This window comes from Embleya sp. NPDC001921 (assembly GCF_053594475.1).
This window is the reverse complement of record NZ_JBSFEO010000044.1, coordinates 57280-103091: the sequence shown is the minus strand read 5'-3', so window position 1 is coordinate 103091 and position 45812 is coordinate 57280. Positions and strand designations below refer to the sequence as shown.

The window sequence follows — 45812 nt, the reverse complement described above, 5'->3', positions numbered from 1 at the left end:
GGTGGGGTTTGGATTACCCCCGGGGGGGCGCGCGGGGGCCCCCCCCCCGCCACCACACGTGGTGCGACAGCGGGCCGGTGCGGCAGCCGGTGCGGGCGGTGCCGTCGCGGGTCGGGCCCAGGGAGCGACCCGAAACGGGCGGGGTCACCGTCACCCGGCCGTCGGCGTAGGCGTCCAGGAGGGCCTCGAGCACCGGCGTGAGGTCCAAGGCGTCGTCGGCCGCGCGTGCACGGGCCCGGCGCCACACGGCGACGTCCATCCACACCAGACGCTCACGCGCACCGTCCTGTCGGGCGTCGACGGTTTCGCTGGGCGGATGGGTGTGAGTATCAGTGTCGGCGGCGTCCGGCATGGCGTCGTATCCCGTCTCCTGGCAGGCTCCCTCTCGACCGACCACAATCCTAGATGTGCCGCATCGAGTCCCGCAAACGCTGGTCCCGGGCCACACCGGGGAATCCTCGCGTCGGGCCACGGGATCGGCCCACCGTCCGGGTCCACCACACTGCCGGCCGGGCCCGGACGTCGATCCCACGAACGATGCCGCCGATGGGCCGGGCTCGCCGAACGGGCCTGCCTCGTCCAGTGCGGGGCGTTCCCCGCGCAGCTCGGCACACGCCAACCGTTCACGGAGTCGACCGCCGGAGTGGAAGCGGCATCCGCTCCGAACACGGCGCAGCGGCGGACAGCGGCGGCGCGGCACGGGGCGGGGCGGGGCGGTAGCGGCGCAGCACGAGGCGGTAGCGGCGCAGCAGAGGAGATCGCTGGTGCCGGGAAGTCGACGGACGGCCCGGCGGGCGACGGTGACGGCGCGGAGCGGGCGGCGCGGGGCGGGGCGGGCTGGGCGGGCGTGAGCGCGACGCGGTAAAGGCACAAGGCACCCGGACGTGCCCCACTGGCACGTCTCCCGGCAACGATGGATCGCCCGGCAACGCGCCGACTGGAACACCCTCGGCGAGGAGCAGCGCACGGCACTCGTCGAGTTGGGCCCCACCCCACCCCGGGCCGCGGTCTCCGCCGGCACCGGAGCGCAGCGGTCGGACACGGTGGGGCGGGTCGACGCGGCGCAGCAGGCGGGTGCGGACGGGGGCGGCGGGCGAACCGGCGAACGCGTAGGCGCAACACCAACCGCCGCCCTCCGCACGGCACATCGGCGGGAAACCGCAGGTAGGAACCGTGCACACGGTCCGACCAGGTTCCGCATGCCGGACAGGAGGCACCGGCCGTCGTGCACCGGGCCTCGACGCGCACGGCGTCGCTGTCCGCGTCGATCGACAACACCGCGACGTTCGCGATTGACGGAAACAGCAGTTCCACCGGTCGAAGCAAGATCTCATCCACGACACCGAACTGTCGGCCATACCAACCCGACCACAGGCCAATTCCGGGCAACTTCCCCACGGCCCAGACGACCCCGGTCGTGACTCAGCGTGCGCAGTCCACAGAACCTGAGGCAGAACCCGACTTCCGACAGCGATTGTTCGGCTCGTCGGGAGGCGGTCTTTCGTGAGCGGAGTCGTTGTTCACGAGAACGAGCAGCACCCTGTGAAGGTGGCCGTGGTCGGCCCTCGGGATCGAACATCGCCGGTCACCGTGGCACGGTGCAACCGCCATCGCGGACCCGTCCCGAGATGGCGGTTGCACTGTGCCTAGTTCAGCCGGGTGGTGGCGTAGGCCTCGATGGCGTCGCGCTGGTACGCAGCCAGACCCGGGGCGATCGCTTCGTACGCGGCGCGCCAGGCGTCGTTGTCCAGGCAGGAGCGGCCCATGGCCAGGTACTCGTCGGCGGTCACGGTGCGCAGCGCGGTCAGGGTTCGGTACTGGGCGTCGATCTCGGACTGCACAGGCTCGGCGTCGACGCGGTGCCCGGCGGTCATGAGCTCGGCCAGCCGGACCATCTGTGCCGTGCGCTCGCGCTGCCCGGCATCGACGTCGTGCGGGCTCATCTCGGCGACCCGGCGGGCTACCGCTTGCGTGTGCTCGGGGAAGTCGCGCAGGGCCTCCTGGTACTGGGCGGGCGTCACGCCCTCGAACAGGTTCTCCGGGCGGTTGATGGTCATCGGTCTGCCGTCCTTCCTGGATTGTTCCAGTTCGGCGATCGTGCGTGAGACGGTGCCGGCCAGGGCGTCGAGGCGGTCGCGTTCGGCGAGCAGCCGCCCGTGGTGGCCGCGCAGGGCTTCCACCTCGTCGACCTGCTCGGCCAGGACCCGGCCGATCTCGGGCAGCCCCAGGCCCAGGGCTCGAAGGACGAGGATCTGCTGCAGCCGCAACAGCTGGATCTCCTCGTAGTGGCGGTGGCCGTTGGCCCCGACTCGGGCCGGCGGGAGCAGGCCGATCTCGTCGTAGTGCCGCAGGGTTCGGGCAGTCACGCCGGACATCCGTGCGACCTCCGCGATCGGCCAGTCCATCACCGTCTCCCTCGCACATGTGTCGCCGGGCCGGTCTCTCCGGCCCTGTCCAGGACGATAGAAGCTGCCGCAACGGCAACTTCAACCCCGAGACCCATGCTCCTCGCAGTCGAACAGGCGCGGTCCACACGCCAAGCGGAACGGACTCCCCGCTGCCGAAACCCATGAACACTCGGACCCTGGCCAGAACCCCGGTGTCTCCCCAACCCCCCTGGAAACGCTGTCGTCTCTCGTGAACAGAGCCGGGTGGGCAACACGTGTTACCCGGGGTAACGCTTCCCGTCATCCTCGCAGGTCACGGGGGAGCATTCTTTTCGAGGCACCTGAGCTTCCTGGAGTGAAGGGTCTCGACACCCATGGCACAGACAGGAGTTCCGACCAGCGGCTTCTTCGCCGTCTCACAGCGATGGCACACCGCTTCGGTGTCGGATTCGTGGCACATCCTCAGCCGTTCCGTACGTCCGGCGAGCGCCGCGGCTCTCTAGCCCGCCCTCGGTTCGATGCCGTGTTCGATGCCACGACCGTGAGACTTGTGCCGAGGCGCCGTAGTTGTCACTGGGGCACTCGGCGGGCTGGACGACTCTGCTCGGTGAGGCACGGTGGTCGCGGTGCGGTGGTTGTCACCCGAGGGCGATGCCCGGCCTTTCCGTCACCGATTGGTGCTCGCCGGTCGGCGGTCCCGGACCGGGCCTGCGTGACATCCGGCGCCGGCGACTCGTCGGCCCGTTGGGCGCCCGACCCCAGCGAAGGAGCACCGACGTGCATTCCGACCCGTGTACCGGTGGCCGCACGGCCGAGAAGGAGCACCGACGTGCATTCCGACCCGTGTACCGGTGGCCGCACGGCCGAGGAGATCTTCGACGCAGGGGGGAAGATCATCGATCCGGCTGTCAGGGGCGTGGTGGAAAGCCTGCCCCGACCGCCGCTCGACGCCGTCCGCCACCACTACGGCTGGGCCGGCAAGGACGGCGGGCCGGTCACCGGCCGGCCCGGCGGCGTCGGACGCAGGGGTCCGGTGCTCCCGCTGCTGTGCGCGGGTGTCGACGGCGGGCCCGTCGAACGGGGCCTTGCCGCCACCGTCGTCGGCGATCTCCCGGTGAACACCTCGATCATCCACGACGACGTCCTCGATCGGGACCCGGTGCGCCGCAGGAGGCCGGCCCTGTGGGCGGCCCACGGCACCGAGTGCGCCCTCATGGTCGGCGACGCCCTGCTGGGGCCGGCCTTCACCCTCCTGGGCGAGCAGAGCCACCCCCGCACCCGCCAGGCGCCGCGGATGATGAGCGACGGCTGGAGCCGGCCGCACGCGGGCCGGGTACGGGACACCGGCCAGGAGGGGCGGACCACAACATCCGTGAAACAGGCCGTCGCGGTGAACCAGGCCAAGACCGCCGAGAGTCCGCGTCGACCGAACCCGGTGGTTGCGTCAGGGGTCACCCGCCGTTCTTCTCGCCTTGCCGGTGCGGCGCCGGGCGGAAGAGCGCGTAGACGAACGACGCGTCCGGCAGTGACGGGTCGGACAGCTCCCGGTACTCGTCCGCGAGGGCCTGCAGCCGCGCCCCGAGCTCGGCGAACTGCTCGTCCGTGAGCCGAAGATGCGCCATCCGGACCTGCCGCTCGGGGTCGGTCGGCGCCGCCTCCAGATCGGCCACCGCGTGCCGCATCAGCACGTTCGGGCCGCCCTCGCCCGGTTCCGGGAGCACGATCGAGCGGGCGGCCATCGCGTAGTACCGCTCGGTGACCCCCCGGACCTTGCGTGTCCGCACGACCTTCACCAGGCCGGCCCGTTCGAGCAGCCGTACGTGGTAGCTGGAACTGCCCTTCGCGAGGCCGACTCGCTCGGCGATCTGCGTGATTGTGGCGGGCTCGAAGCGGAGCACGGCCATGATCCGGTGGCGCGTGAGGTTGGAGACCGCGCGTAGCTGTTCCTCAGTGGTGACCCGGAGTGTCTCGGGGAGGTCTTGTGCCGGCATGGCCCAATGGTCAATGATCCTTGACTGTTGAGCAAGAGGGGCGTCGCGACGCCCGACCGCGGGGCTGCACGCATCGCGGCGATCAGGGCCCCTCCGGCACGAACCTCGCGGCGACAGCGGTCGACCACGAGGCGGTATCCGATCGACGCGAGACGTCGGCTGTCCCGTCGAGAGCAGCCCTTGGCGCGTCGCGACTACGACAAGGAGGTCGTCATGTGGAGTGACAGCCCGTTGCCGCGCCGTGTGGCGCTGACAGGCGCCGCGTTGCTGTGTGCGGTCACCGGACTCGGCCGGGCCGCCGGGCCGGCGGTCGCGGCCGAAGGCGAGATCTGCGGGCAGGACACGGTCACTGCGGTGTCCTCGGGCGCGTCCTACGAGCTCGGGCCCGGCGAGTGGAATGCCGACCACGCCCAAGTGATGCAGTGCGTCACCACCAGCGGCGGCACGGACTTCGTACTCTCCACCAGCGAGCTGACTCCCGACACCATCAGGAACCCCGCCCTGGGCCCGGGCGCGTACGCGTACATCAAGTACACCGAGCCGCCCGCCGAACACCTGAGGATCCCGATCGCCGAGCTCGGCGACACGACGAGCACCTGGCACACGCGCCAGGGCGTCGACGGCACCTACAACGCCACCTACGACCTGTGGTTCACCGACGTCGAGAACCGCAGCGACGAGAAGTACTGCCACCCCGACACCAGCGACGAGCTGATGATCTGGCTCAACGCCCAAGGCACCGAACCCTACTTCAAGGACGAACTCGGGACGGCCGACATCGCCGGCACCGGCTATCGGGTGACCAAGGCGGACATCTCGAACACCCACCAGCTGGTCAACTACCAGCTGCCGACCGGCACCGACTCCGTCGACCGCCTCGACCTGCGGCTCTTCGCCATCGACGCGATCAGCCGCGGCCTCCTGCCCCAGGCCAAATACCTGTGCGGGATCTCCGCCGGCTTCGAGATCTGGAGGAACGGCACCGGCCTGGCCACCACCTCCTTCTCCGTCGAGAAGGTCACCGGAGCGCCCGTCGGCACGATCTCCTCCGGCATCCCCGACCGCTGCATGGACGACCTGCACTCGGCGACGAACCACGGCAACCCGATCGTCCTGTGGCCCTGCAACGGCACCGACGCACAGAAGTGGACCTTCGCCAACGACGGAACCCTGCGCGTGCTCGGCATGTGTCTGAAGGCGACCGGCACGGAACCCGGGAGCCCGGTCGCGACCGGCACCTGCACCGACGCCGCCGCGAAATGGCGCCCCGGGCCCTCGCACGCGCTGGTCGACACCGGGACCGGCCTGTGCCTGGACGACCCCGGCTCGTCCACGGCCTGGGGCGTGCAGTTGCAGCTGTACGCCTGCAACGGCACCACCGCCCAGCAGTGGCGGCTGCCGTACAACGGCGTGCCGGTCTCCGGCGGCCTGACCAACGCGACCGCCGGGAAGTGCCTCACCGGCCGTACCACCGGCGCACCCGCGGTGCTGTCGGGTTGCACCTACAACGACCCGCAGATCTGGACGCTCGCCAACGACAACACCCTCCGCGCCCTCGGCCTCTGCCTGCAACCCGCCGCCGACCGGACCGTCACCCTGGTCACCTGCAACGGCAGCACGGAACAGAAGTGGGTCGTCCACCCCAGCGGATACCTCGGCCACCCGGCCGACAACCTCTGCCTCGACAACCCCCAGGGATCCACGGCCGACAACGCACCACTCCGGCTCGCAGACTGCCGAGCCACCCCCAACCAGAACTGGTACCTGCCGACCTGACCCACCGTCGAGCATCATCGCGGCGACCAACCCAGGCCTGGTCGCCGCGCTCCACGTCACGCACTGCGCGAAGTACGGCGCCCGACATCCGCACCCGTGGCGACCCGCCCACCGACCCGACCCGACCGCCGACCCGACCCGTCGTCATGACCCACCGGTCTCCGACGGCGACCGGTGGACCCACGATCCCGACAACGTCGACCCCACGTCGTGGCATCGGGGCAATCGAGACTTAGAACCTCTAACGTAATGACTTCAGGCGTCGCCGGCACATGATTGAGCAGGCGAGGTTGAGGAAGGCTTCGTGGATGTCGTCGCGGATCTCCCAGCGTATCCGTAGGCGGCGGAACCAATGCAGATGCGCGAAGGCGCGTTCCAGGACCCAGCGTTGGGTGCCCAGGCCTGATCCGTGTTCGACACCGCGCCGTGCGATGAGCGGCTTGACGCCGAGGGCGCGCACCAGACGGCGGTATTCGTCGTGGGATCCGAAGTCGTAGGAGGTCGAAGTTGGCCCGCCCGAACATTTGCCTCTTGAGGTATTTGACGCGTGTCACGGCGCCTTCGACCGGACCGCTGTTCCAGGGCAGCGACAGGCCGGCGGTGAGAGCGTCGAGGTCGCGACGGAGGTTCACGGCGAATGCGCGTAGTGGCGGACAGCCCTCGGGCCGCGACGCGGTCGATCCAGTCAGGGAGTTCGCATCCGCGGCGGTCGCGCATCATCTCGGCGAACCCCCACACCGCATTGGGACACGTATTGGAGCTCGGGGCTGCGCGCCAGGATGCGCTTGAGCTGCAGCGTTTCCTCTGCGGCGAAAGAGTCGGGGTGGCGGGTGAGCCACTGGGTGACCAAACGGACAGGGGGTGTGTCGGACACCTTCGGCGCCGGCCGTCCGGAAGCCCGCAAGGGTTGCAGCCAGCGCCGCACCGTCCGCTTGGCGCCGCGACCTGGCCCGCGCCACCCACCTCCTCGCCCCCACCGGTCGAGGAGCCGTCCCAGATGCGCGCCCGCCAACTGTGGGTCGTCGAACGGGGTGAGGTCCCCGGTGATCAACCGCGTTGCCTCGGCGATCTTCGCCGCGATCGCGGCCCGTCCGCGTACGTCCCGCCCGATCGTCACGGTGTAGACGCGACCGCGGAACCTGCGCCCCACCCTGTGATCCGCGCACACCACCCGCGCCGGCGTCGTCTTCCCGAAACCGCCCGCCCCGTGCAGGCCCGTGGTGATCCCCACCGTGCCGCACCCACCGGCCCGCACGGCGGCTATCACCACGGAGGCTTGTTCGCGGTCCACCCACCAGTCCTCCACCGGCAACGGCGATGGCGACGGAGGATCCCCGGCGTCGGCGCCCGGGCGCTGCACCAGCATGGCGGCCACCGCCAACACGACACCGAGCAGCATCGACGCGGCCGGCACCCACCACGCGTGCACCCGCACCCAGTCCACCGGCCACGGCCACCGCGCATCCCCTGCCGCCGCCTCGCCCGCCAGACCCGCCACCGCCGCAGTCAACCCCGCGACGACCACCAGGACCCCGGCCACCACCACCCGCGTCTGCGCCACGAGCCACCCCCGCCCGCGAGGCAACCCACGCACCACCGCGACCGCCCTGACTTCCGAATGTCCGGTCGGCGGACGCGCACGCCACCTCGGTGCGCGGCTTCGACGCCGACGAAGAAGAGCTGCTCGGCCACGTTTCCGAGCTGGACCCGACTCCGCCTTCGACCACGCTATCCGGGTGATCGCCTCGACCGGCGACCGCGGCCCCCGCAGGCCGCCGCGCCGGGCGCAGGGACGTCCAGTGCGGTTCTGGAGGCCGCTAGGCGACGCCGGTGCCGGGGAAGAGGGTTCGGCAATAGGCGAGTTCGTCCGCGCTCATCCGGGTGTTGCCCTCGGTGCGGAACATGGAGGTGTCCCACAGGCGCGAACCGTCGTGCCGGGGAGTGAGCAGGACCAGGAGGGTGACTCGGTCTTCGGATTCTCTCTCGGCGAGCTGGAATTCGTGGTGACGCGGTCGGACCCAGCGGCGTGCCGCCTCGGCTATGTCTTCCCCGTAGCGGGTCGCCGTTCCGAAGGCGAGTTGCCGGGCTTCCGGGCTGAGGTAGCGGCGGAACCGCCATTTGACGTCGCCGTCGGGGACGTGCGCGACGTCGAGAAGCATCTCCACGAGGAGTTCCCCCACTCGCTGCGAAGTGCCACCGGCAGGGCGTCGATGTCCGCGAGGGCTTGCAGGCGTTCGTGTTCGCCGGCGTCGGTCAGCGGACTTGCGGCGATGTCCTCGCATATCACGCGGATCACGACGTGCGCGCGATGTTGGGCGATACCCAGGGGCTCGAGCGGCAGGGTGGGGCAACTGCGGGTGACGGCTGCGGATCCCAGCCATGTGGTGTCGTAGAGGTCGGCTGGTGCGGCCAGGTCGGCGGCCGCGAGTTCGTAGTAGCGCACCGGTTCGTCGCCCAGCGCGCGAGCGGGCATGGCAGCGACACGGAAGAGATAGTTCAGCACCGCGCGGGTGGAGCGGAGCTGGTCGAAGAGGAAGTCCCAGTCTCGTCGGAGGAGACAGACGGCGGGCAGGTCACCCGCGTCCGCGGTGACAGTGGTGTGGTCCGGTGGGTCGGGGTGGTCGACCACGACCACCGCGATCCACCGGAAGGCGTTGCCGTCGACGGCAAGTTGGCGGCCTCGGCCGTTGACGAAGTCGGCGGGCGCGGCCTTGAGGTTGCGTACGGTTCCCTTGGCTTGCCGCGTTGCCTTGTCGGTGTTCTTGCAAATCCACGACCGTTCGCCGTCCGCGTCACGCAGGGCGCCCTGGCGGCTCTTGATCTGCACCACGGCCGCTTGGCGGCCGACGATGAGCAGGCGATCCCCGAGTTCTCGTCGACCGGAGCCGAGTTCAAGCATGATCGAGCCGTACACGAAGTCGGGGAGCCCCCACGTTGCCGCGGCCCGTTGCGCGGCTTCCTCGATGCCGATCCCGTCGTCCTTGCCGGGCGGCAGCGGCAGCGCGTGTTCCACGCGCCGCGCGAACGGTCCTTGTGGTGTGTCGATGATCAACGTCAGCGGTGCGTCGACGTCGGTGCCGAAACTGGCTCGGACACGGGCACGCAGGATGTCCGCCTCGCGTTCGGCCCTTTGCTGCCGCCGAGTCGCCGGCCCACGCGTTGCCCGATTCTCGGCTCGCCGCCGCGATGCACGTCCGATGACCGTCGATAGTGCACCGATCCAACGCCTCATGCAGCGCGTTTTCGGGCAGTGACTTTCATGCTGACCCGAACTCGTGCGAGCCGGCAACGCGACGATGCCGGGGATGGTCGGGTGTCCGATTCGTGAGGTAGCCCAGGCCGCACAGCAGCAGCTCTCTCGACCGGACGTGCAGAACCCACCCGGCGGACGTCACCTTGGGGTCCTGCCACGGTGAAGGGCTCCGGACGTGGCGTACGAGCACGGTGTAGAAGCCGGGATCGATGTTCTGCGCGGGAATCGCGATGCCGTCACGTACGACCCGATCGCCCTGCTCACTCGTGCTGAACAACTGCAGCGGATTCCTGCCGACAGGGCTGCCGACACCGAGATCGTCGAGCCCTGTGGCATCGAGCAGCACGAAGCCGAAGAGCTCGGGAAAGCATCCTTCGAACCGCGCGCTGGGAAAGGTCATGGCCGCACAGTAACGAGTTGCACCTGCACGCAGCCTCCGCGGAGCGGGGTACGGGCCAGGCCCTGCTCGGCTTCCACTCCGAGGCACGTCGGCTGCGTTCGCCCGCAGGCGCCTGGCCGTCCTGTTCCCGTACCTTCCACACGAGTCTGGGTACGACAAGCGCCTACGCGTGGCGTTGCCGCTGGTCAAGCAAACGTGTATCGAACGCCCGGCCGCAGGCCGGCATCGGGAGTTGCCACTCTCGTCCGGGAACCTCTGAGGTTCGTTGTGCCGTTGGTCGCGTTTCGCGTCCCGAACGCGCCCCGGCGGTTCTGTGGAATGTTCTCAAGTACCCACACAACGGGAAGAGAGTCCCTAATCTTGCCGTGTCAGGGCGAGCGGCAGGGGGTGCCTCGTGGCTGTCGAAAATCGCCGATCCGGGTGTTCTTGGGTCGGATACGTTGCGGATACGCGGGCCAAACCATGACGGCCCGACGACCATTGGCCCGGGTCTACGTCCGGCGCCGATGGGGCGCAGTGATCACGTTCGTCGTCGTCGGAACGGTCGTTGCCACCTTGTTGGTTGCGTCGAACCGCGGGAACGACGCGAAAGACGAGCGGAAGACCGTCTCCGTCGATGCGCTGGTACGGCTCGGTCCTTCGACGAGCCGGGTGTCCGTCGTGGTGATTGGTGGGCGTCGGTATCCACTCGAGCGCGCCGGCGACGAACGGCACGCCGCCCGCGTGGCGTTGTTGTCCGGCACCGCAACCGCCGATACCTCCCAGGAGCGTCGGGCCCGCATCGACGTAACGCCGAACGCAGCCGGACTGGTCACCGCCGAGGATGCCACCGGCCGCGTGGTGGGGACGTCCCTGGTGTGGAAACTCCCCGGGGTATCCGTCCTACCCGTCGAAGTGACATGCCTCAGCACCGCGGTGGCGCAGACCCTGATCCGACCGGGCCTGGTGACGGCCGATCCCGTCGAGGCGGACATATTGATGACTGTGGCCCGCGAGGGCCCGCGCGCACGCCCCGTCGCCGAGCGCCTGTCCATGCTGCTGTGTGCGCACGCGCCGACCGATCCGGACTACCTCCAACACCCGACCGCTCAGGAGACCGCCGCGTTCGACGATCTGGCGGCCGCCGTGCGCGACGATCTCGCGACCCTGGCGGAGGGTCTGCCCGACGCCCGCACCGCGTACCCGCAGGCCCGCGACGCGGCGGCGCTCCTACCGCGATCCGGGCGGCTTCACCAGAGCGGGCAGCCGGCGGCTACGCCCCCGAAACGGGGGGCCGAATCCGAGACGGTGTCCGTGCTCGACCGGCAAGCGGACCCGACCCCGAGCTGCGTACCGGTACCCCGGGTCGAACCGAGAGCCAGTTTGCCCGTCGATCTGTGCGTCACCACGCGCACCGACGGAAACGGCGAAGTACGAGCCGAAAACCACGGCGGTGCCTGGACATTCGTCTTCCGGGGCACCGACATGCCTTCACAACCACCCGCGTTGTTGGTCCCACCGGAGACCGCGAAGATCCCCAAGGTGTCCGAACTCGCCGTGTCCTTGGTGGTGGACCTCGCCAAACTCGCCGGCTGCCGGGTGCCGTTCCTGAAAAGACACATCGATGCCTGCCAGAAGTCGTTCTGGGAACGGAGCGAACTGGTCGATCTTGTCGACATTGTCGAGACCGGCGAGCAGACCGTGACACTTGCCCACGCGTCTCCCGCCACGTCCTGGTACGGGATCTCGGCAGGCACCGAGCAGGGAACCACCATCGCCTTCCCGCTGCCACCGGGCGACGTCACGGTACGCGTGGTGCGGGCGGCCGCCGGCGTCTTCACGCTGTTCACCCAGGTGATCAAGCCCTCGGTGAGCCTACTGCTGGACGTGCAACCGGCGCACGTCGGGCTGAAGGCATTCCAGAACGACCGATTGCTGGTGACCATCGGCACCAACCTCCTGGACGAAGTCTTCGCGCTTCAGAACGCCCAAGGCCCCCGCGCACAGGTCGCTGCGCTTGGGGAAGTTTTCACCGGCCTGCTGTCCGACCCGGAAAACCTCATCGCGCTGCTGCTCCGATCCGGTTTCGACGCCGGGTCGATCGACCGGAAGGTACTGACAGCGCTGGCCAAGAAAATGCCCTGGAACATGCCGGTCGAGATCCTGGATGCCGGGTCCGCCGCGCTGTCCCTCCTCTTGTCGCTCCAGCGGTACCTACAGGCGGGCGGACAGCCCTCCTTCGCCTCCTGGCAAAACCCCACACCGACCGAGACGCCGAAGCCGTCCGTGCCGGGTCCCGCCACGGTGCCACGGTCCGGTGGTCTGTTCGACCTGCCCGTGACGGACCTGTCCACTGCCTCCGGGGCGGAACCCTGCCGACCCGCACCGAAGCCGGTGCCATCCCCGATCCCGCAGGACGCGCAGTGCCTGTGGATCATCGCCGCGGACCTCGACGGCAACCGCCTCCCGGACCGACTCGCCCTGTGGTCCAAGGGCGAAAGCCAAAGCGCCGTAGCCCAGTTGGACAGCGGGCGGATCCCCGCCGCCGAACCACCCCGGCGCCCTGCGGTCTTCCTGTGGCGTCCGGGTGGCAGTCCGCGAATCTACGCCATCGGCGACGTCGTAGGCGACACCGGCGAAGAGGTGCAACTCGACTCCTACTCGGGCGCCAACGCAATCAGTGTCACCATCGTGTCGCTCACCCAGCGCGGAACCCTGGCCCTCACCCAATCCGACGACGGCGAGCGCACGGACCTGACTGTCGGCGGGAGCGCCAACCGACAGTCCGCGATGGAGTGCGCGACCCCCGCCGACGGGGGCCGGGAACGCCTCCTCGTGCTGTACACCGACACCACGGGCCCCGCCGACATCGTCAAGTGGAGTCGCACAGCCTACGCGTGGCGCAACGGCCGACTCGTTCCCGTCGCCGAATGGGGCGGTGTCAATCGGAGCGAAAGCCGCTCCCCCATCCAATCCTGCAGAGCCGGGCCGTACCGGGTTCCCGCCCGCGTACGCCAGGCCGAGTCTGCTCAGGAAGCGGCCGCCCTCCTGCTCGAGGCCGCCAACCGAGGTGACCGGGAAGCTGCCCGCTTCTACACCGGCGGTTGGCTCGGCGACACCTACGACAACACACCCGTCACCACCAGCGGACTCCTGGATCCCTATCCCACGCTCATCGAGCGTCATCCCCCAAACCTCGGCATCAGACTGTCCGCCTACGCGAGGACCCCGCCCGTCTGCACGGCACCCACAGCCCCCGGCAATCGGGCCCTGTCCACTCGCTCCACCTGCACCGTCACTCCGTCCGGTGGCTCGATCCCCGCGATCAAGCTCGTGGTCTGGCGCGACGACCGCACGGACTGGTGGTTCGTCGAATATCTCCCCACCTGAAGCTTGGGGCGGGGCCCACCCGTTCACCCGAAATCATCGGATGGCAGGGCGAGACCGGAGGTGACATCCCCTCAGCCGTCGGAGAACCCAGTCGACGCGATCCCTCGGACGAGGACAATAGAAATGCTGGTCAGGCGCCCGGAGCTTGACGGTGGCCTCGATCGCGGACCGTACGATCGCCTCGGCCGCTTCGATCTGCTTGTGGACAGCGGGTCCATTACGCGTGGTGCCCGGGCCAGTTGATGGGCCTGGTCGAGTCGGAAGCGGGCTGTGCCCTCGCGCCGGCCTCCCCGGCCGAGCACGTGGGGTCCAACTCCTGCCTCGGGGCACGATCCCACATGCTGCGAATGGCGGCCGGGAGCGAGCTTCTCAGCCTCGGGATCCTGATTTGCCAGCCATAGGGAGTCGCGATGGGGACACCTCACGGTGGCGGTGAACGGGCGCCGCTCCCCGGCGCGAAAGTCGATCCGACAGCAGGCGCCCGAAACAGTCGGGGCGCGCGGGGTGGTGAAGGGGCGCACCGACATGACGGTGTGCTCCTACTTGTCGCGGCGCGCCGGAACGGCGAGCTTGTCCGTTTCGTCTCTGTAGGGGGGGTGGATTGCGTGGACGGAAGCCTGATTCCAGGGATCGGTTCGGGCAGCGCGAACGACGACGTGGAGCGTGAACATGAGGCGGCCGTCGACCGCCGCCGCAGGGCACGGACCGGTGTCGCCGCCATGGCCGTCGGGTTGGCCTTGGCCTTTTTCGGAGTTCTGTTCGTGAACGGCGCGAGCGTGACCGTGTCCGTGTCGGCCTCTGCGGCGCTCTCGACCCTGTGGGGGGTCGGTCTTCTGGCGGTGATGCGGGTCCGGGCGCAGCGCTGGTTCGAGGGGCCCGACCCTGCCAGGTTGGCGGCCATGGTGTGGGCTCCGGCCCCCGGAGCGACGGCTTGGGTGCTGTGTCTGCAGGTCCTGCATCTGGCGAAGGGTCCGTCGATCCTGCTCGGTTCCGCGGCCACTCTGGGATGTGCGTCGGCCTACCTGTGCACCGTCGCGCCGGCCGTCCAGCAGGTCCAGATGCGGCACGGGCTTGTGCAACCCGCTGGGACGCGACACGCCATGGCGATGGCAAAGGCCTGCGCGGCGGCGATTCGAGATCCCCGGACCCCTCGTCTGGAAGGACACTTCGCGCGTTTGAACCATGTTCACGCCCAACTGGCGCTGTCCTTTCGCGCGGGTGACCGGCACCAGCAGGAAGCCGACCGTATGGTGCGCGCGGAGATCGTGGCGCTCCGGAACGACAGGGACTTCTGGCCGTTGCTCGCGTTCGAACTCTTCGAGGTTTTCGAGGCGTATGCGATGCTTCACGCGGATCGGGGCGGCTTCGAACCGGCACTCGCCTTTCTCGAGCATCGCGGGAGCGGTCTTCCCCCGGTGCGTGCCACCGCGGCGGAGTTGCGTGGCGATCACGCGATGGACTGTGCCGCCGACGAGCGTGAACGGGCTGTTCGGCCCGATGTTCCCCTGCCCGGCACACCTACGGCCCCTGACACCCGCCGGTCGCAGGTTCAGCATCTGGACAGCGCGGTGCGCTTCTACCGGGTGGCGTTGGACTTGACCGATGACCTGGCGGACATGCGCGTCATCCGCCATGTCAAGCATTCCTTCGCGAATTGCCTATCCGCCGTGATGCACTTCGAACTCGGCGACAGTGGCCCGGCGCCCACCCGAGCTGCCCTGGACGCGGCCGTCGCCCGTCTCGCCGGCCTGCTTCCGGACCGCCGCCACCGGTGGGGCCCCCGCCCACGCGACCTGCCCGTCCACCGACTGGGGCTGGGGAACGTCCTGTTGCTGCGGGCGACCTGGGGCGTGGCCAGTCAGCAGATCACGAACGGTGAGGCGATCGGTGACCTGCTGGCGGCCCAAGACCAGATGAACCGGGTCATCGCGGACCGGGATGCCGAGGATCATCACCACGCCGCTCTTGCTTTCCTGGCGGAAGTGCTGGAGGCGCTGGAGCGGCTCGGTCACCGGGAGGTGTCATGAGGTTCCGATGGCGACGACGTCCGCCGGCCACTGCGGAAGAGGCCCGCCGTGGCGCCGCCGCTGAGAGGGGTCGCTGGGCGGTCGCCGCGCCCTGGCCCGGACCCGCGTATACGCCACGCGCACTCACGGCCATGGACGTGGATACTGCGGCCGAAGCCTCTTGGGACGAGTTGATCAGCCTGACAAGGGCCTTCGACGCCCGAGTCCGCTGGGACTCCCGCGAGACCGCCCTGATCGCGGCCGAGGGCCTCGCCGCCGAGACGGCGTGGTACCAGTACCGCGCCAACCTCCCATGGAAGGCGGCGCAGGCGCTGGAAGGAGGCCGAGCCATGCTTCTGGGACGCCTCATCGGCGTGAATGGGCCGGCGGAGCTTGGGCGACTGCGCGACGTCCGCCAGGACGTCCTGCTCCTCGAGTACCTGGCGGCCCAGCGGACGCTGGCCTCCCTCCTGCGGAGCCAAGCCCACGGAGACATCCCGCCTGCCCCGCCGACGGTCACCTTGGGCGGTGTCTCCTTCGGGATTCGAACGGGCGACCCGCTCGCCGACGCTCACGCGCGTCTCCGCGAACTCGAAGTACGCATCGCCCACATTCTGGGCACCGGCGTCGATGCGGCCGGACCGGGCATGATCCCGCGACCCGAATTGCTGCAGACCGCCGCCGGCCGGCATGGACCTCTGGTCTACCTGGCCGCAGCGCAGGCGGGCGGTCTTGCCGTGACGATCACTCCGGATAGGCCGCCCGCCGCCGTGCGACTGCCGGCACTCACACGTGAGGAAACCGGCCGTCTCACCGCTGCGGTTCGCCAGACCGCGTCCAGCCGACTCCTCCCGGGCATTCTGGGTGACGCCCTCGAGCTGCTCACCAAGGCCCTGCGCCCGGTCTACCACCCCCCGGGCACCGACACGATCACCGTGATCGGAGCCGGCCCGATGGCCTTACTGCCTCTTGGCGCGGCCCTGAGACAAGCCATTGGGGCAGGCCTTCCGACCGAGCGCGGGCCTGCGGTCCGGCACGCACCGAGCGCGCGTCTCCTCCTTCACGCCGGACGGACAACCGCAGCGCCCGAGACTGTACTGATCACCGCCGTCCGCGTCGCAGCGCGCTTCCGCGGGACACTCCCGCGAGAGCTGAAGCGCGCAGACATCCAGGCCACAGCACTCACCCGCCTCTATTCAGGGCGGAGAGTAGTGCGAGCGGCCACGACAGCGGAGGTACGGCGCGGCGCGCGTCTCGCTGGGACACTCCACTTCCACTGCCACGGACACGCCGACGACGTCGACCCATTGGACAGCGCACTTCTCCTTGCCGACGGTGCTCTGAGCGTGCGTGACCTCATCGCGGCCGACGCATTGGCAGGACGACTGGTGGTCCTGTGCGCCTGCGAAGGCGCAGCCGTTTCCGCGCAACTGCCGGACGAAGCTCTCGGATTCCCCGGTGTGCTGCTCCAGGCGGGGGCCCGCTGCGTCGTTGCGTCGCTGTGGAAGACCGGCGAGCGCGCAGCAACTCTGCTCTTGCACCGCTTCCACCTCGAACTTCATCACAACCACCGAACGCCTCCGCACGCGCTCGCCGTCGCCCAGGACTGGCTGCGCACTGCCACCCCCGAGGAACTCGCGACGGCAGGTCGCGATATCGGCAACCCCCGGGACGCACTCATGCCGGCCCGGTTCGCCTCGCCGGAACATTGGGCCGGCTGGACCTGCACAGCCGGGTGATGTCCGAGAGACGACCTCGGGCAGCCGTTGCACCGAAAAGGAACCAGACCTCCAGAAAGGCAACGCTGATGAATGGCAAGCCCGTTGTTGAAATCGACATCGACGGCCTGGACGACACGGTGGTCAGGGAGGCCCAAGAGCTGATCGCCCAGCTCGGAGGCGAACCACGCGCCTACTGCGACGACGATATGGCGCTGGTCGAGGTACTCGCCTTCGTCGTCGTCGTGGTCACGCCTCTGAAACCGTTCCTCGAGGGCATGATGCAACGCGCCGGCGAAGGTTTGGGAGAACGCTTGCTGACTCTCCTGGGCTTCGGGGTGGCCCCGGAACCGCCACATCCCGCCCCCGTGCCACCGACGCACCAAGACTCCGCGAAGGCTGTTCTGGACGGCGAACGCGGGCACCTCTTCATCTTCCGTAACGACGCCCCGGCGCAGACGGTGCTGAACGAGGCCCTCCGTGCCCTGGCCTCGCTGGACACCACACCCTTCCCGAACCACACCCAATGGATCTGGGACAACTCTCTCGCCCGGTGGGCGGCGCTGCCGTCCGCACACATCTGAGAATCCCTGCCCTGCTGCCCGCGGCCACGATCGACGCCCCCTTCTCACTTCCCATGGAGAGCCCCTGTTGCCGCATTCCTGTGAACCGCAGGTGGCGAGACCCGAGCCGGGACGAGGCCTTTCATGTCGGGTGGGCAGAAGGAGGGGGCTGGGGACGGTTTCCCCGCTCCCGAAGGATGACGCACCCCCCACGTGCCAGTCAGTCATCGTGCGTACGGGAGGCGGCAGCCAGTCCTCAGACGACTCGTTGTGATCGAGCTGTTCGAGTATTTCGGTGGGCGTCGCACGGCCGTTCGGATCATGATCGAGGCACCGGGTGATGATGCCGGCCAGGCGAGCCGGAGCCGGCAACAGTCCGAGGTGCGACTCGATGTGCGTCGGGGCCACGTTCGAGGAGCGCCGTCCCCGTCGTGCCGAAGCCGTCCGCGGTGTGGCCGGGGCTTCGCGCCGCCCAGGACGGGACAGACTTTCGGGGACGGCGGCGCGAGGGGCGCCCCGGGCGGGGGGCCGCAAATGGGGCAGGAGCCACTGGGCCGATCGGCGGGCCGACAGGAGCGCGCGACCGGATCCGGGGGTCCGTCGGCGTGTACCCGGGTGGACCGATGCGCCTGCGCGCACACCGTCGCCGGCGGCTCGCGCATTCGTTCCCGGTGGGGGCGTCCGGTTCGTCGGCGGCATGGTCGACGCCTGCGGGTCCCGATCGCAACCGGCCTTCCGCGTCTCCACGATGCCCGCGATCGCCCGGGGCGTCACGGCCTCGGGCGAGGCCCTGGCGTTCCGTGTCCACGGTCTCGGCCGGTCGTCGACCGCTTCGACAGCGGCGACGATCGCGCACGTCCGGTGCCGCCAGTCGTCCTGTCCGACCACCACGAGATCGGGAGTTCGGTTGTCCAGTCAGTCACCGGCGCGGCGGCGTCGAGACACCGCGATACTCGCCTCGGGTCCCGTGTTGGGGGCGGGTGCCGGCGCGATCACCAACATCATCACGTCCGAGTGGAACTGGTGGTTGTTCGTCTCGTTGCTCGTGCTGGTCTCGTTGTGCGCGGCCGGGGCCACGTATCTGCCGGCGCCGACGAACGCGCCGGAACGACCCGCCGAGCATGGGGTCTCCACGCTCCCGCCGGCGAGTGCGGTCTTCGCCGGTCGTCGGACCGAGTTGGCGAGCCTGGCCTCCCATCCGAGCCGCACGAATCATCGGGCGGCGGTCCTCCTCATCACCGGCGAGGCCGGTGTCGGCAAGACCGAACTCGCGACCCAGGCCGCGCATCGATCGGCCGACCGGTTCCCCGACGCCCGACTCTTCCTGGCCTTTCGCAGCCATGGCGGCCCGTCGAGTCGCGTCGACGTCCGGGACGTCCTGCTCGACGCACTCGCCACGTTCGCCCCGCGGATGTCCCGCACCGTGCTCGACATCGACCGGTTGGCCGCGGGGTGGCGTGCCGCCACGGCGAGCCGTCGCGTCCTGCTGGTTCTCGACGACGTCGTCACGACCGACCAGGTGCTGCGCCTGTTGCCCGGCTCCGGACAGTGCCTGGTCGTCGTGACGGCCCGACGGTTGATCGCCGGTCTGGATCCGGACCTCCACGTGAGGCTCGAGGGGCTGTCGGCCGAGGATGCCGAGCACATGATCGGTGAGATCGTCCGGCGGGCCTCCTACCCGTTGCCGAACGACGACATCCGGGACCTCGCCGCCGTCCACCGACTGCCGTTGACGATCCGGCACGCCGTCGACCAACTCGTCGGCGGAAGCGGACCACCGGCCGCACGAACGACGGGTCCCGTACCCGAGATCGGCGTCTTCACCACCTCGTTCGGCCGGCTGGGTCCCCGGGAGCGTCTGGTCCTGCGTCGCGCCGCCCTCCACCCCGGACCGCACGTGACCGCCATGTTCGTGGCGGCCCTGGCGGGCTTGCCCGCAACGGACACCGAAAATTCGCTGGCCGAGTTGCACCGGTTGGGCCTGCTCAACCGACCGGACCCGCACGGATACGGATTCCACGACCTGGTCCGCACCCTCGCACTCGCCGACGCCCGGGACCACGACGACGCCGGCGAGGACGAGCGAGCCCTGACACGGCTCTTCGACAGGACGTTGGACGTGATCGACGAACTCGGAGTCCACACCAGGGCTCCGGTGACCACGAGCGCGACCCGGGACCGCCACGGCGCGGTCCTGCCACCGATGAGCGAGACCGAGGCGCTGAGTTGGATGTCTGTGTACTTCGACGATCTGCGCGCCGTGATCCGCCTCGCGATCGACCGGCGCTGGGACGGCACGTGGCGGCTCGTCGGCGGCGTCTCCTCCTACATGCGTTTCCACCGCAACATCCCCCAGGCCGAGGAACTGAACCGTTCCGCAATGCAGTTGGCGGTCGTCGCGAACGACCGGCGGGGGCAGGCAGTGTGTCACCTGTGGCTCGACCGCATGGCACGAACCCTGTCCGAGTACCCCCGCGCGGACGCGCACGCCCGCCGGGCGCTGTCCATGTTCGTCGACCTCGACGACGTCCTCGGCCAGGCGAACGCACACGCGGACCTGGCCAACATCGAACATCACCGCGGCCGGTACCAGGAGGCGGCCATCCGCGCGGAACGGGCCCGCGCCCTGTTCCTCCAGACAGGCGATACCCGGGGCCACGCCGACAGCGAGGGCGTTCTCGGCATGCTGAGCCGTCTGACCGGCGACTACCACGGCGCGGTCCAGCATCTGGATGCGGCCCTCGCCCTGTTCGCCCTCGTCGGGAACGAACGCAACCAGGCCTGGATCCACATCGAACTGGGAACCGTGTGCCGCCAGACCGGGGCCCACACGCAGGCCCGCCATCACTTTCTCCGCGCCCGCGACATCTGCAACCGCACCGACGACGCGATCCAACAAGCTTGGACCGACCGCGAACTCGGCATCCTCGCCCGGATCACCGGGGACCGTGACGAGGCACTGACCCTCCTGTCCGCCGCCCTGCGCGTGTTCACCGACCTCGGCGACCGGAGGAACACCGGCGACGCACTCGTCGAACTGGGCACCCTGCATCGGGTGAACGGTGACACCACCGCCGCGCGAACAGCCCTGGAGCGAGCGTGGACCATCTACCTCGACATCGGGAACCGGCGCGGACTCGCCTGGACGGAACTGGAACTGGGCACCCTGGACCGACTCACCGGGTCCGAGGCGTCCGCCCGGGAGCACATCGACCGGGCCGCTGCCGCCTACGCGGTCGTGGGCGACCGGTCGGGAATCGCCAGAACCCACTACGAACTGGGCTGCCTCGCGCACCTACGCGGTGAGGATGCCGTCGCGCGGACACAATGGGAGACGGCACTCGCGCTGTACACGGCCATGGGGTCCCCCGAAGCGGACGAGACACGCACCCGACTGAACACCCTCTGAGCTTGACTCTGTCGGGGATCTTGGAGTTTTCCCGCGCGCTGGCTTGATCAGCCGCGCCGGCTTGATCAGCAGGCATGCTCGGGGCTGTTTCGAAGCCGCTGCAGTTGTGAGAGTGCGATATATGGGCTGATGTCCATTTCGGGGCTGGGTCTGGGTGAGGACCCCTGGTCGGCGGGGCGAGTGGACGGTCAGGGGCCGGGCCGAGCGAACAGGCCGGCTCGGGTTCGGTGAGGATGCCCCGTGTGACCAGGCGTTTCAGCTTGGACCGGGTCCCTTCGGTGTTCTTCGGGACGATGGCCGGGTCGAGGGCTTGGCAGAGGTCGCGGGCGCGCAGCGGCTTTGCGGTGTCGGCGAAGGCGGTGAGGATCTGCTGGTAGGCCGGGTGGTCCGGGACGTCGGGTCGGGCCGGTTCGTCGGCGGGGGCCGGTGCGGGGATGTCGAGGCGCGTCTTGCGGGTGATGCGCAAGTTCTCGCCTTCCGCGTCGAGTTCCCCCAGCCGGGCGGTGAGGTCCTCAATGCGGGAGCGGATCTCTCAAGCCTGCTCCCCGAGTTCGGCCTCACGGGCCTCGACGTACTCCAGGACGGCCCTGATCTGCGGGTTGTCGCTCACGCCGTCCTCCAGGAGGCGATGGTGGATCCGGTGAGGCGGCGGGCCATGACGGAGGTCATCGCCCAGAACACCCGGGAGCGGGAGCCGGCGGGCCGGTGCTCGTAGTCGCGCACGAGACGCCGGTAGAACATCAGGATCCCGTTGGTCTGCTCGATGATCCACCGCTTGGCCTGCGGGACGAAGCCGCTGTCGGCCGGGTTGCGCTCGACGATCTCCACGTCGATGCCGTACTGCTTGCCGTGATCGACCACGGTCTTCTTGAACCCTTGGTCGGCGAGGGCTTTTTCGACCCTGTCCGTCTGTGCGGCCACGCCGTCCAGCAGGGCGGTGCCCGCGGCGTTGTCGTGCGCGGACGCCGGCAGCACGACGGCCTCGACGACCAGGCCCAAAGTGTCCACCGCCAGGCATCTCTTCCTGCCCGGCACCCGTTTCGAGGCGTCCTTGCCGGTCGTGGTGGCCGGCACCCCGACGGAGACGTGGATGCTCTGGGTGTCCATGACGATCAGGCTCGGGTCGGCTGATCGCTTCTTGTTCTCCCGCAGATGCCACCGCAGCAGGTCGTGCACGGTCTGGTCGGTGCCGTCGTCGCGCCAGAGGTAGGAGCAGTACTTCACCGCACCGGGCGGAGGCATGTCGTGGGGCAGGAACTCCCGCTGGCAGCCGGTGCGGTTCTGGTACAGGATCGCGTTCACGATCTCCCGCATCGCGTACTTTCCCTGATGCCCGCTGACCGACGGATGCCGGGCCTTCCGTGCGGTGATCACGGGTTCGACGAGCTCCCACTGCTCATCGGTGAGATCGCTCGGGTACGGATTGCGCATGTTCATGCCACAACCCGAGCGAAGCTCGAACGTCCGACTGGCAGCGACGCCCCAACGTCGCACCATCGAGCGATGACGAGAGCGACGGAACGCCACATCCCGCACTCTGAGGCCCCGCCGGCCACTGCTGACGCGGGTTCGACGGACCATAAAGGCGGGTAGAACCACCCATACTTGATGGAGCGTCATCCGGGGGCCGCGTTTGTCAACACAGGATCCGCAGGCTGCGGCTTTAGGTCCCGGTGGGCCGAAGAGGGTCTTCCTCAGCCATACGCGTGACATCGCGCGGCATCCATCCGATCGGTCCTTCCTGGACGCGGCGGTCGGCGCGGTCAACAGGGTGGCGTGGGCTCCGGTCGACATGCAATGGTGGACCGCTGAATTCGGGACAGCGGCCGAGGTCTGCCGGGCCAAGGTACGGTCCTGCGACATCTACGTGGGCATCATCGGGTTCCGCTACGGCTCTCCGGTGCGGGACGAGCCGCATCACTCTTATGTGGAGCTCGAATTGGAGACGGCCACCGCCATGGCCATTCCCCGGCTCCTCTTCCTCGTCGACGAACAGCCCACGGTCGACCTGCCCGCGGAGTTCTTCGGGACCACAGACCCTGACATCCGGCAGAGGGAGTTCCGCGGACACGTCCGGGACGCGGATCTCGTCAGCGCGAAGGTACGCAGCCCGGCCGAACTCGAAACCCTCCTGTACCAGGCACTGGTGCAAGCGCAGTGGCAGGAACGGATGACCGACTCGACCCGGCCCCGCGGCGGGCCAGGCGGCTGGCTGGGCAAGGCGACGGCCTTCGCGCTGGGAGTCGTGATCGCTGACGAACTGCCCGACGACTCTCCCGAGGGAACCGCGTAGTGGACCCCTCGATCAATCCTCTGACCTCCGTGATGGCGCTGAACACTTTCTTCCGCGGCAGCGCGTTCACGCAGGCGCTGAGCGCCATCGGCGACGTGCACTTCGCCGCGGCGCTCAGCGCCATGAAGTCACGGCCCGACAGTCCCGAACGGGAGGCCAATGTCCGGGAGGCCCGGACCCATCTCCGGGCCGCCCACGTCGCGTATCGACAGTATTGGGCGTCGGAGCGCAGGCAGGCCTTACTTCGGGGCAGCAAGGGCATCCTGTCGTTGCCGTTCACCTTGGCCCAGGAGAAGGACGCGAACGCCTGTCGACTGCTCTGCTACACGTACGCGTACTTCGCGGACTGGGAGTCGGCCCTGGAATGGCTGGACAAGGAGGAGAAAGCCCGTGCCACACCCCAGCCGGTCGGGCTGCTGACCGTCCTGAGAGCCGACGCGTTCGCCCGACTGGTGAGGCTTAAGAACCGCATCCATCTCCCGCCACTTGCGGACGACCGACAGAACCTGCTGGCTCTACGCGCCGCTGGGTGAAGGGCCAGACGCGGTATGACATGGACTGGCGGACAACACGACGGTCAGTGAGGTCTGGGCCGAGCAGAGCGCGTGGTCGCAGGCGGCCATCCGGCTCAAGTCCGCCGTTGAGCGGGCGCGTGCGGCGGTGCTGGCGCTACCTGCGGGATGCGCACCCACCAGGCGTAGTACGGGACTCCGTCCTCGGACGAGTCGTAGTCCACGCAGTTCTCGTACACGCAGCCCACCGTGGCGGCGCGCTCGGTCATCGCCTGCTCGGTACGCTCGGCCAGGTCCGGCTCCTCACCGGCCGATCGGTCCGGGTCGTCGACGTTGATCCGCCACACCACCCACGCCATGTTCTGCCAGCCGATCATCGTTTCCGCGCCCGCACTCCGCGTCGTTACCCGGCGTCCAGTACAGCAGCGGGCACACCGGTGACGTGCCGGTTCACCGATTTCGAGTTCGTCGACGAGCCGACGCGAACCCACCCTGTGCGGCGATCGCGCTCGTTCGGCGACGTGGAGATCGTCGCCCAGGGCCGTGCGCCGTCAGTGGCGGAGCCTCCCTCCTTGGCGGTGGCGAGGGCAAGGTGGCCCAGGCGGGTCCGGCGGCAGACGATCTCGCGGAAGGACCGGCGCAGCCGGGCGGAGCCCCCGGGTCAGGAGCGGCCTCGGATGCGGTCCAGGTCCGCGTCGAGGACGGCGAGAATCCGGATGATCCCGCAGCTCCGGTTCCCGCGCCCAGTCCTCGAGGTCGGCCTTGTGCGCGGTGCGCACCTCTTCGACGCTGGTGTCGGTGAGGATCGCGATCAGTTCCGCGCGCGTGTCGCTCAGGCCGCGGTAGCGGTTCGCGGGGGCGAAGGAGGAGGCGGCCTCGGCGGGGAGAGTGGAGCCGGCTGCGGCGAGCCCGTCGACCACCCACCGCCGGAACGGCGTGTCCTGGGTCCTCCAGGCTGGTGAATCGCAGCCCGAGAGCCGGCAAACTTGCAGATCAGGCCGCGAATCCCACGCCTGAGGAAAACTCGTAGCCGCCCCAGTCCGAACCGAGATCGGCCAGGACCTCGTCGGTCCACAACTCGTCCGGTCCGTGTTCGTCGCCGGTCGCCCAGGCGCGCGGACGATGGCGTCCCAGCGGCGGACGTTGACGCTGCGATGGCCGGCCACGCCCGATCGGCGGTGCGGCTCGCGCACCCCGGACTGGTCGTGCGGGTGCAACTCCACACGGGTGCCGCGGCCGTCGTTGTTCAGCCGCCGGGTCAGAGAGCGGGCCACATCGCGCCTGCGCAGAACGCGGTACGCGGTATCGATCCGGCGCAGGTTCGCCCGATTGGGGATTCGGTCCTCGGCGAGCCACGCGGCCAGGGTGCGCGGTTTGACGGCGATGCCGGCGGTGTCCATCGCCTCGTAGCCTGCGCCGGAGGCGGTGAGGTAGCGCAGGCGTGCGGCGAGCCCGCGTTCGGTGTCGACGGGCGAGGTGACGCCGTCGGCGAGTTCGTCCAGGCGCTCGGCGGCCAGGGCGGAGGCGCGCATGCCGCGCATCCCGTACTTGCCGGGCTCCAGGGAGCGGTACGGCATGTGGGGTCAGGTCCTCTCGGGCGAGGAGGTGGTGGGAGCGGCGGGATCGGTGGTGTGGGGCATCAGCTCTTGTCCTTGGCCTGGAGGGTGTAGGTCTCCTTGATCTTCACGTCCCCCACGCCGCGGCCCTCGGTAAAGGCGGTGCGCCAGTCGCCGCCGGTGAGGTGGAGTTCGTCGGTGCCCATCACCCGCACCACCGTGAGGCCGCCCTGGTGGGCCTTGAAGGCCTTGACCCACAGGTTGGAGAACGCCTGGGAGCGGATGATGTGCATCCAGTCGGGACGGTTGATCTCCCGGTTGTAGTTCGAACCACCCATCGTGGACACGAGTTTGGCGTACATCTGCTTCACATAGTCCAGGGTGACGTCGTCTCCGTCCGCGATCGCGGCGTCGCGGGCGTCGCGCCGCGCGGTCCGCAACCGCTCCAGAAGGTTCTCCGTCGCCACCGCCGTCCAAGACTCCAAGATCTGCGGTTCCTCGCACATGTGCCCGTAGGCGGGCGACGCGCACCGCAGGAGCAGGCGCAGGGTGGGGTCGGTGATCCACAGCGGGCCGGGCTCGTCCCGGTCGCCGAGCGGGTTCGGGAGATCGTCGTGCTCCCAGGCCGGGGGGTCGACGAGGTAGATCCCGGCGCGGCGGCGTTTGCGCCCGCGCGGTCCGTCGAAGTCGTCCAACTCCGGGCCGGCGCGGCGTTCGAGCGGGCCGATCGGCAGGTGGGCCTTGAGCGCGGACAGGTCCGCGGCGTTCATGTCCAGCGCGACGACCTCGTGATCGCCCGGGGGCAGGTGCCTGTTGCGCCACTTGGGGCGGGCCTCCCAGACCGCGTCCGACTACTCCTTGCTGCGCTTGCGCAGCAGGTCGGGCAGGGGCGGGTACCAGGTGCTCGTAGCGGGACCCGGCCCGGGACAGGCCCAGGAGCTCCATCACGTCCGGGATCGCCCGGCGGGCCAAGGCCTCGCTCGCGGCGGTGATGTCGCCCTCGGCGGCGGCGAGTTCCTCGGCGACCGCGCCGGCGATCGCACCGGGCAGCGGGTCCTCGTCGGTGTCCACCACAACCCTGCGCGCCGGCTTCGACGCGGTGGACGCGGTGTGGGTGGTCCCGCGGACGGGCGTGGTCGTTGTGCGGGGTGAGGTCGCCGGTGGGCCGGCTGCGGGTCGGTCCTGTCGGCCCTCGGCTCGTTCGCGAGGAGCGGGGACGGGGGGCTCGGCGGTGTCGGGCGGCGCCGCGTCGTCCGGCCCGGCCGAGCCGGTCCCGTTCGAGGCGGTCGAGGCCGGTGGGGGGTCGGTGAAGCGGACGTGGGCGAGGTCGGCGTGCAGGGCCGCCTGGGCGATGGTTGCCCAGGTCGCGTTCGGCGACGATCGCAAACGCCTGCTCACCCTCACGCGTCAGATGCACCACGGTGTCCGCCTCGGCCAACGCCGCGCCGACCTCGTGAGGTTCACCCGCACTCGTCTCCCACACGGCGACCACCGGCACGTCCAGATCCGCAGCCAGACGCCGCAACGCGGCCACACCATGGCGGACATCGCGGCCCGCGAGGCCGGCCGCGCCGGGCAGGAGGTCGTTGAGCGGGTCCACCGCGACCAGGCGCAGGCCCGCGATGTCGGCGGCGGTCTCGCGGAGCAGGTCCAGGGTGAGGTCGGCGCCGTCGTCCAGGAGCAGTCCCCCGGCGGCCAGGCGCGCCGATGCCGCGTCGGCGGCGTGGCGTTCGAGGTCGGTGAGGGTGCCCGCGCGCAGCCTGCGGTGGTCCACCCCGGCGGCGGCCGCGGTCAGGCGGGTGGCGATGTCGGCGCGGGGGCGGCCGGGCGTACACGAGAGCACCGCATTCGGCTTGTCGGGGTATCTCGCGCCGGGGGCGCTTGAGCGGTCGACCTCCCGGCCTCGGCGGCGGGACGAGAGGCGCGAGAACCTCCCATTCCACATCGGACAGATCCGTCCCGTACACAGCGCGTGGCCCGACCATGACCCGCATCCCTTGAGAGAACCGACTACCAAGCCGGCTTCCCTGAACACCCCTTCTCAGACACCCTCTGGTCGGCGCGCAGGACCAGGCGGTGCGCACCGGCGAACCGGGCCGGCCCGGTATTGACCCCAACTCCAAATAGTGCTGATAATACTAGCACTATGAGATGGGTAATCGATCACACGTCGCGAGAGCTGCTCCCGCACCAGGTCGCCCGCTGCGTCCGCCAGGGCGTGGCCGCGGGCGATCTGGCCGTCGGCGAGCAGCTGCCCCCGGCTGCCGAGCTGGCCGAAGCGCTGGCAGTCGACCGCAATACCGTGCTGGCCGCCTACCGGCAGCTCCGCGACGAGGGGCTGCTCGAATTCCGCCGGGGCCGCGGCGCGCGGGTGGCGTCCGCGGTGCCCGAGCCGTCGCCTGTGCTCGACGCCGCCCAGGCCCTGGTGGCCGAGGCACGCCGGTACGGCCTCGGCCAGAGCGACCTGATCCGTCTCATCGAGCGACTGATGTAACCCACAGGACGCTCGCCGAGCGTCTTGGCGTGACTGAGAAGATCTGGGGAGAGGACAAGACCCGATGACGACCTCCGCATTCGCCGGCCCCGGCCGGCACTCGGTCTACACCGGACGGGCCACGAACTGGCCCATGGTGGTGCTGAGCGTCGCCTTGGTCGTGCCGCTGGTGGCCCTGAGCAACATGGCGGCGGGCGACCACGGCGAACTGGTGATCCTGCTGCTGGCCATCAGCACCGGCGTGCTGCTCGAGGTGCTGACCTCCGCCAGCGTCCGTACCGCTGCGGGCCCCCACGGTGTGACGGTCCGGTTCGGTGTGCTCGGCCTGCCGCGCTGCAGGTACCGGTTCGCGCAGATCGCCCACGCCGAGGTCATCGACCTGTCTGTGTGGTCCGTCGTGTACGGCTTCTGGTGGACCCCGCGCCGGACGTGCTGCACGCTCCGCTCCGGGCCGGCCCTGCGCCTGACGCTGCACTCCGGCCGTACGGTGACCATCACGGTGCCGGACGCCCCTGCGGCCGTCGCCGTCATCCGCGAGGCCGCCTCACACTGAAGTGTCCCGGCGAAGAAGGCGTCGACCAGGCTGTCCGGCACGTCGGCGAGCGCCGCCGGTTGTGCACACCGGCCCTGGCAGCCATTGCCGCCTGCTGCACCCTCGCCGCCGGCTCGCGCCATGCCTCACGGTCATGAGCACACAAGATCATCTCTACCGCTGACCGCTGTGCCGATCTTCCTCAACACCGGAGAATCGATCCTTGAAGACACTCGTCGCAGTTCTCGCCTCCGCCGCCATGCTGCTGGCCGGCTCGCCCGCCGCGGCTGAGCCGCCGCCTGTCCTGCCGTCCCGGACGGCCGCCGGGGCCGACATCCGGCTGACGTTGCCGCAGCCGACCGGACCGGAGCGGATCGGAACCGTCTCGCTGCATCTGGTCGACCGGTCCCGGCCCGATCCGTGGGTGCCGGCCGAGAAGGTTCGCGAGCTGATGGTGCAGATCTGGTATCCGGCGCGCGACGTCCGCGGCCATCCGCGGGCGGGTTGGGTGTCGCCGGGCGTGGCGGCCCGCATCAACCCGCCGGGGAGCGGCTTCGTGCTGCCGGTCACGCACGGACACACTGGCGCGCCGGCCGCCTTGGGCCGCCGGCCGGTCGTGATGTACTCACCCGGCTTCGGCGGGGAGCGCACCGAGAGCACGGCGCTCGTCGAGGACCTGGCCAGCCACGGCTTCGTCGTCGTGACGATCGACCACACGCACGACGCGCAGTTCGTCGAGTTCCCGGACGGGCGGATCGCGACCCACGCGATCCCGCCCCCGGTCGGCCCCGACGATGAGGAGGCGTCGCTGGGCAAGGTGCTCGACGTCCGGGTAGCCGACACCCGCTTCGTCCTCGACGAGCTGACCGCGATCAGCCGCGGGCGCACCCCCGACGCATCGGGCCGGGCGCTGCCACGGGGACTCGCGAAGGCCCTCGACCTGTCCCGGGTCGGGATGTTCGGCGCGTCGCTCGGCGGTGCCGGCTCGGCCGAGACGATGCTGGTGGACCGCCGGGTGCAGGCCGGGCTCAACCTGGACGGCACCTTCTTCGGCCGGGTGCTCACCGCCGGCCTGGACCGGCCGTTCCTGATGATGGGCGCCGACTACCAGAGCCCCGACGACGCCGACCAGACCTGGGATCGGATGTGGGCCCGGCTGCGCGGCCCGCGGTACTGGATCCAGCTGAAGAACGCCGGGCATCTGTCCTTCACCGACTTCCAGATCCTGCTGCCTCAGAGCGGAACTCCAGCGGAGGACAGCGAGCCGCTGATCGGTGGCATCGACGGCGAACGGTCCATCGCCGTCCAGCGGCCGTACGTGCGGGCGTTCTTCGACAAACACCTGGGCCACCGCGGCGGCCGCCTGCTGACCGGTCCATCGGCGCGCTTTCCGGAGATGCGTTTCCTACCGTGAGCCGGCCCTTGAAACCGATTGGCAGCGGGCCCTCATAGGCGTACGCGGGTGTACAGAGAGTCACCGAAGGCCCAGGTCAAGCATCGGTTTCAAGGGCTGCCTCCGAGCGCATTCCGAGCGCGGATCCCCACGGACGAGGTGCCCTCATGGCGGATTTTGCGGGCGCACGCGGATTCGGACGACTCGGCGGCGAGTGCACGGAGCACACTCAAGGTTGGCCCGGATGCCGGATTCGCGCACAGGTCGGGGTCGTAGTGGTGGTTCGGCAGCGGGCGCGGACCGTCGGCGGGGGCCGCGAGGCGGCGGGTCAGGAGCAGCGGCATGGCCATGGAGAACCCTTTCGTGTGCGGCGGGTATCTGATGGTGCTCGGGTCAGGGGCGTGGCAGGGTCGGAGCCGCGACTCCGTCGTCGAGTTCGAGGGACAGGCGGGCCGCGGTCTCGTGTACGGCCTCTTCGGTGCGACCCAGGATGCTCAGGTCGGCGCATTCCCACGAGTCGTGCCGGGAGAGCCAGACGACGACGGCGTCCCGTGCGCCGAAGAAGTGGAACGTGTTCCCCACCTCGTCCCACGGCAACGGGCCGAGCGCGGGCAACGTCGCCCGTATGTGCCGGCCCCGATCCTCCGTCGTCCCGTACGCGGCCACGTCACCGGTGAACGCGTACTGCGGCAGGACGCGCACGAGGGCCATCTGCACGAGCCACTCGGTCATCGACCGACTCGACATCGCCCACTCGTGGCCCTGTTCCTCGGACTCCTCCCGCTCCTCGGATTCCTCCCATTCCTCCCCGGGGCCCACCCACACGGGCGGATCCGGCAGGTGCGCGTCGGCGGCCCGGAAGGCCCACGCGCAACAACCCTCGTACTCCGTCATGAAGATCGAGTGTTCCCCGAGCCGCCGCGTCGGCCAGTCCAGGTAGGTCTCGTACAGGCCGCGGTCGAGGAGATAGGAGTTGCGGACCGAGCCGAGCCAGTCGGCGAGGGCGTCCGGAACGTCGTCCGATATCGGCGGTTCGGGTTGCCAGGGGTCGGTCAGCGCCTCGACGTGGCCGAACTCGCGGAGCAGATCGGAAACCAGGGTGCGGCGCTGCGGCCAAGGGGCGGACAGGCGTTCGGCGAATCGTTCGTAGTCGATCATGCCGCGCAACTCTATTCGAGGGCTATGACGTGGATATGGTGCCTTCGGGGATGTCGGCGGTCTTCGCCTTGTCGCCGGCGGGCAGCAGGTGCTCGTAGCCGGCGCTGCGCCAGACCAGCCTCTTGAACTGTTCCGGCGTCAGGACGCCCCGCCACGGTGTGTCGCCGGAGCAGAACACCGCTTCGCACGCGGGGCAGTAGTGCGCCGGCTTCCACATCGGGTCGGCCCGCGCCTCGCCGGCCGTCGAGGTGATCGCCGACGAGGTCCTGCGCTACTTCGCCGAGCAGTTGACCCGGCGCCACCTCGCGAGGTTGCCGACAATCACCGCACACGCCTGCGCGACGCGACCCGCCGGGCGGCGTCCGTGCGCCCGATGGCCGAACTGGTGATGCTCGCGTGGAGGGCGGCCCGGAACGGTGCCGCCGCCGCTCAGACGCACCTCCGCGCCCCGAAGGCGAACATGACCGTCCACGCGGTCAATCAGCTCGAATCCGACATGCAGAAGGCATCTGCGGACCCGGATCACCACATCAAGCCCGCCTCGTGGCAAACCGAACCCGCCGCGCTGACACGGACGCTGTTCCTGACGGTCCTCAACGAGAAACCACGCACCATCTCCGTGCCCGGCGTCATCGCCGCCCTGCCGCCCCCGATCGTCCTCCCGGCGCAGCGCGAAAGCGACGAGGACGAGGACCAGGAGGAGGAGTCGGTCCTCGACGGGGATCGGGCGTTCACCTGGCTGAGCGAGAACCTCGACGCCTGGGAGGGGGTGGACTTCCGCGACCTCTTGGAGGGCGACGCCGAGGTGCACGAGGAGCTGATCGGGTGCGACTGCGGAACGACCGGACACGAACTTCCGGCCCGGGACGCGCGCGCTCCCGGCATTGTTCGACGACCTGTCTCCGGTCGTCGGCGGAAGCCCGGCCGCCCTGGCGGTCGTCGGCGCCGCTCGTCGCCTCCTGGCCGACCACGCCGTCGAGGACTGTGTTCTGGGATCGATCGGCGGCACCGGTGTCTACTTCGGCCGCTTCCTCCGTCCCGCGAAGCCCGTGCCCCCGCCGGTCGAGATCCCGCAATGGTGCGGGAATTGCGACGATGACAAGGTCCCCGGCCATTTCGGTGTTCGCTGGCGAATCGACAACGACGGCCGGGCGTACAAGTGCCCGGACTGTCATCCCTACGCCCATCCGTGGCGCGGAAAGACGGATGAACACGCCACGCGGATGCCCGACCGTGACGTCTGCGAGGGGCTCATCGACGAGGCGTGATCCGGCCCCCTACACCGACGACACACCCCGGACGGCATCTTGTGGGCAATGCTCCGCGACGGAAAGTGCTACGAGGTTCTACCAACCGTCACGACACCCGCTTGACATCGTCATTGGGAAGTTCTTTAAGGTCTGACCTCGAACGGCGGCTCGAACATGATCACCCGGATGGGTATTCGCCGGACGTGAGGGCGGCCTTCGGCTGATCCCGTGCTTCGACCAAGGACGCACTCGACCAGCCGAAGGCCGTGGGGATGACTCTGCTGCAACACGATGTCCGGCAGGAAGCGTTCGCGGAAGCGTCACGCCTCCGGGATGACTTCCATGCATGTCTGACCGGTCGGCGCGACGTGCTGTTCGAGCTGACCGACGCGCTGCTGTGCGCCGATGGGCCGGTGACGTCGCCGGTGGACCCGACACTGCCGGCCGAGCATCGGCGCGGGCACGGCGCGCTTTACGACGCACTCAGCCGCGGCCAAATCGATGCAGCTCGGTTGCGGCGGACGCCGGCTGCACTGCCCCAGCCCCGGGCCGGCGACGGCCGGCTCGTGCTGCCGTGGACGTGAGCAACTGGCTGCGGCCCGACGCCGAGTGCAGCGCGGAGAGGCTGTTCTGCCACACCTACGGGCGTGGCCGGGACCAGCATCTGATGATCCCCGGCCGGCCGTACACGTTCGTGGCCGCGCTGGAGAGCGGCCGAACCTCTTGGTGTCAGCCGCTGGACGCGGTCCGGCTCGGCCCCGAGGCCGACGGTGCCGACCTCACCGCCCGACAGGTCCGCCGTGTGGTCGGGGATCTCATCACCGGCGGACGGTGGTACGAGGGCGATCCGGACATCCTGGTCGTCTTCGACGCCGGCTACGATGCCCCGCGCCTGGCCCACCTGCTCCAGGCCTGCCGGTGGAGGTGCTGGGCCGGCTGCGGTCGGACCGGGTGATGCGCAAACCCGTACCCAGTCCGTGGGTCTCACCGCCCCAGGGCGGACGTCCGCCCAAGCACGGCAAGGAGTTCCGGTTCGCTAAGCCGGAGACCTGGGGCGAGCCGGACGCGGCCACCACACAGGTCACCGACCGCTACGGCACCGCCTCCGTGATGGCGTGGGACCGCATCCACCCGCGGCTCACCACCCGCTCCGCGTGGATCGACCACGACGGCGAACTCCCCCTCCTGGAGGGGACGTTGATCCGCCTGGAAGTCGACCGGTTGCCGGGCGGCGGAGAGCCGCTGCCGGTCTGGCTGTGGTCCTCGGCCACCGGCAGGTCCGGTGCCGAAGTGGACGTGCGCCGGCAGGCGTTCCTGCGAAGGTTCGACCTGGAGCACACGTTCCGCATGATCAAGCAGACGCTCGGCTGGACCCGCCCGAAGGTCCGCACCCCCGAGGCGGCCGATCGCTGGACGTGGCTGGTCATCACCGCCCACACCCAGCTCAGGCTCATCCGTCCGATCGCCGAAGACCTCCGCCGGCCCTGGGAGAGGCCCGTCGAACCGAACAGGCTCACTCCGGCCCGAGTCCGTCGGGGGTTCAGGAACCTCCGCCCGGCCTTGGCCTGCCCGGCCCGTGCGCCCAAACCCACCAGACCCGGCCCCGGCCGGCCGCTCGGCTCCAAGAACAAGCGACCGGCCACCCGCTACGACGTGGGCAAAACCGTCCGACGCCCCGAGACCGTCATCGAACGCGACCGACCCAGACCTTGAGAGGGTCGGTGGGATGGTCCGAGTCTGTCTTCAACCCCGGTGGTCAGGTCGCGGTGGGGATGTGGCGCGCCCCTGCGAGTTTGGCCACCGTTCGAAGCCTCGTGAAGTAGGAGGCGCAGTACTCCTCGTTGATCATGGGCACGACCTTGTCGAGGTCGGCGATGCATGCCCAGAGGATGGCAATGCCATTGTCGTCGAGTCCGCCGTTCAACTCTCTCCGGACGAGGCCGGCAACGTCGGCGTCCAGGAGGACGAAGTCGACGCCCTCGACGTCCACGCCCCGGAAGCTTGCCGGAAACGGTGCGCGCAGGTGCTCCTTCCACAACCGGGCGAGTCGGTTCTCAGGCTGTGCTCCGCTCATGTCGGCCGCTGTTGCTTCCGCCGCAGCAGGTGAACGAAGGAGCAGGGCGACGGCATCGAAGACAGCACGCACCAGGTGGACGGCCATGACCGGGCCGAGGTCGGCACTGATCACGCCCTGCACGAGTTTGTCGCGCAGGAGTCGGCTGCGGTCCAGCTCTGTGGCGAGTTCGGCAGCGATGAGCTCCACCTCGGTGGCCTGCTCGATCAGGTCCCGGAGTGGCTTGTCGACGGCCAACCGCTCGGCGAGGACGCGCTCCAGGGCACACAAGGAATGCATGACGGCGACGGTGGCGAACTCGTACCGGTAGTAGGAGTGCCTGATGAGTTCACGGGATGTCTCCAACGCGCTCATGACGTACATGGACGCGCCGCCGGGCAGAACCAGGTCGGCAACCAGGTCGTGCATGCCCGCATAGTCGAGAACGACATCGCGGGCGCGCGGGTCCGGCAGCGGGAGTGGGCCGGGCACCGGCTGCAGGGTGTTCACCGGTGCAGTCTCGTCGACCGAGGCCGTCGCAGCCATCGGATTCGCTCGGGGCAACGCTTGGCGACCCGCTGCCGAAGTCCGGTCCGACCTTGAAGAACAAGCTCGGTACCTGTTCCCAATCCCTTCCGTGCCATCGTGGTGCCATGATCATCGAAGTTCGCCCTGCCTCGGTTTTCGAGGATGTACGTGCCCTGGTGGGCCCGAAGTCGCCGGATGCCAACGTGTGCTGGTGCCTGAGCTACCGCATCCCGTCCAAGCTCAACAACGAGTTGCGCGGGCCTGACCGCGGCGAATACGTCGCCGGACTGTGTCGTGCGGAGCCCGCGCCGGGGGTGCTCGCTTACGACGGCAACGAGCCGGTCGGCTGGGCCGCCGTGGCGCCGCGCTCGGAGACCTCCTTCGCACAGAGCCGCAAGATCCCGCACGTGGACGATCTCCCGGTCTGGTCGCTGTGGTGCATCCGCGTACGCCCCGGCCACCGCAAGCAGGGGATCACGCACGCACTGATCGCCGGTGCCGTCGAGTTCGCCCGGTCCCAGGGCGCGCCGGTGATCGAGGCATATCCGCTCGACAACGGTGACGCCCGGGTGGACGTGACGATGGCGTATGCCGGGATCCGGAGGAACTTCGAGCGCGCCGGGTTCGTGCACGCCGCCGACACCACCTCCGTACTGGCCGGCCACCCCCGCGTGCTGATGCGCCTCGACCTGCGCTGAGTACCTGTTCGCAGTCCCTTGCCGCCGGCGGCCTCGGTACCTTGGTAGGAGGCGGAAGACGGCTCATCCCGACGGCGATCGGGACGACCCGGGCCAAAGCCGTCGAGATGGTCGATTCGTTCTGCCCCACCGGCCCCAGACTCCCCGGAAGTTCCGTTCGCGTTCCGGTCACAGTGACCGTTCGGCGATCGCTTCCCGACTCGCCCGGGCCCCGGATTCTCTCCTGGATCAAGCTCTTGACCTGTGCATTTGCGGGGGTTCAGGAATAGGTGCTCAGGCGCACGACCGTCCCGGCGCAGCCGGGCGCACCACCGAACGACTGCGCGCGAACGGCGCGTGCTACCACCGCGACTCGAACGATGTGATCGATGGCGGCGCCCGCCTGGTGACAACCCGAAGGTGTCACCGGGCTGGACACGGCCGCCGACACCGGACGTCCCACAATCGGGCGAACCGTGCCCTACGGGGTGCCGTCGGCGCCGGAGTCGCTGCCGTTGAGGTTGCCGACCTTGCGGCGGTAGCGCCCCTGGGCGGCCTGTTCGGACCCGACGCCGAGCGCGGCGGCGATCGTCTTGAACGTGAGCAGCGGCTTGCCGGTGTCGGCCCCGGGCAGACGGGCGGCCGGGAGCAGGGCGGCCTCCATGGAGTCCAGATCCGCGCGGGCGACCCGAAGCAGTGTCAGGGCGTCGACGACGACGTCCGCGCGGTCCTCGGGCATCTCCGTGATTCCCATCGTCTCCCGCCACCGCGGGTTGGAGGCGAACAGGCGGCGGGCCCGGTGGGCTTGGACCGCGTGCAGCAGCACGGCGACCGACGCCTCGGGCTCACGGTCTCGGACCCGGTTGTGGATCCGCGGTGTTGCCCGGCCTTCTCACATCCTGCGGCGCCGCAGGTCGACCGCGCCGGGCCGAAATCGGCGTCTTCGTCCGCAGGCCGCGCGCACGAACAACGCGAGGTTCTCAAATCGTGCCGAGCCACGGGCCGGGACACCGCTGCCCAACCCGCCATCGATGGAACGTGATCCCTGCGTCCGCCGCCGATACCGCCTCCGGGCGGAACACGTTCGCGCGCGATGATGACGGCGTGCTCCCTCCGAGACTGCTGTGGCGTGATGCGCGGCCGATCCCCCGCCCGGACCCGCGGGACGTCGTGATCGAGGTGGTGCGGGATCCGTCGTTCCACGAGCCGTCCGAGACGGATCCGTGCGTCTCCTTCGGATACGTGTGCCTCACCCACGACCGCGCCTACGTCAGGGGGGGGGTTGCGGCGAGGGAGAGTATCTCGTCGCCTGGGAGTGCTCCGTGCACGGCCTGGAGAACATCGGGGCCCACCGCTCACGCACCGATTCCCCGCAGGATTCACCCCCGCCCTCACCCCGGATCAATACGCCGAACTCGAGAACGACCCGTACCCCGAGGGCTACACACGCCCGGCCGGACGCCGCGACGGGATCCCGGGTCGATCCGACGAACGGATCACCGCGTGGCGGCGCGCCGCCAACGAACCGTTCCATCCCTGACGCGGTAAGCGAGCGGTCCGTGAACACCACACAGGCACACCGACAGCCACCCGGTCGGCGCGACAGCGGGCGGATCGCGCGCGGACCCCGTCGGATCGCGGGGTGGTGGTGTGCTCGAACTCGCGTGCCGCGCGGGGTTGTCGCCCCGTGCCCGCAGCCTCCCCGAAGGCAGGCGCGGATCGGCCGCGGCCGGGAATCCCCCGCTGCACGAGGAACGCCCGTACCAGCACAAAGTGTTGCGGTTGCACGTCGAGTGCGGGCGGCGGGACGAGCTCCCGGCGGGCGTCTTCGTCTCCCCGACCGGACTCGGAGAACGGCACATCGACTTTGGCCCGTCTCCGCGGGGTCACACCGCCCCGTCGCCGTCCCCGAGCACCGCCTCGTGGCCCTGACCGTCCTACCGGGCGGGAGCGCCGACACGACGAGACGACATGGCAGCCCTACGAGAACGTGCACGCCAAGGGCGCCGCCCCTTCGGCCGGGGGCGACGGCTTCGACCCGTGGAGTGAGCCCGCCATATGCCCGGTGGGGCCGATGAAGGCCGACCGCCCTGCTCCTACGCTCCGAGGAGTTCGTACACGGCTTCGACGGTGGCGGCTGCGCAGTCCCCGCTCGCGGACGGGGACTTCGCGGGCCGGGCCTCCCCCAGCCCCCGGCGACGCGGGCCCACGCGCGGCCCGGAAAGGAAGGGCCCGCGGGCGGCGCCGCTCGGCGCCGAGGGCAGCGCGCGCAGGGTGTGGTCGCCCGGTTCCTCGAATGCGGCCGTCGAGGTGCCCGCCGAAGTGTCGCGGCGGCGTCCGTGGCGGCTGGTTGAATGCGGTCCCATGACGGATTGGTCGCTGCTTTATCACTTCGAAGGCCCGGCGGACGACATACCGGCCCTGTTCGCGAATCTCACCCCGCAGAACCGGGAACGAAGCTGGCGCGACCTGCACGGCAAGCTGTGCCGGGACGAGAGCGTCTGCACCGCGAGCCTCGCCGCGTTGCCCCTGTTGTGGGAGGTCGCCGTCGGCGGAGCCCCGGAGGATCGCGACGCGGCGGTGTCCCTGGCCGGCGAAATCGTCTCGGCGGGACGCCGGTACCGCGCATACGACTCGGCCCTCGCGCCACACGCCCTCCGAATCGCGGAGATGGCGACCCTCGCGGACGCGCACCTCGCCGACCACGCGCACGAGAGGCACTACATCCGTCTGCTCCGCGACATGCTCGCGCTCGAGGGGTACCTCGCCTGGGCCTGGGTGCTCGACGACCTCACCGACACGTTCCTCGCCGTGCACTGCCCCCACTGCGGCGCCGACGTCACCATCGCGGTGGGCGACTACGGCGATTACTCCGCGATCCGCGACTGGCACCGAGGCGACATCGACCGTCGCCCGCTGCGGCCGGCCGCGGCAGGGGAACTGTCCCCACTGGGCGCACGCCTGCTCTCGATCGCGACCCGCGACGGGCACGTCTCGTTGGCCCGCGGCCTGGCGTACCTCTTCGGAACAGCGCAATGCCCGCCCTGCGCGAACCCGTTCGCGATCGCCCCCGCATTCGAGAAACGCGTCGCATCCGACGGCGAGCCAAGGCTCCCGGGAACATGAACGCCCCGGCCACACCCGGGAGACGATCCCCCGGCCTCGGGCGCCGCGATCTCCGGCACACGACATCAGAAGCAGGGTTCGGGTGCGGGGCCGGACCAGGAGTCGGGGTCGAGCATCTGCCCCAGAGTGTGGGACAACCCGTCGACACCGGTGTCCTCGACCTGCCTCATCCACGGCGACGGCGACAGCAACCGGTGGAGTTCGGGGGTGACGCTCTCCTCGATCACGGCGCGCAGGGCGTCGGGGACGGCATCGTCGACCAGACACAGCCACCCCAACGCGGCACCCACCCTCACCTCCGCGGGGCCGGTCGGATCCGACCACAGGGCGCGCGCGAAGGCGACGGTGTCGCCCGGGTCGTGTTCGTGGGCGAGTTGGGCGATCGCCAGGACCAGGCCCGCGCGCACCCGGGCGTCCTCCTCGACGCCCAGGCGCTGATGCAGGGCGGTGGAGATCTCCCGGGCCCGACCGGAGGCCGCGGCGAGGGCGTACGTGGCCGCCTCCCGTATCTCGGGGTCGGGGTCGTGCAGGAGCGCGATCGGGATGTGCGCGTCCGCGGCGATCGCGTCGCGCGCCGCCTCGACCGTCCAGTTCCGGAGGTAGCCGCCCATGTCGAAGTGCCGGGAGTCGTCGGGATCGGCGACACTCAACAGACCGGCGCGGGACCCGTCGTCCCAGAAGCTGCGGCGCGCCACGACCGCCGCCAACCGCAGCGCGCCCACGCGGGGGTGCGCGGTGCGGTCCGCGGCGATCCGCAACAGGAACGCCAGGCGACCGTGTCGAGGGAGTCCATCAACGCGTCGTTCGTGAACGGGCTGGGATCGTCCCACCCGATGTCCGGCCACGCCCACATCACACTCCCGCAACCGGACCCAGTGCGCGGCGGCGCCGCCGTGCAGCGCGCTGATGCCCGTGACGGAGAAATACCTCGCCCGACGGTGTCCCGGCACCGGCGCCTCACCCGGCGGCGGCACATCCAGCGGACGCACGACCGCACCCGGAACGTCGGCTCGATCATCGCCTTCCGCACATCCCGAAAACACACGTCCGGGACCCGGTCGTCCTCGTAACGGATCCCGTACTGCGTCCGACGACGGAACACCATCCTCGAACGACTCGCGTCGTAGGCCCACAACTCCAGCGGCGACTGCGGCACCACCAACGAAACCCACCCGACTCCAACCTCACCCGAACCCTCCCCCACCCCACGACCGTTGCCCGTCAACCCCCACCACCGCACCATCAGCCCCACCACGACCACCCCGCCACGAACGAGGCCACCACCAGCCCCGGGGTGAAGACGGCGCAACACCCCCACGGCAGCGCAGCGGCAGACGCGTGGCGCCGGTTCGAGGCCCGTGTTCGTCGGCGTCGTCCTGTCGGCCCGGCGCCGCTCCCATCAGTGCCAGGCACTCAGCCACATCACCCGGCGCAAGGTCATCCGGACGTCTCGGCCGGGCGCCGAGCCCGCCCGGGCAGCATGATCAGCCGGTGCCGACGTCGAACGTCGGCGGGGGACCCCACGGTGAGGGTGGTTTCGGGTCGTCAGGATGGAGCGTGGTCCGCAGGCCCTGGGCCGGCCCGGACTCACCGAGGTACTCGCGCGGTATCCACGCCGGCGGTGCCATGAGTCGAACCAAGTCGTCGCTGACGGACTCGTCGGCGGCGGTGTGCAGTTCGTCCGGAACCGGTACCGCATCGGTCAGGCGGAGCCAACCCAGCGCGGCGCTCGTCCGCACCTCGGCCGGCACACGCCAGCCGTCCCGGGCGCGAGGCGGCCGAGTTCACCGAAGCGAACGAGGCCACGGAATCCGCGGTCTTCCAGAGCGGCGCGAGCCAGACGGTCCATGCTGTCCATGACGCGTATCGGCGTCTGGCGCAGTGACAACGGACAACAGCCGCTTCCACTCGGGCGATGCGGTGGGGTGCCGGCGCGGAGAGATGCCCTGGTTCACGCGCTCTGGTAGGAGGTGTCCGCGGGGCCGTCTTACCAAAGCCGGTGTTCCGCGGCCGCGACGGCGGCGGCGGTGGCCGGCGGGATGGACCCCTTCCCTTGAACTGACGTGCCCCGACGGGCACGTGCTGCGGATCACCGCCCGGGGCGCCCACGCCTCCACGAGCGCCCCTCGCGCACTCCCGCGAACGGGTGTCGCCCCGCTCTGGTAGGCAAGTCCCCACACCCCCGGGCCACGCCGCCTCAAAGGAGCCGCTCCGCCATGGACACGTACGGGAACGCGAACACGTTCGGCGGCCTCCCCGTCGCTCGCCTGAACGACATCCCGAACCCGAAAGCCACCTGGCTCGAGAACGCTCGCGCAGGCGGCCCCCAGCCGCTGCCGGCCGCGGACAAGGCCGCGTGGTCGTTGCGGATCCCGCCGTACCGGGCGGCCGAGACCTTCCCTGAGCACTTCGCGCGCTTCGTCGCCACGGTCGACACGACAAAAGTGAGCGCGCTGATCATCGGCTGCTGGGGGGAGAGCAACGAGAGCTCGAGCGTCGCCGTCAACGAACTGGTCGCCCACGCCGACCGGTTGCCCGCGCTGCGCCACCTGTTCTTCGGCGACATCTGGAGCGAGGAGAACGAGATCTCCTGGATCCAGCAGAGCGACGTCACGCCGCTGCTGCGGGTGTTCCCCCACCTGGAGACCCTGATCGTCAAGGGCAACTCGATGCTCATCCTCGAACCCGTCGAGCACGCGGCGCTGCGCACCCTGGAGTTCCAGAGCGGCGGCCTCCCGGACGACGTGGTGCGCGCCGTCGGCGCGTCGGTGCTCCCCGCCCTGGAGTCCCTCGAACTGTGGCTCGGCGTCGAGGAGTACGGCGGCGACGCCACCGTCGACGACCTGGCCGGCATCCTCAACGGCCGCGGCCTGCCCGCGCTCACGACACTCGGCCTGATGAACAGCGAGATCCAGGACGAGATCTGCGCCGCCGTCGCCGCGGCCCCGATCGTCTCCCGCCTGCGGACGCTCGACCTGTCCATGGGCACACTGGGCGACGAGGGCGCCGAGGCGCTGCTCACCGGGCAGCCGCTCACCCACCTCGAACAGCTCGTCGTGAGCCACCACTTCATGACCGAGCGGATGTGTGACCGGCTGGCGGAGGCACTGCCCGGCATCGTCCTCGGCCTCGAGGACGTCGAGGAGGAGGACGACCCGGACGGGCCCGAGGTATGGCGATACGTCGAGGTGTCCGAGTAACCGGAGTACCCACTCCCCAAGCCCCACGCCCGGCGCGCGGCGTCCCCCGGACGACCGCTCCCGCCACCGAACCAGAGGACACGTTGTCGACCATCCCCTTTGCCCGCGGTCTGCCGGAGTCGTTCGGCGGCCTCCCCATGGCCGCCTGACATCCCCACCGACCCGAAGGCCCACCCGGCCCCTACGCGCGGTTCGTTCGGGGGCTCGCTCGCGCACTTGGGCAAAGAGAGCCTGGCGAAGGCGTTGGATGTGTCGGTGTGTAACAAGGCAGGTGGCGAGGCCGAGGAAGGCTTCGTGGATGTTTCGTGGATGTCGTCGCGGCGGGTCGGGTTCAGACACAGGTACTCACCTTGTCGCTTAGCCTCTAACCTCTCTGAATCTGCCTCGCTCAGGTAGGACGCGATGTACTGGTCGGCCGTCTCTGCTCATGAAGGCGGCGCACGACCGAGCATTGTGGAGTGATCATGTGGGACGGGGCCTTCTACCGGGTCAAGCGTGAGGGGTACGAGATCTGTTTCGTACCGAATGCGGGAGAGGATCTCGACGACGTCTGCAATGTGGACGTGTGGGTCATCCGCGATGACGGCGACCGCTGGTCCGGAACTGTGTTCACTCTCGACGAGGTGCGCCGGATCATGGACCGACAGCGGCAGGCGGGCGAACCCGAAGGCGGCTACTGGTGGTTACCTGTCTGACCCGCCGCGGTGATGCGTTGTTCGAGCTGACGGACGCGGTGCTGTGTGCGGCCGGGCCGGTGAGGACACTGGTCGGGCGGGCGCCGGAGCCGGAGCATCGCCGTGGCCACGGAGCGCTCTATGACGCGGTCAACCACGGCCGGATCGACGCCGACCGGCCGCGGGACGCGCCGGTTCGGCTGCCCGTGCCCAGGGCCGTGGACGGGCGGATCATGCTCGCGGTCGACGTCTCGCCGTGGCTGCGACCGGACGCGGACACCAGTCCGGACCGCTCGTTCTGCCACACCTTCGGCCGTGGCGAGGGCAAGCACCAGATGGTGCCCGGCCGGTCGTACTCGATCGTCGCGGCGCTGGAGCCGGGCCGCAGCTCGTGGACCGTGGTACTGGACGCGGTCCGGCTCGGGCCGGGCGAGGACGTCGCGGCCTCCACCGCCGTCCAGGTCCGCGAGAATTGCCCTTGTACAGGCACGGTGAACGCTCGGGGCATGCTTCGATTCCGTACCCGCGAATGACACGCACCGGAGGTTCTGCTGCGGCAGTTGCCGGCGAAGCGGGAACCAGGAGCGCGCCGCTGGTCACCATCGCGGCGGCAGTGAAGATCTTTTTCATCATGCTCGCCTCAACGACTGGCCGGTGGCCAGGTGCCTGTACGAGTGGATGTCTTCGATGCCTCGCGGACCTGCGAAAAGCGCTTCGAGAGAGCCGGAGCAGGGTGCCGCCGGGGCCCTACCAGGCGCTGGACGCCGCGCCTGCGTCGACTCCACCCTCGTGGGCTCCCCAGCTCAACACGCCGCTGGACGCTGCCCGCCGGTGGTGCCCTGGCCGCCGATCCGGCACCGCGTACGTAACGGTCCCCCGAGGCACGTGGCGATCAGAGACCGCACCATCGTGCCGTCCGGGTCGATGTCGGCGCCGTTCGGGCATCGGCACTGCCTGCGGAGGACGCGGCGGCCTGGGGCGCGCACAGGCCCTCACGACAGCAGGACCCCGTATAGGGGTTGCGTCACGTATCGGGCGGTGTCTCGCTGTGTCAGGAGAGGACAAGGGCCGGGTCGGCACCGCGACGGGAGCCTCCTCGTCTCCCTCGGTCATTGCTTCGCGGCGATGTCGTGGTAGCGCCGCGCGACCTCGTGGAATGCCTCCTTGGGTCTGCGCTCACCGTCGCTGGTGACCGCTACGACGCCGAAGCCGGCTTTGTCGAGGTCGAGGCCGGGGTCGTCGTGGTGGGGGAAGTCGGGCATGGCGTAGGTGAACACGAAGCAGCCGCGCACGCCCTCCGCGTCGTACTGGTCGATGAGTTCGCCGAGATAGCGAGCTTGGACGGCTTCGTCGCGAGGGTGGTCGCCGCGAATGCGCGGGGGTGTGGCGAACCAGTTGACGATCCAGAAGGAACCGGCTCCCCGCTGGTCGGCTCCGGTGAAGGCGCCGCACCCGAACTCGGTGATGACGACGGGCTTGTCGTGGTCGCGGACCAGGGCATGCAGGCGGTCCGGGTAGGTGGTGTGGTTGCGGGCGGAGCGGTAGAGGCTGACGCCGACCAGGTCGAACAGCGACCAGTCGACGTGCTCCCACCCGGCGGCGGCATAGGTGACCGGGCCGTCGAAGCGGCGCCGCGCGGTGGCCACGGCGGTGGTGAGCAGACTGTGCAGCCGCCTGTCGATTCTGCGTCGCAGCAGGCGGCGGAATCGCAGGATGAGCTTCAGGCGCAGGAACGACCGGGGGCCGGGGACGATGCCGGGCACGGTGTGGGAGAACTCGCTGCCGACCAGGAGCGTTACTCGGTCCGGGTGTTGTCGGCGCAGTTCCTCGGCTGCCTCGGCGACGGTGTCCAGGTGCTCCAGCAGCTTCGGCTGCGGCAGTTCGGTAACGCTGGGCCGGATGTAGACATCCAGGCCGGTCTGGAGGGCGGTGCGGGCGGCGGCGATCAACCGTATCCCGTCCCCGAGGAGCATCACTGTGGTGCAGTGCAGGTCCCGGACGATGACCTCCATGTCCCGCCGCACGTCATCCGTGTTCGCCTCGCTCACCAGGTAGGAGATGCCGCGGTCGGTCAGCATGCGTAGGGCTCCTGTCGACGCGGACCAGCGGTGATGAGGCGAAGGGCGGCGGCCGCGCAGGCCCGCCGAAACCACGGCAGTGCGGCGGTAGAAGATGGCACGGGCATGAGGATCCTTGGGGTCCAGGTCGTCATCGGTCCGGTCGACGCTAGAGAGATCGTCGGCGGGCGGCATCCGTCTTTCGTCCAGGAACGCATGACTTCCGTCTACCTGGGTTGCACACGCGCCGCATGTGCAGGTCGTACGATCCGTGGCATGTCAGGACTTGCGACGGTACGCGCATGCGACCAAGGCCGTGTCGACGCCCGTGGAAGGCGAACCGGCCAAGCCGAGCGCGACTCGCCGGCGGGAGCCGCGCTCGACGGTGGACGCCGGCGTCGGCCGCCACCCATGGACGCCGCTGCGCAAGGACGCGCGGTGGCCGGGTGCCTGGTGGGACCGCTACTTCGGCCATCCATGGACCCGACAACCCCAGGCGACGACGCGGCGACACCGCAGGTCAACCCATCCCTCCGCCACAGGCACGCCGAACACCACCCACCGATGCCCCAGGCCGGCGCGTTCGGACCCGCCGCCGGTCAACCGCTTTGGGCGTCGGAATAATCTCCTTTGGGATTCGGGTCGTAGAACGCAAAACGGACCGCGCCGGTCATGGGCTTGTGCCTTCGTCGGGGTGGGGCGGGTCGTGCTCCAGCGACCGGCGCGACCATCGTGCCGGCCGGCGGTGACGACGCGGTTGCCGGTCGGGTGCCGGGTCGTTCGAACGTGTCGGCTCCGCGGCTGCGGGACGCCCATGCGCGGCAGCGAACCGCGCTGCGGTGGACCGCGCCCCGTTGGCGTCGCCCGCTGCCAACTGCGCAAAGCAGACGGCCCCCAGAGTGTGGGAGAGGTCCGGTAGGTGGACGGGGTCGGAAGCGGCCAGGTGTGTGAACTCGTCGGCGGCCGGTTCCAGGTAGTCGAGTGCGGTCATCGGTCGCCCGATCTCCAGGAGCCGGATGCCGAGCGCGGCCCGTGCCCGGGCGAGCACGAGGCGGTCCGGGGCCGCGTTCCAGGGGGCGGCGACGCTCCCGTCCGCGTCGAGGCCCCGGCGACGCAGCCCTTCGGCGTCTTCGGCACGCCCGGTCCGCTCCCACAGGTCGGCCAGAGGTGCCGGTTCGTCCAGGTAGCCGCCGCCGTCCATGACCTTGCGATACAGCGCCTCCGCGCCGGTGACATCGCCGGACCGCTCGCGCTGGAGCCCGAGTTCGCGGACGGGGAGAGGGTTGTACGTCTCGGTGAGTTGCTCGCAGGCCCGGTGCTCCGCGGCGACGCGGCGCCCGGTGCGCTCCCACAGGCACACCAGGGACACCTGGACTTCCGTGTGGCCCACGTTGTCCTTGAGGTAGAGGGCCTCGGCCGCCGCCGGGTCCCCTGCCC

General features: G+C 69.9%; 35 protein-coding genes and 6 pseudogenes (1 of these 41 running past the window's edge). 20 read left to right on the top strand and 21 right to left on the bottom strand.

Going from position 1 to position 45812, the window contains the following annotated elements:
- Positions 1 to 150 precede the first annotated feature (150 nt).
- Both ACWCPW_RS38920 and ACWCPW_RS38915 read right to left on the bottom strand, forming a co-directional pair.
- Complete coding sequence (locus tag ACWCPW_RS38920) at positions 151 to 1248, bottom strand: transposase family protein (protein WP_449766323.1); 1098 nt, start codon at positions 1246 to 1248, stop codon at positions 151 to 153.
- A 398-nt stretch (positions 1249 to 1646) separates the two neighbouring features.
- The gene (locus tag ACWCPW_RS38915) at positions 1647 to 2405 is read right to left on the bottom strand and encodes a MerR family transcriptional regulator (protein ID WP_449766320.1); all 759 of its coding nucleotides are present in this window, start codon (positions 2403 to 2405) and stop codon (positions 1647 to 1649) included.
- 406 nt (positions 2406 to 2811) lie between these two features.
- On the opposite strand from ACWCPW_RS38915, the pseudogene ACWCPW_RS38910 reads away from it, so the two are divergent.
- Positions 2812 to 3792: pseudogene (locus tag ACWCPW_RS38910) on the top strand (polyprenyl synthetase family protein); the annotation flags it as partial.
- A 46-nt stretch (positions 3793 to 3838) separates the two neighbouring features.
- On the opposite strand, the gene ACWCPW_RS38905 reads toward ACWCPW_RS38910, so the two are convergent.
- Positions 3839 to 4378, bottom strand: a complete 540-nt coding sequence (locus ACWCPW_RS38905; RefSeq protein ID WP_449766319.1) for an ArsR/SmtB family transcription factor — start codon at positions 4376 to 4378, stop codon at positions 3839 to 3841.
- A gap of 213 nt (positions 4379 to 4591) precedes the next feature.
- Here ACWCPW_RS38905 and ACWCPW_RS38900 point away from each other — a divergent pair, with 213 nt between their 5' ends.
- The gene (locus ACWCPW_RS38900; RefSeq protein ID WP_449766318.1) at positions 4592 to 6154 is read left to right on the top strand and encodes a ricin-type beta-trefoil lectin domain protein; all 1563 of its coding nucleotides are present in this window, start codon (positions 4592 to 4594) and stop codon (positions 6152 to 6154) included.
- A 241-nt stretch (positions 6155 to 6395) separates the two neighbouring features.
- Here the strand turns inward: ACWCPW_RS38900 and ACWCPW_RS38895 are convergent.
- From ACWCPW_RS38895 to ACWCPW_RS38880, 4 genes and pseudogenes are all read right to left on the bottom strand, one after another.
- A pseudogene (locus ACWCPW_RS38895) lies at positions 6396 to 6641 on the bottom strand (IS5/IS1182 family transposase); the annotation flags it as partial.
- Between the two features lie 198 nt (positions 6642 to 6839).
- Complete coding sequence (locus tag ACWCPW_RS38890) at positions 6840 to 7715, bottom strand: hypothetical protein (RefSeq protein WP_449766317.1); 876 nt, start codon at positions 7713 to 7715, stop codon at positions 6840 to 6842.
- Between the two features lie 477 nt (positions 7716 to 8192).
- A complete protein-coding gene (locus ACWCPW_RS38885) occupies positions 8193 to 9443 on the bottom strand; it encodes a hypothetical protein (protein ID WP_449766316.1) in 1251 nt (416 codons plus the stop codon).
- Positions 9412 to 9807, bottom strand: coding sequence for a hypothetical protein (locus tag ACWCPW_RS38880; RefSeq protein WP_449766315.1), 396 nt, complete (start codon positions 9805 to 9807; stop codon positions 9412 to 9414). Before ACWCPW_RS38880 ends, ACWCPW_RS38885 begins: the two co-directional genes overlap by 32 nt.
- A gap of 56 nt (positions 9808 to 9863) precedes the next feature.
- On the opposite strand from ACWCPW_RS38880, the pseudogene ACWCPW_RS38875 reads away from it, so the two are divergent.
- The 6 genes and pseudogenes from ACWCPW_RS38875 to ACWCPW_RS38850 form a co-directional block, all read left to right on the top strand.
- Positions 9864 to 10000: pseudogene (locus ACWCPW_RS38875) on the top strand (IS982 family transposase); the annotation flags it as partial.
- Between the two features lie 125 nt (positions 10001 to 10125).
- On the top strand, positions 10126 to 13176 hold the full coding sequence (locus ACWCPW_RS38870; RefSeq protein ID WP_449766314.1) for a hypothetical protein: 3051 nt from the start codon (positions 10126 to 10128) through the stop codon (positions 13174 to 13176).
- A 605-nt stretch (positions 13177 to 13781) separates the two neighbouring features.
- Positions 13782 to 15203 carry a hypothetical protein gene (locus ACWCPW_RS38865; protein ID WP_449766313.1) on the top strand — a complete coding sequence of 474 codons (1422 nt, stop codon included), beginning with the start codon at positions 13782 to 13784 and terminating at the stop codon, positions 15201 to 15203.
- 131 nt (positions 15204 to 15334) lie between these two features.
- Positions 15335 to 16921 (top strand): CHAT domain-containing protein, encoded by a 1587-nt coding sequence (locus ACWCPW_RS38860; RefSeq protein WP_449766312.1) that lies wholly within the window; start codon positions 15335 to 15337, stop codon positions 16919 to 16921.
- 68 nt (positions 16922 to 16989) lie between these two features.
- Positions 16990 to 17484 carry a hypothetical protein gene (locus ACWCPW_RS38855; protein ID WP_449766311.1) on the top strand — a complete coding sequence of 165 codons (495 nt, stop codon included), beginning with the start codon at positions 16990 to 16992 and terminating at the stop codon, positions 17482 to 17484.
- Positions 17485 to 18370: 886 nt separating this feature from the next.
- The gene (locus ACWCPW_RS38850) at positions 18371 to 20872 is read left to right on the top strand and encodes a tetratricopeptide repeat protein (RefSeq protein ID WP_449766310.1); all 2502 of its coding nucleotides are present in this window, start codon (positions 18371 to 18373) and stop codon (positions 20870 to 20872) included.
- A 606-nt stretch (positions 20873 to 21478) separates the two neighbouring features.
- Here the strand turns inward: ACWCPW_RS38850 and ACWCPW_RS38845 are convergent.
- The gene (locus ACWCPW_RS38845) at positions 21479 to 22309 is read right to left on the bottom strand and encodes an IS5 family transposase (RefSeq protein ID WP_449766309.1); all 831 of its coding nucleotides are present in this window, start codon (positions 22307 to 22309) and stop codon (positions 21479 to 21481) included.
- 196 nt (positions 22310 to 22505) lie between these two features.
- Between ACWCPW_RS38845 and ACWCPW_RS38840 the strand changes: the two genes are divergently transcribed.
- Together ACWCPW_RS38840 and ACWCPW_RS38835 are read left to right on the top strand one after the other, a co-directional pair.
- Positions 22506 to 23165, top strand: a complete 660-nt coding sequence (locus tag ACWCPW_RS38840) for a DUF4062 domain-containing protein (RefSeq protein WP_449766308.1) — start codon at positions 22506 to 22508, stop codon at positions 23163 to 23165.
- A gap of 32 nt (positions 23166 to 23197) precedes the next feature.
- Positions 23198 to 23698: a hypothetical protein gene (locus tag ACWCPW_RS38835; protein ID WP_449766307.1), complete on the top strand. Its 501-nt coding sequence runs from the start codon at positions 23198 to 23200 to the stop codon at positions 23696 to 23698.
- Positions 23699 to 23793: 95 nt separating this feature from the next.
- Here the strand turns inward: ACWCPW_RS38835 and ACWCPW_RS38830 are convergent, their stop codons facing one another.
- The 4 genes and pseudogenes from ACWCPW_RS38830 to ACWCPW_RS38815 all read right to left on the bottom strand — a co-directional run bounded on the left by ACWCPW_RS38830 (position 23794) and on the right by ACWCPW_RS38815 (position 27178).
- Positions 23794 to 24054: a hypothetical protein gene (locus ACWCPW_RS38830; RefSeq protein WP_449766306.1), complete on the bottom strand. Its 261-nt coding sequence runs from the start codon at positions 24052 to 24054 to the stop codon at positions 23794 to 23796.
- A 616-nt stretch (positions 24055 to 24670) separates the two neighbouring features.
- Positions 24671 to 25254, bottom strand: a pseudogene (locus tag ACWCPW_RS38825) (transcriptional regulator).
- Positions 25255 to 25316: 62 nt separating this feature from the next.
- The gene (locus ACWCPW_RS38820; protein WP_449766305.1) at positions 25317 to 26003 is read right to left on the bottom strand and encodes a hypothetical protein; all 687 of its coding nucleotides are present in this window, start codon (positions 26001 to 26003) and stop codon (positions 25317 to 25319) included.
- Positions 26000 to 27178 (bottom strand): DnaB-like helicase C-terminal domain-containing protein, encoded by a 1179-nt coding sequence (locus ACWCPW_RS38815; RefSeq protein ID WP_449766304.1) that lies wholly within the window; start codon positions 27176 to 27178, stop codon positions 26000 to 26002. The genes ACWCPW_RS38820 and ACWCPW_RS38815 overlap by 4 nt, the downstream gene beginning before the upstream one ends.
- 201 nt (positions 27179 to 27379) lie before the next feature.
- On the opposite strand from ACWCPW_RS38815, the gene ACWCPW_RS38810 reads away from it, so the two are divergent.
- The 3 genes from ACWCPW_RS38810 to ACWCPW_RS38800 all read left to right on the top strand — a co-directional run bounded on the left by ACWCPW_RS38810 (position 27380) and on the right by ACWCPW_RS38800 (position 29673).
- The gene (locus ACWCPW_RS38810; RefSeq protein ID WP_449766303.1) at positions 27380 to 27727 is read left to right on the top strand and encodes a GntR family transcriptional regulator; all 348 of its coding nucleotides are present in this window, start codon (positions 27380 to 27382) and stop codon (positions 27725 to 27727) included.
- 64 nt (positions 27728 to 27791) lie between these two features.
- A complete protein-coding gene (locus tag ACWCPW_RS38805; RefSeq protein WP_449766302.1) occupies positions 27792 to 28280 on the top strand; it encodes a hypothetical protein in 489 nt (162 codons plus the stop codon).
- Between the two features lie 202 nt (positions 28281 to 28482).
- Positions 28483 to 29673: an alpha/beta hydrolase family protein gene (locus tag ACWCPW_RS38800; RefSeq protein WP_449766301.1), complete on the top strand. Its 1191-nt coding sequence runs from the start codon at positions 28483 to 28485 to the stop codon at positions 29671 to 29673.
- A gap of 372 nt (positions 29674 to 30045) precedes the next feature.
- Here ACWCPW_RS38800 and ACWCPW_RS38795 read toward each other — a convergent pair whose 3' ends face one another.
- Together ACWCPW_RS38795 and ACWCPW_RS38790 are read right to left on the bottom strand one after the other, a co-directional pair.
- Positions 30046 to 30810, bottom strand: a complete 765-nt coding sequence (locus ACWCPW_RS38795; RefSeq protein WP_449766300.1) for a hypothetical protein — start codon at positions 30808 to 30810, stop codon at positions 30046 to 30048.
- Between the two features lie 22 nt (positions 30811 to 30832).
- The gene (locus tag ACWCPW_RS38790; protein ID WP_449766299.1) at positions 30833 to 31027 is read right to left on the bottom strand and encodes a hypothetical protein; all 195 of its coding nucleotides are present in this window, start codon (positions 31025 to 31027) and stop codon (positions 30833 to 30835) included.
- Positions 31028 to 31694: 667 nt separating this feature from the next.
- Here ACWCPW_RS38790 and ACWCPW_RS38785 point away from each other — a divergent pair.
- On the top strand, positions 31695 to 32078 hold the full coding sequence (locus ACWCPW_RS38785) for a hypothetical protein (protein ID WP_449766298.1): 384 nt from the start codon (positions 31695 to 31697) through the stop codon (positions 32076 to 32078).
- A 254-nt stretch (positions 32079 to 32332) separates the two neighbouring features.
- Positions 32333 to 33773, top strand: a pseudogene (locus tag ACWCPW_RS38780) (NF041680 family putative transposase).
- Positions 33774 to 33816: 43 nt separating this feature from the next.
- Here the strand turns inward: ACWCPW_RS38780 and ACWCPW_RS38775 are convergent.
- The gene (locus ACWCPW_RS38775) at positions 33817 to 34623 is read right to left on the bottom strand and encodes a hypothetical protein (RefSeq protein WP_449766297.1); all 807 of its coding nucleotides are present in this window, start codon (positions 34621 to 34623) and stop codon (positions 33817 to 33819) included.
- 143 nt (positions 34624 to 34766) lie between these two features.
- Between ACWCPW_RS38775 and ACWCPW_RS38770 the strand changes: the two genes are divergently transcribed.
- Positions 34767 to 35339, top strand: a complete 573-nt coding sequence (locus ACWCPW_RS38770) for a GNAT family N-acetyltransferase (protein WP_449766296.1) — start codon at positions 34767 to 34769, stop codon at positions 35337 to 35339.
- Positions 35340 to 35799: 460 nt separating this feature from the next.
- On the opposite strand, the gene ACWCPW_RS38765 is transcribed toward ACWCPW_RS38770, so the two are convergent.
- Entirely contained in the window at positions 35800 to 36144 is a 345-nt protein-coding gene (locus ACWCPW_RS38765; protein ID WP_449766295.1) for a hypothetical protein, read from the bottom strand.
- A 1270-nt stretch (positions 36145 to 37414) separates the two neighbouring features.
- A complete protein-coding gene (locus tag ACWCPW_RS38760) occupies positions 37415 to 37684 on the bottom strand; it encodes a hypothetical protein (RefSeq protein ID WP_449766294.1) in 270 nt (89 codons plus the stop codon).
- On the opposite strand from ACWCPW_RS38760, the gene ACWCPW_RS38755 reads away from it, so the two are divergent.
- A complete protein-coding gene (locus ACWCPW_RS38755) occupies positions 37683 to 38444 on the top strand; it encodes a hypothetical protein (protein ID WP_449766293.1) in 762 nt (253 codons plus the stop codon). The genes ACWCPW_RS38760 and ACWCPW_RS38755 overlap by 2 nt on opposite strands.
- A 65-nt stretch (positions 38445 to 38509) precedes the next feature.
- Here ACWCPW_RS38755 and ACWCPW_RS38750 read toward each other — a convergent pair whose 3' ends face one another.
- Both ACWCPW_RS38750 and ACWCPW_RS38745 read right to left on the bottom strand, forming a co-directional pair.
- Positions 38510 to 39433, bottom strand: a complete 924-nt coding sequence (locus ACWCPW_RS38750; RefSeq protein ID WP_449766292.1) for a hypothetical protein — start codon at positions 39431 to 39433, stop codon at positions 38510 to 38512.
- 495 nt (positions 39434 to 39928) lie between these two features.
- On the bottom strand, positions 39929 to 40195 hold the full coding sequence (locus ACWCPW_RS38745) for a hypothetical protein (protein WP_449766291.1): 267 nt from the start codon (positions 40193 to 40195) through the stop codon (positions 39929 to 39931).
- A 465-nt stretch (positions 40196 to 40660) separates the two neighbouring features.
- Between ACWCPW_RS38745 and ACWCPW_RS38740 the strand changes: the two genes are divergently transcribed.
- The 3 genes and pseudogenes from ACWCPW_RS38740 to ACWCPW_RS38730 form a co-directional block, all read left to right on the top strand.
- A complete protein-coding gene (locus ACWCPW_RS38740; protein WP_449766290.1) occupies positions 40661 to 41644 on the top strand; it encodes an STM4015 family protein in 984 nt (327 codons plus the stop codon).
- 458 nt (positions 41645 to 42102) lie between these two features.
- Complete coding sequence (locus ACWCPW_RS38735; RefSeq protein WP_449766289.1) at positions 42103 to 42339, top strand: hypothetical protein; 237 nt, start codon at positions 42103 to 42105, stop codon at positions 42337 to 42339.
- A pseudogene (locus ACWCPW_RS38730) lies at positions 42321 to 42788 on the top strand (transposase); the annotation flags it as partial. The gene ACWCPW_RS38735 and the pseudogene ACWCPW_RS38730, both read left to right, overlap by 19 nt.
- 639 nt (positions 42789 to 43427) lie before the next feature.
- Here the strand turns inward: ACWCPW_RS38730 and ACWCPW_RS38725 are convergent.
- Together ACWCPW_RS38725 and ACWCPW_RS38720 are read right to left on the bottom strand one after the other, a co-directional pair.
- A complete protein-coding gene (locus ACWCPW_RS38725; RefSeq protein ID WP_449766288.1) occupies positions 43428 to 44396 on the bottom strand; it encodes a glycoside hydrolase family 113 in 969 nt (322 codons plus the stop codon).
- A gap of 649 nt (positions 44397 to 45045) precedes the next feature.
- A protein-coding gene (locus ACWCPW_RS38720; RefSeq protein WP_449766287.1) for a tetratricopeptide repeat protein crosses the window boundary here: on the bottom strand, positions 45046 to 45812 show its 3' portion. Its footprint extends 1693 nt past the window's final position; 767 of the gene's 2460 nt are visible here — the last part of the coding sequence; its start codon lies beyond the right edge, outside the window — the gene reads right to left on this strand; its stop codon occupies positions 45046 to 45048.

Excerpts from the sequence above, each read along its gene's own strand:
- ACWCPW_RS38915 (WP_449766320.1), bottom strand. The coding sequence starts at position 2,405 with ATGGACTGGCCGATCGCGGAGGTCGCACGGATGTCCGGCGTGACTGCC.
- ACWCPW_RS38905 (WP_449766319.1), bottom strand. The coding sequence starts at position 4,378 with ATGCCGGCACAAGACCTCCCCGAGACACTCCGGGTCACCACTGAGGAA.
- ACWCPW_RS38900 (WP_449766318.1), top strand. The coding sequence starts at position 4,592 with ATGTGGAGTGACAGCCCGTTGCCGCGCCGTGTGGCGCTGACAGGCGCC.
- ACWCPW_RS38880 (WP_449766315.1), bottom strand. The coding sequence starts at position 9,807 with ATGACCTTTCCCAGCGCGCGGTTCGAAGGATGCTTTCCCGAGCTCTTC.
- ACWCPW_RS38870 (WP_449766314.1), top strand. The coding sequence starts at position 10,126 with ATGTTCTCAAGTACCCACACAACGGGAAGAGAGTCCCTAATCTTGCCG.
- ACWCPW_RS38860 (WP_449766312.1), top strand. The coding sequence starts at position 15,335 with ATGGACGTGGATACTGCGGCCGAAGCCTCTTGGGACGAGTTGATCAGC.
- ACWCPW_RS38855 (WP_449766311.1), top strand. The coding sequence starts at position 16,990 with ATGAATGGCAAGCCCGTTGTTGAAATCGACATCGACGGCCTGGACGAC.
- ACWCPW_RS38845 (WP_449766309.1), bottom strand. The coding sequence starts at position 22,309 with ATGAACATGCGCAATCCGTACCCGAGCGATCTCACCGATGAGCAGTGG.
- ACWCPW_RS38835 (WP_449766307.1), top strand. The coding sequence starts at position 23,198 with ATGGCGCTGAACACTTTCTTCCGCGGCAGCGCGTTCACGCAGGCGCTG.
- ACWCPW_RS38830 (WP_449766306.1), bottom strand. The coding sequence starts at position 24,054 with ATGATCGGCTGGCAGAACATGGCGTGGGTGGTGTGGCGGATCAACGTC.
- ACWCPW_RS38820 (WP_449766305.1), bottom strand. The coding sequence starts at position 26,003 with ATGAACGCCGCGGACCTGTCCGCGCTCAAGGCCCACCTGCCGATCGGC.
- ACWCPW_RS38815 (WP_449766304.1), bottom strand. The coding sequence starts at position 27,178 with ATGTGGAATGGGAGGTTCTCGCGCCTCTCGTCCCGCCGCCGAGGCCGG.
- ACWCPW_RS38810 (WP_449766303.1), top strand. The coding sequence starts at position 27,380 with ATGAGATGGGTAATCGATCACACGTCGCGAGAGCTGCTCCCGCACCAG.
- ACWCPW_RS38805 (WP_449766302.1), top strand. The coding sequence starts at position 27,792 with ATGACGACCTCCGCATTCGCCGGCCCCGGCCGGCACTCGGTCTACACC.
- ACWCPW_RS38795 (WP_449766300.1), bottom strand. The coding sequence starts at position 30,810 with ATGATCGACTACGAACGATTCGCCGAACGCCTGTCCGCCCCTTGGCCG.
- ACWCPW_RS38790 (WP_449766299.1), bottom strand. The coding sequence starts at position 31,027 with ATGTGGAAGCCGGCGCACTACTGCCCCGCGTGCGAAGCGGTGTTCTGC.
- ACWCPW_RS38770 (WP_449766296.1), top strand. The coding sequence starts at position 34,767 with ATGATCATCGAAGTTCGCCCTGCCTCGGTTTTCGAGGATGTACGTGCC.
- ACWCPW_RS38755 (WP_449766293.1), top strand. The coding sequence starts at position 37,683 with ATGACGGATTGGTCGCTGCTTTATCACTTCGAAGGCCCGGCGGACGAC.
- ACWCPW_RS38760 (WP_449766294.1), bottom strand. The coding sequence starts at position 37,684 with ATGGGACCGCATTCAACCAGCCGCCACGGACGCCGCCGCGACACTTCG.
- ACWCPW_RS38740 (WP_449766290.1), top strand. The coding sequence starts at position 40,661 with ATGGACACGTACGGGAACGCGAACACGTTCGGCGGCCTCCCCGTCGCT.
- ACWCPW_RS38725 (WP_449766288.1), bottom strand. The coding sequence starts at position 44,396 with ATGCTGACCGACCGCGGCATCTCCTACCTGGTGAGCGAGGCGAACACG.